General features: G+C 70.2%; 43 protein-coding genes and 5 pseudogenes (1 of these 48 running past the window's edge). 29 read left to right on the top strand and 19 right to left on the bottom strand.

Annotated features, from left to right (window positions below):
- Positions 1 to 180 precede the first annotated feature (180 nt).
- Together ACIREI_RS40435 and ACIREI_RS40440 are read right to left on the bottom strand one after the other, a co-directional pair.
- Positions 181 to 855, bottom strand: a complete 675-nt coding sequence (locus ACIREI_RS40435) for an SDR family NAD(P)-dependent oxidoreductase (protein WP_403344386.1) — start codon at positions 853 to 855, stop codon at positions 181 to 183.
- A 54-nt stretch (positions 856 to 909) separates the two neighbouring features.
- Positions 910 to 1,845 (bottom strand): NADP-dependent oxidoreductase, encoded by a 936-nt coding sequence (locus ACIREI_RS40440; protein WP_403344389.1) that lies wholly within the window; start codon positions 1,843 to 1,845, stop codon positions 910 to 912.
- Between the two features lie 142 nt (positions 1,846 to 1,987).
- Between ACIREI_RS40440 and ACIREI_RS40445 the strand changes: the two genes are divergently transcribed.
- The 6 genes and pseudogenes from ACIREI_RS40445 to ACIREI_RS40470 form a co-directional block, all read left to right on the top strand.
- The gene (locus ACIREI_RS40445) at positions 1,988 to 2,686 is read left to right on the top strand and encodes a TetR/AcrR family transcriptional regulator (protein WP_403344392.1); all 699 of its coding nucleotides are present in this window, start codon (positions 1,988 to 1,990) and stop codon (positions 2,684 to 2,686) included.
- 286 nt (positions 2,687 to 2,972) lie between these two features.
- A pseudogene (locus ACIREI_RS40450) lies at positions 2,973 to 3,158 on the top strand (redoxin domain-containing protein); the annotation flags it as partial.
- A gap of 29 nt (positions 3,159 to 3,187) precedes the next feature.
- Entirely contained in the window at positions 3,188 to 3,337 is a 150-nt protein-coding gene (locus ACIREI_RS40455; RefSeq protein ID WP_403344395.1) for a hypothetical protein, read from the top strand.
- 272 nt (positions 3,338 to 3,609) lie between these two features.
- Positions 3,610 to 6,810 (top strand): glycosyl hydrolase family 95 catalytic domain-containing protein, encoded by a 3,201-nt coding sequence (locus ACIREI_RS40460; RefSeq protein ID WP_403344398.1) that lies wholly within the window; start codon positions 3,610 to 3,612, stop codon positions 6,808 to 6,810.
- Positions 6,811 to 7,416: 606 nt separating this feature from the next.
- Positions 7,417 to 9,471 (top strand): alpha-L-fucosidase, encoded by a 2,055-nt coding sequence (locus tag ACIREI_RS40465; RefSeq protein ID WP_403344401.1) that lies wholly within the window; start codon positions 7,417 to 7,419, stop codon positions 9,469 to 9,471.
- 65 nt (positions 9,472 to 9,536) lie between these two features.
- Positions 9,537 to 9,764 (top strand): annotated as a pseudogene (locus tag ACIREI_RS40470) (IS3 family transposase); the annotation flags it as partial.
- 52 nt (positions 9,765 to 9,816) lie between these two features.
- On the opposite strand, the pseudogene ACIREI_RS40475 reads toward ACIREI_RS40470, so the two are convergent.
- From ACIREI_RS40475 to lgt, 4 genes and pseudogenes are all read right to left on the bottom strand, one after another.
- A pseudogene (locus tag ACIREI_RS40475) lies at positions 9,817 to 10,056 on the bottom strand (ATP-binding cassette domain-containing protein); the annotation flags it as partial.
- A gap of 467 nt (positions 10,057 to 10,523) precedes the next feature.
- A pseudogene (locus ACIREI_RS40480) lies at positions 10,524 to 10,895 on the bottom strand (SIP domain-containing protein); the annotation flags it as partial.
- A 186-nt stretch (positions 10,896 to 11,081) separates the two neighbouring features.
- Positions 11,082 to 11,504 (bottom strand): DUF6069 family protein, encoded by a 423-nt coding sequence (locus tag ACIREI_RS40485; protein ID WP_403344402.1) that lies wholly within the window; start codon positions 11,502 to 11,504, stop codon positions 11,082 to 11,084.
- 57 nt (positions 11,505 to 11,561) lie between these two features.
- Complete coding sequence (gene lgt, locus ACIREI_RS40490; protein ID WP_403344405.1) at positions 11,562 to 12,401, bottom strand: prolipoprotein diacylglyceryl transferase; 840 nt, start codon at positions 12,399 to 12,401, stop codon at positions 11,562 to 11,564.
- A 179-nt stretch (positions 12,402 to 12,580) separates the two neighbouring features.
- Here lgt and ACIREI_RS40495 point away from each other — a divergent pair, with 179 nt between their 5' ends.
- Together ACIREI_RS40495 and ACIREI_RS40500 are read left to right on the top strand one after the other, a co-directional pair.
- Positions 12,581 to 13,804: a sensor histidine kinase gene (locus ACIREI_RS40495; RefSeq protein ID WP_403344408.1), complete on the top strand. Its 1,224-nt coding sequence runs from the start codon at positions 12,581 to 12,583 to the stop codon at positions 13,802 to 13,804.
- On the top strand, positions 13,801 to 14,448 hold the full coding sequence (locus ACIREI_RS40500) for a response regulator (RefSeq protein ID WP_403344411.1): 648 nt from the start codon (positions 13,801 to 13,803) through the stop codon (positions 14,446 to 14,448). Before ACIREI_RS40495 ends, ACIREI_RS40500 begins: the two co-directional genes overlap by 4 nt.
- Positions 14,449 to 14,624: 176 nt before the next feature.
- On the opposite strand, the gene ACIREI_RS40505 is transcribed toward ACIREI_RS40500, so the two are convergent.
- Together ACIREI_RS40505 and ACIREI_RS40510 are read right to left on the bottom strand one after the other, a co-directional pair.
- Positions 14,625 to 15,086, bottom strand: a complete 462-nt coding sequence (locus ACIREI_RS40505; protein ID WP_403344413.1) for a thioredoxin family protein — start codon at positions 15,084 to 15,086, stop codon at positions 14,625 to 14,627.
- 375 nt (positions 15,087 to 15,461) lie between these two features.
- Positions 15,462 to 15,917: a VOC family protein gene (locus ACIREI_RS40510; RefSeq protein WP_403344415.1), complete on the bottom strand. Its 456-nt coding sequence runs from the start codon at positions 15,915 to 15,917 to the stop codon at positions 15,462 to 15,464.
- Between the two features lie 288 nt (positions 15,918 to 16,205).
- Here ACIREI_RS40510 and ACIREI_RS40515 point away from each other — a divergent pair, with 288 nt between their 5' ends.
- The 6 genes and pseudogenes from ACIREI_RS40515 to ACIREI_RS40540 all read left to right on the top strand — a co-directional run bounded on the left by ACIREI_RS40515 (position 16,206) and on the right by ACIREI_RS40540 (position 23,639).
- A complete protein-coding gene (locus ACIREI_RS40515; protein WP_403344417.1) occupies positions 16,206 to 17,477 on the top strand; it encodes an MFS transporter in 1,272 nt (423 codons plus the stop codon).
- 691 nt (positions 17,478 to 18,168) lie between these two features.
- Positions 18,169 to 18,447, top strand: a pseudogene (locus ACIREI_RS40520) (alpha/beta hydrolase fold domain-containing protein); the annotation flags it as partial.
- Between the two features lie 70 nt (positions 18,448 to 18,517).
- Entirely contained in the window at positions 18,518 to 18,754 is a 237-nt protein-coding gene (locus ACIREI_RS40525) for a hypothetical protein (RefSeq protein ID WP_403344750.1), read from the top strand.
- A 126-nt stretch (positions 18,755 to 18,880) separates the two neighbouring features.
- Positions 18,881 to 19,678 (top strand): oxygenase MpaB family protein, encoded by a 798-nt coding sequence (locus tag ACIREI_RS40530; protein ID WP_403344733.1) that lies wholly within the window; start codon positions 18,881 to 18,883, stop codon positions 19,676 to 19,678.
- A gap of 63 nt (positions 19,679 to 19,741) precedes the next feature.
- Positions 19,742 to 21,982 (top strand): tetratricopeptide repeat protein, encoded by a 2,241-nt coding sequence (locus tag ACIREI_RS40535; protein WP_403344419.1) that lies wholly within the window; start codon positions 19,742 to 19,744, stop codon positions 21,980 to 21,982.
- Between the two features lie 79 nt (positions 21,983 to 22,061).
- Positions 22,062 to 23,639, top strand: coding sequence for a phytoene desaturase family protein (locus ACIREI_RS40540; protein WP_403344421.1), 1,578 nt, complete (start codon positions 22,062 to 22,064; stop codon positions 23,637 to 23,639).
- A 31-nt stretch (positions 23,640 to 23,670) separates the two neighbouring features.
- Here ACIREI_RS40540 and ACIREI_RS40545 read toward each other — a convergent pair whose 3' ends face one another.
- Entirely contained in the window at positions 23,671 to 25,437 is a 1,767-nt protein-coding gene (locus ACIREI_RS40545) for a serine hydrolase (RefSeq protein ID WP_403344423.1), read from the bottom strand.
- A gap of 127 nt (positions 25,438 to 25,564) precedes the next feature.
- Here ACIREI_RS40545 and ACIREI_RS40550 point away from each other — a divergent pair, with 127 nt between their 5' ends.
- Complete coding sequence (locus tag ACIREI_RS40550; RefSeq protein ID WP_403344426.1) at positions 25,565 to 26,689, top strand: NAD(P)H-dependent flavin oxidoreductase; 1,125 nt, start codon at positions 25,565 to 25,567, stop codon at positions 26,687 to 26,689.
- On the top strand, positions 26,686 to 28,239 hold the full coding sequence (locus ACIREI_RS40555) for an acyl-CoA synthetase (protein WP_403344429.1): 1,554 nt from the start codon (positions 26,686 to 26,688) through the stop codon (positions 28,237 to 28,239). Before ACIREI_RS40550 ends, ACIREI_RS40555 begins: the two co-directional genes overlap by 4 nt.
- A gap of 44 nt (positions 28,240 to 28,283) precedes the next feature.
- Here the strand turns inward: ACIREI_RS40555 and ACIREI_RS40560 are convergent, their stop codons facing one another.
- The 4 genes from ACIREI_RS40560 to ACIREI_RS40575 all read right to left on the bottom strand — a co-directional run bounded on the left by ACIREI_RS40560 (position 28,284) and on the right by ACIREI_RS40575 (position 36,487).
- The gene (locus ACIREI_RS40560) at positions 28,284 to 31,193 is read right to left on the bottom strand and encodes an ATP-binding protein (protein WP_403344432.1); all 2,910 of its coding nucleotides are present in this window, start codon (positions 31,191 to 31,193) and stop codon (positions 28,284 to 28,286) included.
- Positions 31,194 to 31,367: 174 nt separating this feature from the next.
- On the bottom strand, positions 31,368 to 32,378 hold the full coding sequence (locus ACIREI_RS40565) for a (-)-alpha-amorphene synthase (RefSeq protein WP_403344435.1): 1,011 nt from the start codon (positions 32,376 to 32,378) through the stop codon (positions 31,368 to 31,370).
- Between the two features lie 4 nt (positions 32,379 to 32,382).
- Positions 32,383 to 33,801 carry a cytochrome P450 gene (locus ACIREI_RS40570; RefSeq protein ID WP_403344438.1) on the bottom strand — a complete coding sequence of 473 codons (1,419 nt, stop codon included), beginning with the start codon at positions 33,799 to 33,801 and terminating at the stop codon, positions 32,383 to 32,385.
- Positions 33,802 to 34,051: 250 nt separating this feature from the next.
- The gene (locus ACIREI_RS40575; RefSeq protein WP_403344441.1) at positions 34,052 to 36,487 is read right to left on the bottom strand and encodes a penicillin acylase family protein; all 2,436 of its coding nucleotides are present in this window, start codon (positions 36,485 to 36,487) and stop codon (positions 34,052 to 34,054) included.
- Between the two features lie 121 nt (positions 36,488 to 36,608).
- Between ACIREI_RS40575 and ACIREI_RS40580 the strand changes: the two genes are divergently transcribed.
- Positions 36,609 to 38,108, top strand: a complete 1,500-nt coding sequence (locus ACIREI_RS40580; RefSeq protein WP_403344444.1) for an acyl-CoA synthetase — start codon at positions 36,609 to 36,611, stop codon at positions 38,106 to 38,108.
- Here ACIREI_RS40580 and paaK read toward each other — a convergent pair.
- Positions 38,105 to 39,400, bottom strand: coding sequence for a phenylacetate--CoA ligase PaaK (gene paaK / locus ACIREI_RS40585; RefSeq protein WP_403344447.1), 1,296 nt, complete (start codon positions 39,398 to 39,400; stop codon positions 38,105 to 38,107). The genes ACIREI_RS40580 and paaK overlap by 4 nt on opposite strands.
- Positions 39,401 to 39,563: 163 nt before the next feature.
- Between paaK and ACIREI_RS40590 the strand changes: the two genes are divergently transcribed.
- From ACIREI_RS40590 to ACIREI_RS40605, 4 genes are all read left to right on the top strand, one after another.
- Positions 39,564 to 40,433: an alpha/beta fold hydrolase gene (locus ACIREI_RS40590; RefSeq protein ID WP_403344449.1), complete on the top strand. Its 870-nt coding sequence runs from the start codon at positions 39,564 to 39,566 to the stop codon at positions 40,431 to 40,433.
- A gap of 44 nt (positions 40,434 to 40,477) precedes the next feature.
- Positions 40,478 to 40,963 carry a cation:proton antiporter regulatory subunit gene (locus ACIREI_RS40595; protein WP_403344452.1) on the top strand — a complete coding sequence of 162 codons (486 nt, stop codon included), beginning with the start codon at positions 40,478 to 40,480 and terminating at the stop codon, positions 40,961 to 40,963.
- A 6-nt stretch (positions 40,964 to 40,969) separates the two neighbouring features.
- Positions 40,970 to 42,244: a cation:proton antiporter gene (locus tag ACIREI_RS40600; protein WP_403344454.1), complete on the top strand. Its 1,275-nt coding sequence runs from the start codon at positions 40,970 to 40,972 to the stop codon at positions 42,242 to 42,244.
- Positions 42,245 to 42,352: 108 nt separating this feature from the next.
- A complete protein-coding gene (locus ACIREI_RS40605) occupies positions 42,353 to 43,078 on the top strand; it encodes an alpha/beta fold hydrolase (RefSeq protein ID WP_403344457.1) in 726 nt (241 codons plus the stop codon).
- A 60-nt stretch (positions 43,079 to 43,138) separates the two neighbouring features.
- Here the strand turns inward: ACIREI_RS40605 and ACIREI_RS40610 are convergent, their stop codons facing one another.
- The 3 genes from ACIREI_RS40610 to ACIREI_RS40620 form a co-directional block, all read right to left on the bottom strand.
- Positions 43,139 to 43,546 carry a hypothetical protein gene (locus tag ACIREI_RS40610; protein WP_403344460.1) on the bottom strand — a complete coding sequence of 136 codons (408 nt, stop codon included), beginning with the start codon at positions 43,544 to 43,546 and terminating at the stop codon, positions 43,139 to 43,141.
- Positions 43,547 to 43,684: 138 nt separating this feature from the next.
- Positions 43,685 to 45,547 (bottom strand): sulfatase, encoded by a 1,863-nt coding sequence (locus ACIREI_RS40615; RefSeq protein WP_403344463.1) that lies wholly within the window; start codon positions 45,545 to 45,547, stop codon positions 43,685 to 43,687.
- 116 nt (positions 45,548 to 45,663) lie between these two features.
- A complete protein-coding gene (locus ACIREI_RS40620) occupies positions 45,664 to 47,304 on the bottom strand; it encodes an acyl-CoA synthetase (RefSeq protein ID WP_403344466.1) in 1,641 nt (546 codons plus the stop codon).
- Between the two features lie 165 nt (positions 47,305 to 47,469).
- Between ACIREI_RS40620 and ACIREI_RS40625 the strand changes: the two genes are divergently transcribed.
- The 6 genes from ACIREI_RS40625 to ACIREI_RS40650 all read left to right on the top strand — a co-directional run bounded on the left by ACIREI_RS40625 (position 47,470) and on the right by ACIREI_RS40650 (position 52,886).
- The gene (locus ACIREI_RS40625; protein ID WP_403344469.1) at positions 47,470 to 48,270 is read left to right on the top strand and encodes a crotonase/enoyl-CoA hydratase family protein; all 801 of its coding nucleotides are present in this window, start codon (positions 47,470 to 47,472) and stop codon (positions 48,268 to 48,270) included.
- 13 nt (positions 48,271 to 48,283) lie between these two features.
- The gene (locus ACIREI_RS40630) at positions 48,284 to 49,237 is read left to right on the top strand and encodes a Zn-ribbon domain-containing OB-fold protein (RefSeq protein WP_403344472.1); all 954 of its coding nucleotides are present in this window, start codon (positions 48,284 to 48,286) and stop codon (positions 49,235 to 49,237) included.
- Positions 49,238 to 50,302: a thiolase domain-containing protein gene (locus tag ACIREI_RS40635; protein ID WP_403344475.1), complete on the top strand. Its 1,065-nt coding sequence runs from the start codon at positions 49,238 to 49,240 to the stop codon at positions 50,300 to 50,302.
- Complete coding sequence (locus ACIREI_RS40640; RefSeq protein WP_403344478.1) at positions 50,299 to 51,465, top strand: thiolase domain-containing protein; 1,167 nt, start codon at positions 50,299 to 50,301, stop codon at positions 51,463 to 51,465. The genes ACIREI_RS40635 and ACIREI_RS40640 overlap by 4 nt, the downstream gene beginning before the upstream one ends.
- Positions 51,466 to 51,586: 121 nt before the next feature.
- The gene (locus tag ACIREI_RS40645; RefSeq protein ID WP_403344481.1) at positions 51,587 to 51,829 is read left to right on the top strand and encodes a DUF397 domain-containing protein; all 243 of its coding nucleotides are present in this window, start codon (positions 51,587 to 51,589) and stop codon (positions 51,827 to 51,829) included.
- A gap of 151 nt (positions 51,830 to 51,980) precedes the next feature.
- Positions 51,981 to 52,886 carry a universal stress protein gene (locus ACIREI_RS40650; protein ID WP_403344484.1) on the top strand — a complete coding sequence of 302 codons (906 nt, stop codon included), beginning with the start codon at positions 51,981 to 51,983 and terminating at the stop codon, positions 52,884 to 52,886.
- Positions 52,887 to 52,914: 28 nt separating this feature from the next.
- On the opposite strand, the gene ACIREI_RS40655 is transcribed toward ACIREI_RS40650, so the two are convergent.
- Positions 52,915 to 53,838 (bottom strand): phosphotransferase family protein, encoded by a 924-nt coding sequence (locus ACIREI_RS40655; protein WP_403344487.1) that lies wholly within the window; start codon positions 53,836 to 53,838, stop codon positions 52,915 to 52,917.
- Between the two features lie 161 nt (positions 53,839 to 53,999).
- Here ACIREI_RS40655 and ACIREI_RS40660 point away from each other — a divergent pair, with 161 nt between their 5' ends.
- Together ACIREI_RS40660 and ACIREI_RS40665 are read left to right on the top strand one after the other, a co-directional pair.
- Positions 54,000 to 54,497, top strand: a complete 498-nt coding sequence (locus ACIREI_RS40660) for a hypothetical protein (RefSeq protein ID WP_234767165.1) — start codon at positions 54,000 to 54,002, stop codon at positions 54,495 to 54,497.
- A 229-nt stretch (positions 54,498 to 54,726) separates the two neighbouring features.
- Positions 54,727 to 56,961, top strand: a complete 2,235-nt coding sequence (locus tag ACIREI_RS40665; RefSeq protein ID WP_403344490.1) for a glycosyl hydrolase family 95 catalytic domain-containing protein — start codon at positions 54,727 to 54,729, stop codon at positions 56,959 to 56,961.
- A gap of 6 nt (positions 56,962 to 56,967) precedes the next feature.
- Here the strand turns inward: ACIREI_RS40665 and ACIREI_RS40670 are convergent, their stop codons facing one another.
- On the bottom strand, positions 56,968 to 57,671 hold the 3' portion of the coding sequence (locus ACIREI_RS40670; protein ID WP_403344493.1) for an N-acetylmuramoyl-L-alanine amidase. Its footprint extends 1,192 nt past the window's final position; only the last 704 of its 1,896 coding nucleotides appear in the window; its start codon lies beyond the right edge, outside the window — the gene reads right to left on this strand; the stop codon is at positions 56,968 to 56,970.

Genomic DNA, 57,671 nt, shown 5'->3' on the forward strand with positions numbered 1-57,671 from the left:
GGGGGGTGGGTGGGGGCCCGCGGCCGCCCCCAACCCGCGGGCCGCCCCCCCCCAAAAAAACCAAACCCACCCCTGGGCCGGGGGGGGGTGTTTTTGGGGGGGGGGGGGGGGGGGGGGGCCCCCCCCCCCCGCGACCGAGATTGAGCGGATCAGGATTCAACGGGGGAGAGCTGGGAGGCGTCAGCCGGTGAAGACGCGCTCGGCTTCGTCGCGCTGGGTGTGCAGGTCCCAGTAGAGAGGGGCGATGTCCTCGGCCTCGGCGGTCGGGATTTCGGGAGGGCCGCCCGCGCCGATCCACACGCCGATGGCGACGTGCGCGGCCTGGATACCGGTGCCGGCCAGCTCCTTGTGCAGGTTGAGAGCCCAGTTGCGCAGCGCCGCCTGGGCGGGGTTGACGTTGCCGAGCATCGGGATGGGGTCGACCGAGCCGGCGCCGTTGGTGAAGAGCAGGGTGCCCGCGCCGGCCTCACGCATCGCGGGCAGGACGGCCTGGGTGGCGGTGATGGCGCTGTAGAGCAGGAAGTCGATCCATCCCTGTACATCGGACGGGCTGGTCTGGGACGGGGAGGTGAGGTTCGCGGAGGCGATGCTCGGAGCGGGGGAGTGCTCCAGGACGTCGATGCCGCCGAAGCGGGTGGCGGCGTCCTTGAGGGCCTGGGTCAGCGCGTCGTGGTCGCGCACGTCCGCCGGGAAGGCGGCGGCGGTGATGTCCTCGGCGGCGAGCCGGCCGACGAGGTCGTCGAGCTTGGCGCGGTTGCGGGCTATGAGAGCGACGTCGTAGCCGCGCGAGCCGAAGGTGCGGGCGATGGCGAGGCCCATTCCGGGGCCGGCTCCGACGATGGCGATGCTGGGCACGGTGAAGTCCTTTCGGGGGGGGGGGGGGGGGGAAGCGTCTGGGATACGGACTGGTCAGGCGACGGTGATGGCGATCTTGCCGACGGTGCCGGCGCCGAACGCGGCGAATGCCTCGGGGGCGCGCTCCAGGTCGAACTCGGAGTTCACCGGCACCTTGAGGGCGCCGGAGGCGACGTGCCCGGCGAGGGTGGACAGGGTGTCGGCGGTCGGGTTGGACCGGATCATGGCGGTCTGCAGCTTGCGGTCCTCCGAGGCCTCGGGGACGGTGAGGGCGGAGGCGACGGCGCCGCCGTCGCGGGTCAGCGCGGTGAGCTCGGCCAGGTCGCCGGCGAGGTGCAGCACCGCGTCCACGCCGTCGGGGGCGATCGCCCGGACCTGCGCGGTCACGTCCTGGATGTAGTCGATGACGGTCACCTCGGCGTCGGTCAGCGCCGAGACGAAGCCGCTCTCGGAACCCGACTTGGCCGTGGCGATCACTCTCGCGCCCCGGGCCGCGGCCAGCTGTACGGCGATGGCCCCCACGCCGCCGGTGGCACCGGAGATCAGCACCGTCCTGCCCTCCAGCGGGCCGAGCAGGGCGAGACCGTCGAAGGCGGCGGTGCCCGCCAGCCCGAGCGCGCCGGCGTCACGCATTAAGACCCCGTCGGGCCGGTGGGCGATGCCGATGGCAGTGGAAACGGCGACGTACTGCGCCATCGAACCGGTGCCGAGGTGCGCCTTGGTGACCACGCCGAACACGGCGTCGCCGACCGCGAAACCCTCGACACCCTCGCCGACCGCCTCGACGGTGCCGGCGAAGTCCTTGCCGGGGATCAGCGGGAAGCGGTGCTCCATCATGCCCTGCAGGTATCCGGCCACCGTGCCGAGGTCGAAGCCGTTCACCGAGGACCCGGCCACCTTCACCAGCACCTCACCGGCCTCCGGGCGGGGCACCTCCACCTCGGTCACCTCCGGGCTGCCGGGTACCTGCGCCAATGTCACGGCGCGCATGATCATCAACTCCTTGACATGGGTATCGCTCTACTTGGAAAGGGCTATCCGATTCGTTGATCCGGAAAGGCCTGTCCGGTTCCGCGGTGCCACGATAACACTGAAACTGGATAGGGTCTTCCGATTCGGTAGACTGAGTGCCATGAACCTTGGCGCCCAATCCAGCGATGACCCTGCCGCACAGCCTCTGCGCAGCGATGCCGAGCGCAACCGCGCGCGGATCGTCGCCGCTGCGCGCACGGTGTTCAGGCGTGACGGCCTGCATGCCTCCATGGCTTCCGTGGCCCGCGAGGCGGGGGTGGGCATCGCCACTCTGTTCCGCCGGTTCCCGACCAAGGAGGAACTGGTCGCCGCGGTTTTCGCCGACCGTATGGACGCCTACGTCGACGCGGTCGGCGTCGCTCTCGACGACCCCGATCCCTGGCGCGGTCTCGCGGGGTTCATCGAAACCGTCTGCGCGATGCAGGCCGCCGATTACGGCTTCGCCGACGTGCTGACCATGACCTTCCCCACGGCCAAGGCTCTGGAGGAGCGCCGCAACCAGGCGTACGAGGGCGTTGTCCAGCTCATCGGCCGCGCCAAGGCCGCAGGACGTCTGCGTGAGGACTTCACCCCCGAGGACCTGGTGCTGGTGCACATGGCCAATGCCGGCGTCGTCAACGCCACCGGCGACGCCGCTCCCGACGCCTGGAAACGCGTCGTCGCCCTGATGCTCCAGTCCTTCGAGGCCCCCGCCCGCGGCCCCCTGCCCGACTCGCCCGAGCCCCGCGCCCTCTATAAGGCCATGCTCCGTGCCAGTCAGGCGTGCTCCGCCTCGCCGGAACCAGGGAGGAAGGACTGAAGGGCCACATCCGCCCGACTGCGCATCGTGAGCAGCCTCCCCCACCGGGGGGTACGCCCCGCCCCGCGTTGGGAAACCGTCCGCAGGCCGGGCTTTTGGACTACTCGTTGGCTTCGGTGAGTTCGATGTCGGGGCCGTTGACGACCCGGGACGGGTAACCGGTGGCGATGACGATGTACGCGCCGCTGTCCAGCCGCTCACGCCCATACGCAAGGGCGCACGGCGGCGATCAGCTACGACGCCGGCACACCCGGTCTCTCATCCCGCCCACAGCCGCAGCACTCTCCTGCCTGGGGCGGAAGAGGCAGACGCACATGGCAAGAGGCATACAAGTGGGCGACAAAGCGCCCGGGGTGGTCGTCCTGTACTTCTGTCCCAAGGACGAAACCGCGGCTGTACGGCAGAGGCGTGTGCTTTCCGGGACAGCCACGAGGTCTTCACCGACGCCGGAGCCGAGGTCATCGGCGTGAGTTCCGACTCGGTGCCTATGGGGTGCCCAGCGTGTTGGGCATCATCCCGGGCCGGGTCACGTACGTCATCGACCGTCAGGGGACGGTCCGGCATGTCTTCAACTCGCTGACCAAGACGGACCAGCACATCAACGATGCGCTCGACGTGGTCCGCAACATCCAGACCGAGGACCCGGTTTGACGCCGCCGCGATCAGTCGAGGTAGCTCGACCTCCGATGTATTAGAGAGCTCCTCGCTATCCCCTGCTGCTTTCGGGTGTAGTCGAGCCGCGGGCAATTCGTTTCTCATCACGCCAGATTGACCTGTCGTACTGCCGGTGGAGTCACATGAGTTGGTGCTGCAGCCCTCTAGACATCCGATCTATGTCGCGGCAAAGATGACGTGCCTCTCGGAGGACTCGAAGAGGTTGCACTTCCCCTCGTGCCGAACACTCATGGCTGGGAGATCTTGCCGTGACCCATGCATCCCACCCGCAGCGAAGAAGCGTCCTGAAGCTCGGCGGCGCCCTCGCCCTCGCACCCCTGATCACTCAGCTGGTCGGCGGCACTTCTGCGGGGCCGGCCTTCGCCGCCACTTCCGCCGCGTCGGCGGCCGTCCGGTGGCCGACGCTGTCGCGCAAGGCGCTGAAGTACTCGGTCCCCGCCATGGACTGGCAGTCGCAGGCCCTGCCGATCGGCAACGGCCGTCTCGGCGCCATGCTGTTCGCCGACCCCGACCAGGAGCGCATCCAGTTCAACGAGCAGAGTCTGTGGGGCGGGGTCAACAACTACGACAACGCGCTCGCGGGCAAGCCCGACAGCGCGTTCGACACCAGCATGACCGGCTTCGGCTCGTACCGGAACTTCGGCGACGTCGTCGTCACCTTCGCCGACCGTGCGAAGGTCACGGCCCCCGGGGGGCCGTACCGAACCTCCTCGTCGGAGGGCGTGGAGAAGTCGTACGACGGGAACGCGAGCACCAAGTGGTGCATCGACGGGCCCGGGTCGAGGGTGCAGTGGCAGGTCGAGCTGCCCGAGCCTGTCGCGGTCGCCTCCTACCATCTGACGAGTGCCAACGACGTGCCGCAGCGCGACCCGCAGGAGTGGACGCTGTCCGGTTCCGCCGACGGCGCCGACTGGACCACGCTGGACAGCCGTACTTTGGCGGCGCCCTTCGAGAGCCGTTTCCAGACGAAGGAGTTCACCTGCGCCACCAGCGGGTCGTACCGCTTCTACCGGTTCGACTTCATCCCCAAGGCAGGGGTCAGCCACTTCCAGGTGAGCGAGATCGGCCTGTCCGGCGTCGACCTCGGCGGCGCCGCGCTGTACCTGTCCTCGCCGAGCGGGCACTCCGAGGGATCGGGGGCCGGGGCCGGGGCCCAGGTCATGGACATCTCGTGTTCGGTGGACCGCGATCCCGCCACGGTCTGGCGGGTCGACGACGCCGCACCCGCGGTCGTCTGGCAGGCCGACCTGCCCCGCGCGGTCGCCGTCACCTCGTACACGCTGACGGCGGCCCCGGACCGTCCGCAGGACGATCCCCGGCGATGGACGCTGGAGGCGTCGCAGGACGGGCGAGCGTGGGTGACCCTCGACACGCAGAACCCCGGCGCGCCCTTCGCCGACCGCGGTGAGAGCCGGGCGTTCCGGATCACCAACAGCACCGCCTACCACACCTACCGGCTCACGTTCACCCCCGGCGAGTCGTCCACCGGCTTCCAGATCGCCGAAGTCGCCCTGGAAGGCAGGGGGTTCGACACGCGCACGCTGCGCACGTTCGTCGACTACCAGCGCGCCCTGGACTTCTTCGACGGTATCCATGTCACCCGGTTCGGCGCGCCGGGGCGGCGCGTCCTCAGGGAGGCGTTCGCCGGCCGGTCCGCGGACGTCATGGTCTTCCGGTACACCTCGGACAACGACCGGGGATTGTCCGGAGCGATCTCCTTGTCGTCCGGACAGCAGGGGGCTCCGACGACCGTCGACGCCGACGCCCGGCGGATCGCCTTCCGCGGTGTCATGGGCAACGGCCTCAAGCACGCGTGCACCGTCCAGGTCGTGCACGCCGACGGCGACTTCCGCGCCGACGGGTCGGCCCTCCGGTTCAGCGGCTGCACAAGCCTGACCCTGTTGCTCGACGCCCGCACCGACTACAAGCTCGACGCCGCCGCCGGATGGCGCGGAACCGATCCCGAACCGGTCATCGCCAGGACACTCGACGAGGCGGCCGCCCGCTCCTACGGGGAACTGCGCGAGGGGCACACCGCCGAGACGCGCGCCCTCATGAACCGCGTCTCCGTCGACTGGGGCACCTCCGACGACGCCGTCGTCGCCCTGCCCGCCAACGCCCGGCTGGCGCGTTATGCGTCGGGCGGAGAGGACCCGACCCTCGAACAGGCGATGTTCGACTACGGCCGATACCTGTTGATCAGTTCCTCGCGTCCGAACGGCCTGCCCGCCAACCTCCAGGGCCTGTGGAACGACAGCAACTCACCGGCCTGGGCCTCCGACTACCACACCAACATCAACATCCAGATGAACTACTGGGGAGCCGAGACAACGAACCTGCCGGAGTGCCACGAAGCACTCATCGAGTTCATCAGGCAGGTGGCGGTGCCCAGCCGCGTGGCGACCCGCAACGCCTTCGGACAGGACACACGCGGCTGGACCGCCCGCACCAGCCAGAGCATCTTCGGCGGCAACGCGTGGGAGTGGAACACCGTCGCGAGCGCCTGGTACGCACAACACCTCTACGAGCACTGGGCGTTCACTCAGGACATGAGGTACCTCCGTGCCGTCGCGTACCCGATGATCAAGGAGATCTGCGAGTTCTGGGAGGACCACCTCAAGGAGCGCGAGGACGGACTCCTCGTCGCGCCGAACGGCTGGTCCCCCGAGCACGGGCTGCGTGAGGACGGCGTCATGTACGACCAGCAGATCATCTGGGACCTGTTCCAGAACTACATCGACTGCGAGGCGGCGATCGAGGCGGACCCCGCCTACCGGGCCAAGGTCGCGGACATGCAGGCGCGCCTCGCGCCGAACAAGATCGGCAGGTGGGGGCAGCTGCAGGAGTGGCAGGAGGACATCGACAGCCCCACCGACATCCACCGCCACACCTCACATCTCTTCGCCGTCTACCCGGGTCGCCAGATCACACCGAGCACACCCGACTTCGCGGCCGCCGCCCTCGTCTCGCTCAAGGCCCGGTGCGGCGAGAAGGACGGCGTCCCGTTCACGGCCGCGACGGTGTCGGGCGACAGCCGCCGCTCATGGACATGGCCCTGGCGGGCGGCCCTCTTCGCCCGCCTCGGTGACGGGCAACGCGCCCAGATCATGCTGCGCGGGCTGCTGACCTACAACACGCTGCCCAACCTGTTCTGCAACCACCCGCCCTTCCAGATGGACGGCAACTTCGGCATCACGGGCGCCGTCGCGGAGATGCTCCTGCAGAGCCACGACGACGTCATCCACCTGCTGCCCGCCCTGCCCGACGCCTGGAAAGCCAGGGGTTCCTTCACCGGACTGCGCGCCCGCGGCGGCTACGAGGTCAGCTGCGAATGGCGGGACGGGAAGGTCACGTCCTACAAGATCGTGGCCGACCGGGCACGGAACCAGGGGAACATCACCGTGCGGGTGAACGGCGCCGACAGGAAGGTGAAGCCGACCAAGTCATGAAGGCGGCAAAGCGGAGACGGCGGCAAAGCGGAGACGGCGGCCGCGGGGCCCTGGCATCAGCGCGCGGCCCTTGTGAGGTCCGAGGGAACCGGCCCCGTGCCGACGCCGAGCCGGTGGGTACGCGGCGTGCTGCGACGCCCTGGCCATGTTCGACATGCGCGGGGACCTGAGGCGTATCTCCGCCCCACGCTTGTCGTCGGGGGTGTCCACGGCGTGGCCACCCCCGACACGCACGCCCAGGAGCGCGGTGCTCCGGGCCCATATGGCCGGCGTCCACACCGAGGGCGCTTCAGGGGTTCCACTGCTCGACTGAGCCGTTCCCCCCGGGCGTTGGGCTCGGATCGGTCAGAGCGGATCTCAAGAGATCCGATGTCTAGCGGTTTCTGAGCCTGGAGGGTGACCTCTCAGAGTTGGCATGCCTCTCGGAATCGTCTATCTGCTGTGCTGTTTCGGTTGAATCTCGTCTCAGCTATAGACGCGGCTACCTTCGTGCTCCTATAAATCCATCCGATGTCTTCTTTTGGGGCGACGCGAAGCACGGCCGTCATGTCGGTGTTCCGCTCCTGACGCCCTGTCATCCCTCCCCTTGACACATGGAGCCGCACCATGTCCTCTGCCTCCCTCAGCAGACGCTCTCTGATGAAGGCCGCCGCCCTTGCCGGAGGAGTGGCCGCCTTCGGGCTGCCCCAGGGCCTGTGGCCCTCCACCGCCGAGGCGTACACCGTCCCCTCGAAGATGGACTGGTGGTACCAGGCCAGGTTCGGGATGTTCATCCACTTCGGGTCGTACTCGTACCTCGGCCAGGGCGAGTGGGCGTTCGACAGCCAGCGGTGGAGCAAGGCGGACTACCAGACCCAGGTCACCGAGAACTTCAACCCGAACCAGTTCAACGCCGTCACCATCGCCGAACTGGCCAAGAACGCCGGCATGAAGTACATCGTGATCACCGCCAAGCACCACGAGGGCTACGCGATGTGGAACTCCGACGTGGCGGGCTTCACCGACACCACCGGCACCAAGCAGTACAACCTGCGCGACTACAACGGCATCCAGACCGACCTGCTCATGGACCTCAAGACGGAGTGTGAGAGCCGGGGCGTCAAGTTCTGCCTCTACTACTCGATCCTCGACTGGAACCACCCGTCCCAGACCGACCGTCACGAGGGAGGTCTCACCACGATGTCTTCGCAGGCCGCCCGCACCGCCTACATCGCCGACATGAAGGCACAGCTGCAGGAGCTGCTGGACCGCTACGACCCGGCACTGCTGTGGTTCGACGGCGACTGGTTCGGCGAGCCCTCCAGCCCCACCCTGGAAGACTGGTGGCTGGCGTCGGACGGCGAAGACCTCTACGACTGGCTGATCGCCCGTAAGCCCGACCTCATCGTCAACGAACGGGTCAAGCGGGACCACGGCCTCGGCGACTACGCGGTCGCTGAGTTCGGGATACCCAGCGCACCCATGAGCCGGCCGTGGGAGCGGTGCGCAACCATGAACGGCTCCTGGGGCTACGACGCGTCGAAGGAGAACTCCTACAGATCAGTCACGGATATCGTTCGAGAGCTCGTGACGGTCGTCTCCCGGGACGGCAACCACCTGCTGAACATCGGCCCCAAGGGTGACGGCTCGGTCACCGCGGGAACCCGGACCGTCCTGAACGGCCTGGCCTCATGGATGTCGACGTACAGCGACAGCATTCACGGCACCAGCGGCAGCCCGTTCGCCACCGAACCCGCCTGGGGGAAGGTCACCAGGAAGAACGGCAAGCTCTTCGCGCACGTCTTCACCTGGCCCACGAACGGGCAGCTGCGGATCCCGGCGATCGACAACACGATCAACCGCGTCTATCTGCTGAACAACCCCTCGGTCTCGCTCCCGTACGCGGTCACCGACCAGATCAACGTCACCGTCCCCGCCACCGCGCCGAACGCCATCGACTCCGTGGTGTGCGTCGAGGTGCAGGGCATGCCCGTGAGGGTCTCGGCGACGGTATTCCAGAACGTCAACTACGCAGGTGCCCGGGCCGTCCTGCCGCTGGGCGATTACACCTCCGCCCAGCTGTCCGCCGCAGGCCTGGGACCTGCCATGACCTCCTCCCTCCTGGTGCCCGACGGCTACCAGGTGACGGGCTACTCCGGCGACAACTTCACCGGCACCGCCTGGACGTTCACCTCGAACACCCCCGACCTCCGGGTGACCGGCAACAACGACGTCATCGCCTCGCTGAAGGTGACGTTCAGGCCCGACAAATACTTCAGCCTGACCAATGTCACGAACCACCTGGTGCTGGACAGTGGCGGCAATGTCGCGAGCGGCTCGCCCCTGAAGCAGTGGGAGTCAATAGACAACGCCAATCTCCAGTGGCAGGCGATCGAACTCGGGAACGGCTACTACAGGCTCGTCAACCGCACGAACGGCATGGTCGCCGACGGCTGGGGCGCCACCCGCAACGGTGACCCGGCCCGGCAGAAGGCCTGGGACGGCAGCAACACCCAGCAATGGCAGATCGTCCACCGAGGCCAAGGCCAGTACTCCATCGCCAACCGCAGCACGGGACTGGTCCTCGACGGCGGCGGAATGGTCGCCTCAGGGTCCGTGACCAAGCAGTGGACGTGGCAGCAGAGCACCAACCTGCTGTGGACGATCATGCCAGTCGGCTGACCGGGTCGGTGGCTGCACAAGCGACCCAAGAACGCGGCTGAGCGGTCACATCAGATGCGGCGGCGCTGATCCACTCCGATCACGGAGTGCAGTTCGGGTCCTGGGCATTCACCCAGCGCGCGAGGGCCTCTGGCCTGCTGCCCTCGATGGGCTCCATCAGGGACTGCGTGGACAACGCGATGATGGAATCCTTCTGGGCCCGGGGCCAGGTCGAACTGCTCAACCGCAGACGGTGGCGGACGCGTCCGGAGCTGTCCACCGCCCTGTTCGAGTACCTGGAGATCTTCCACTCGACTCCACCCAACTCGGGACAGTCCGGAGTCTCTATTCGAACCGGGGCGGTTCATCCAACGGCGCGCCGATCTCCTGCAACGGCGCGGAGTGGCGGCTGTAACGCTTGCCATTGACCGTGACGCTGCCGCCGGAGGGCGCGTCCAGTCCGACGATCATGCGCATGGTGGTGGACTTGCCGGCCCCGTTCGGGCCGAGGAACCCGGTGACGGTGCCGGGCTTGACGACGAAGTCCAGGCGGTCGACCGCCGTCTTCTCGCCGTAACGCTTCGTCAGTTGCTGTGCCTCGATCATGGTCAGTGCCTCGCATCCGGCTTCTCGTCCTTTGCCGGGATTCATCACCAGAAACGCTGGGAGTACGAGGACCGCGAATCCTCGTACCCAGGACAGCAATGACGCGGACGCTGTGGTACCGCAGTACCACCTGGAGCGGAACGTCGGTACGGGGCCCCGTCGAGTAGTGCAGCGCGAGCGGTGACCTCGCAGACGGTTGTGTCCGGCCTCGTGACCGCTTCGTGATGGAGGCGATCTTGCCCAGTTGATCGCCTACACCACCTGGCGGCAAACACCGTTGTTCTTGGCGGAACGCCATCTCGCGGGCTGCGGGCCGGATTCGGCGGCCGCCGATCACGCATGACTGATGGAGTGTCAGTGCCCACGGTCCGTCGATGCCTCGCAGCCGATGGCCGCGCTCTGCGCCAGCCGGACGGTGCGGTGCCGCCGCTGGTCGACACCGGCCTCCGCGTATGGTCCTGTCGCCACTCCAGCCCGCGCTTGCCCGGCGCCCAGAACGGCTTGGTGAGGACCGATCGCCGGTCCCACCCTGCCTCCCGCACGAGCACCTGTTTCACCGCTTGCACCGTCCGTGCTTCCCCTGCGACATAGGCGATGCCGCCAGGCGGGGGAGCGAGCCGTAGTACGGCAGCAGGCAGCGGTCTCGTCCCCGGCGAAGAAATGGTTGGTGGCGTCGGGGCGCAGCACGAAGGATCCCTCCGGCCTGCTCAGCCGCACCTTGTCTCCCACCTCGGCGGTCCGTCCCCATCGGGTCCCGCGCCCGGATGATCCAGCACGCACGGCTCGACAAGGCCCGCGGGTGCGTAGCGCTACACCGAGTACGTACGCCGGGTCAGCCCGCAGGTCGAGGACGGGGTCCAGCAGGGCGGGCATGGTGGGCTCCAGGGGGATAGTGGCAACAAGGCTATGAGGGAACTGAGTTGGCGTCAGGTGGACGCCGGGACAAGCGAGGGACGTACAGGTTCCCGAGTTCACGGAGCGCGTGAGCCCGACCAGCGGGGCCCAGGTGTCGGACTGGCGCCTGGTCACCGAACCGAGCTCAGTGGCATGACCCTGTAGTACGTCGGCACTGCGATCACCGCGACCGCGACGTGCATCAGGAGCAGCGCCACCACACCGGTCACCTCGCCCTCGCCGAACAGGAACAAGTCCGGCACGAAGGACAACACGACGACCGACGGGACGAGTCGACGGAGCAGCCGTTCGGGATCGGGGGAGAACCTGCGGACGAGGGTCCACCCGACGGAGCCTCCCAGCACTCCCAGCGCGGTCAGAAAGACGTACGACGAGGGCTCCAACGGGCCGAAGTCGTCCGGTGCACCGAGCGCGCGCGCCAGTACGGCGATCAACGCGTTCACCAGAGAGGACAGCAGGAAGGCGGCGAACACACCTCCCGCCACCATGATCGGAGCCCGACGGGAGGGGAGCTTCTCGGAGACACGGGACATGGCAACTCCAAACGAATACGAGGGACATTGGTCAGTTCTCGGGGCTACTGGTGGCATTCACTTGTTGAAAGAGACGGCGACGTCGACACCGTCACGCCTGCCGGCTGCGCGCCGTGTCGTAGCCACGAGGTAGTGGACGGCAACGGCGAAAACCAGCAGCGCGGTCCAGTCGTTCAGGCGCAGGCCGAGGATGTGGTGGGCCTCGTCCACCCGCAGGTACTCGATCCAGAAGCGACCTGCGCTGTACGCGGCGGCGTACAGCGCGAACGCCCGCCCCCGGTCGAGACGGAAACGGCGATCCGCCCACAGGACCAGGGCGACCACGCCGAGACACCACAACGACTCGTACAGGAACGCCGGGTGATAAGTGGCCAGGTTCGGGGTGTCCTCGGGCCGGTTCGCGGGGTCGATCTCCAGGGCCCAGGGGAGGGTGGTGGCCCGCCCGTAGAGCTCCTGGTTGAACCAGTTGCCCCAGCGGCCGATGGCCTGCCCCAGTGCGATGCCGGGAGCGACGGCGTCGGCGAACGCGGACAGCGGAACGCCGCTACGGCGGCAGCCGATCCAGGCGCCGACGGCACCACCGGCGATGGCGCCCCAGATGCCGATACCGCCGTCCCAGATGAACAGGGCCTTGGCCGGATCACCACCCTTGCCGAAGTACGGCTCGCTGGAGGTGATCACGTGGTAGAGGCGGGCGCCGACCACGCCGAAGGGGACCGCCCACAGAGCGACGTCCGTCACGACGGTCCTCTCTCCGCCGCGTGCGGCCCATCGACGGCCACCCAGCCACACGGCGGCTGCGATGCCGAGGATCAGCATGAGTGAGTAACCGCGCAGCGGCAGCGGCCCCAGCTGGACCTCACCGACGGACGGGCTGGGAATGAAGGCCAAGGTCACGGGTAGTTCCTCACAAGGGGCGATGGAAGAGCAGGCCGTCGGCTGCGGGGCCGATCTTCGCCGCCCGCGCCCCTCCCGCACATCGACCGATCGACGCGCCCTTCGTCCACCGATCGGTGGACCCGACCCCGCTGGTCGGCTGATTCTGCCGCTACGCGGCTGCACCTACTCTGTAGGCCATGGCACTGCAACAGGCGTGGGACCGGCAGCGGTGGAAGACCATGGGGCAGCACGCCTTCTTCGTCACCGTGCTCGCCCTGTCCCTCCCGGGTGCGCTGGCCGGGGCGAACATGACGACCGGCGCCGCGCTGTCGCGGATCGGCGCGGCAGTGGGGCTCGCCCTTTGGTACGCGTACTGGATCGCACTGCGCGGTGGCGCCGACCGCCCGCCGCTGCCCTACCTCGTCGGGGCCTTGTCCGGGTGGGCGGTCATGGCCACGGTGGACCCCGCGTTCCTCCCGGTCGCCATGGCGGTGCTGAGCCCGTACTGGCTGCGGCGGGCCTGGTGGTCGGCCGGCGGGGTGCTGGTGCTGGGCGCCGGCTGGTCGTGGCAGAGCCTGACCACGGACGGCTCCGTCGACGTGCGGGCGCTCACGGGATGCGTCCTGGGTACCGCCGTGGCGGTCACGATCACCTGCTACGTCGCGACTCTCGATCACGAGAGTCACAAGCGGCAGCGGCTCCTCGACGAGCTCACCGCCACCCAGGCCGAACGCGCGGCAGCGGAACGCCAGGCGGGCACCCTGGCCGAACGCCAGCGCCTGGCCCGCGAGGTCCACGACACGCTCACCCAGGGGTTCGCCTCCATCGCCATGCTGCTGGACGCCGCACGCGACGACCTGCCACCCGACTCCCCTGCGGCCCGCCGCGTCGAGCAGGCCATGCGCACGGCCCGGGACAACCTCGCGGAGAGCCGTCGCCTCGTGCACGCTCTTCGCCCGGCGCCACTGGACCGCACGCACCTGGCGGAGGCGGTCCGTGAACTCACCGCCCGGCTCGCTGAGGAGACCGGCACCGAGGCCTACACGGTGGTGACCGGCCGCCCGGCCGCCCTGCCTCCCAGTACCGAGGGCGAGCTGCTGCGGGTCGTGCAGGAGGCACTGACCAACGCCCGGCGGCACGCCCGCGCGATGAGTGTCTCGGTCACGCTGTCGTACCTCGGCGACGTCCTGGCGATCGACATCCAGGACGACGGCACCGGGTTCGCACCCGTTGCCCGGCATACGGGCGTCGGCCTGATCACCATGCGGGAGCGCGTTGCCGCTCTGCACGGCACGTTCGCGGTCGAAAGCTCCCCGGGCGAGGGAACGACCGTCGCCGTCACGGTGCCCCTCCCGGTCGAGCCTTCCGCCTCCGTCCCCTCAGCCATGTCGGGCACCGAGCGGATGGCCCCGGCGTCATGAGGACGTCGGCCGGTCCCACGATCCGAGTCCTCCTCGCCGACGACCACCCCGTGGTCCGTGACGGGCTCGCCGCCATGCTCTCCACCCAGCCCGATCTCACGGTCGTCGGCGAAGCCGCCACCGGCGCCGAGGCACTGCGCCAGACCGCCTCACTCGCACCCGACGTCGTGCTGATGGACCTGCAGATGCCCGAAATGGACGGCACGACCGCGACCGCCGCCATCCGTGCCGCCCACCCCGAGGTGCGGGTACTCGTCCTGACCACCTACGACACGGACGCGGACATCACTGCCGCCGTCGACGCCGGCGCAGTCGGCTACCTGCTCAAGGACACCGGACGACACGAGCTCTGCGAGGCGGTTCGTACCGCAGCTCGGGGAGGCGCGGCACTGTCGCCCACAGTGGCCGCCAAGGTCCTCGCCCATATGCGCGGTGACCGGGGCGCCGGCTTGTCCGGCAGGGAGCTCGACGTCCTGTCCGCCGTGGCCCGGGGGCAGAGCAACAAACAGATCGCCCGCGCCCTGCGCCTGTCGGAGGCCACTGTCAAGACCCATCTGCTGCACATCTACGCCAAGCTCGGCGTCGGCGACCGGACCGCCGCCGTCACCGCCGCACTGGGCAGGGGAATCATCCGCATGGACTGAAGGCCTTGCCGAAGGCGCAGGGGCCTGGGGCAGTCCGGTGGGAGAGAGGCCGAGGAGGTCGCGGCGTCGCGCCGCCCGGGAACACGAAGCACCCCACAATCGTGGGCTCGGCAGCCGGGCTGGCGAGACCGAGCAGAACGCCGGAGGCCAGCGGCCGTATGGTGACGATACTGTCTTCACCGACTGGTCACGGAATTACCCCAGTTGACTTCCTGCGCCTCGGTATCCCACCAACACTCAGGACAAGCACGGCGACGAACCGCTCGTCGTCGCCGGTCTGTTGGACACAGGAGTTGCACCGGTCCAGGGGCGTCCCGTTGAGCCAGGATGGTGGCGTACGGCCAGGGCAGGCCCGGGTTCTTGGCGATGTTGAGCTTGACGATGTTGATCTTGTCGCCGTGCTCGGCGGCGATCGCCTCCAGCGAGGGGGCGAGCTGTCGGCAGGGGCCGCACCAGGCAGCCCAGAAGTCCACCAGCACCGGCTTTTCGACCGTCGTCCGTGACGCCCAAGGCCCCGGCGCCGCGCTGGAACGCCGGTTGCTCGACCATGTCCGACGGCTGATGTCCACGAAGCTGCGCATACTGGCGCGAGCGGTACGGCTTGCCGTCCAGTACAGCTTCTCGCCTCGCAGGAACACGCCGATGTGGCTGCCGTGTTCATATCAAGGCTGTTGCCGCCGAAGATCTCTGGCCCCGCTATGGCGACACACGCCTCATGACCTGCGCTGTACCAAAGTGCCAACTGTTTCGCTGATTCTGCGGCTCCGGCCGCTGAAGATGCTTGGCATCAGTGCAGGTCGTGAACGTGGCCTGGTGCCAACTAGCCAGCCCGGTCACATTCGGGCCCGATGCCTGCTTGCTGATCGTGTGTACGGAGCTGTTGAGGGCGACGTTCTGGTCGCAGGCAGGCCCGGGTTCGGTCGCGCAGAGCCTTGAGGTGCCGACGCTACGAGGCGACTGTGCTGGTCGCAACCGTGAACGAGTGGCTGTGACCAGCACTGCCGCAACGGCCCTCAGGCGACGTCGAATTCGTTGCCCTCGGGGTCCTGCATGGCGGCGGCGTAGAGCCCCATGTCCGGCTCATCCTTAATCCGCAGCACGGTGGCACCAGCTTTGACCAGCCGTTCCACCGTAGCCTTGACCCGCTGTATGCGGACGTCCAGTGGGACGTCACGGCCCCCGCCGACCTTCAGGTCGAAGTGCCACCGGTTCTTGGCGACCTTCGGCTCCGGAACCTGCTGGAACCACACCCTCGGTCCTCGTCCCGCAGGATCGATGATCGACTCCGGAATATCCCCGGCACCGGTCGGCAACTCTGCCTCGGGCACCCCCACCGCCGCCCAGTAAGCACGCCACGTGGCGTGCCCGCCCGGCGGAGGCTCAGGCACGTAGCCCAGGGCCTCGGCCCAGAAAGTCACCATTCTCTGCGGATCGGAGCAGTCGATCGTCAGCTGCAGCGTCATCTCCATGCTCAGAGCATCCCAGGCAGGTCTGACAGAAGATCCACTTTCGCATCAGGCCCTAGGGGCGTTGCGGGGGCTCGGGCGTGTCCGTACCGGACGGCTTTCTCTTCTGGTGACCGCAACCGTTTCCAACACCTGACACCTCCACCGAGGATGGCCGCGGCGCCGGCAACGGTGCCCGGATGGTCGGCCCAATATCCTGCATATCCTGCGCGAGGTATGGACTGGAGCTTCCGGTCGGCGGCGGAGGCCCAATACTTATGATCACCGGAGTCACCAGGGGGAGCCCGCAGCATGACCGGCACCACGGAGGCCCTTGGCGGGTCGGCTGCAGTCGACGATGCGGCGCGAAGCGTCGCGCGCCCCTTCTACGTATACGCCGTGCTCGCCAACTCGCTGTTCCAGCGTGGCGTATTCGTCCTCTTCCTGTATGAGCGAGGCTTCTCCGCCGGGCAAGTGGCCCTCCTCCAGACACTGATCTACCTGGTCAGCGGACTTGCGGAGTTGCCGACGGGAGTCATCGCCGACCGAATCGGCAGGCGTGCCAGCATCGTGACCGGCCAGGTGCTGATAGCTGGATGTCTGCTCGGTCAGGTGTCGTTCTCCAACTACTGGGTGTTCCTGACGCTGTTCATCGTGCAGGGCGTGGGCATGGCATGTGTGTCCGGTTCGGACACCGCCCTGCTGTACGACCTGCTCGTGCGTCGTGGTGCAACGGCCGGCTACGTCAAGATCAAGTCTCGGTTCACCATGCTCGGGACGGTCACCTCGGGAGCCGCCATCGTCCTCGGCGGCCAACTGCAGCGGATTTCCTGGGGAGTCGTCTACGTCGGTTCGGCGGCGTGCCTCGTCCTGGCCGTGGTGGTGCTGATGTCACGGGTGCCCGAGATCCGCGGCGCGGACGCGGTGGACGAGCAGGACGGAGCCGAGGAAAAGCGCGGCGACGCCACAGCATGGCGGGCGATGCTTCGGGTCGCCACGCCGGCGCTCGTGACGCTTGTCGTGGTGTCCGGATTGATGCATGCGACTTTGACGCCGTACATCATTTTCACGCAGAAGACCCTCTCCGATCAGGGAGCGGGCACCGCATTGGTCGGCGTGGTCATATCGGCGGGATTCTTCGCCGGCGGGCTCACTCCCTTGCTGTCGGACCGCGCGGACCGGCGCATCGGGTATCGGGCCATCGTCCCGGTGTCTCTCCTGACGCTCGCCGTGGCGCTCGGCCTCAGCGGCCTCGGCCTTCTCTGGGTCACGATCGCCGCGTTCCTGCTCCTGGTCGGAATTCCCGAAATCACAGCCGTGATCGTGGACAACGTGTTCAACGAGGCAGTGCCGTCGCGCCATCGGGCGAGCCTGCTGTCGATGATCGCATTCGTGGAGTCGGCGCTCATCGGCATCGGCTATCTCGTCCTCGGCGCGCTCATGGACGGGTTGGGCTCCAGTGTGGGCATGGCCACCTACGCCGCGGTCCCCCTGCTGGCGTGTCTCCTGTGGCTCCCGGTGCTCTTCCGAAGAGCACGAGTGACCACCGAGATCGAGAAGCCCGCCGACCAAAAGGCTTCCTGAAACACCGCGTTCACGAGCAATGAGAAGGCGCTTCACGTCACGGCCCGGCTCATCGTCCACCGCGTCAAGCGCCTGGCCCGGCCCCGCGTCCGTGCCCGGGGGCAGAGCGGGCTGTTCAGTGTCGGGCGCCACCACGTCATCTTCACCGACAGCAGCTTCGTCCTGGCCGACGCGAGCCGATACACCGTGATCACGCCTGCTTGGAGCAGGTGTTCGCCAAACTCGAGGACTCCGCCCTGGCTCACCTGCCGTCGGGGAAGTTCACCGCGAACGCGGCCTGGCTGACCCTGGCCGCCACCTCCTATAACCTCACCCGCCCAGCCGGGCATCTCGCCTCCGTCTTCCCACGCGAAAGCGCTGACCGGCACCATTCGCCGCCACCTGATCAACATCCCCGCCCGGATCGCCCCCGGCACCCGCTACCTCACTCTCCTTCTTCCCTAACACCGGCGCTCGGAGCACGACTTCGCCGACCTGTGGACGGCCACCGACTGCCTGATGAAGCTGGCCCGCTGCTCCGGATGCATCACCGTACGGATTATCAGCAGAGAAGCTGCATCGGGACCTCACCGCCGTCGGACGCGCACGGGGTCTCTCCGCCCGCAGTGGAAAGCCGCCCTCGTGCTCCTGGCGAGGAGAAACATCCCTCACGAATCCGGGAGTACGGCTCCTGCGCGCCGCGGTCTACGACATGCCCGAGGGCAGCCACCCCCTGGAGGTCGACCTCTGGCTGCCCGCGGAGGCACCGGCTCCGGTGCCGGTCGTCGTCTTCCTGCACGGGGGTGCCTGGCGCCGGGGGAGGCGGGACGACTTCGGGCCCCACTTCCACGACTGGGCGCCGGGCCCCTTCGCCCGTCTGGTGCGCGCCGGGTTCGCCGTCACCAGCCCCGACTACCGGCTGAGCGGCGAGGTCACCCACCCCGGTCAACTGCAGGACGTGCAGGCCGCCTTGACCTGGTGGCACACCCGGTCCGCCGAGCTCGGCCTGGACACGGCCCGCACCGTCCTGTGGGGCGAGTCGGCAGACGGCGCATCAGACGGTGCACGGCCTCATCGCCATGGGCCTGCTGGAACAGGTCCCCGACCCCGGCTCCGCGCGCCGGATCGTGATCCGCACCACGGCCGAGGGGCAGCGTGTGCACGAGCGGGCCCAGGCCACCATCGCGGTCATCGAGTCGGTCCTCGCCGAGCGGATCGGCCGGTCGGCCGTCGACGCACTCAAGCAGGCCCTGGCAGCCGGCTGGGGAGAGCCACCTCTCGTCGCCGCCCCCGGATGACGCTCCTCCCCGCAGGTCACCGTGGTGCTCTGGAGAGAGCCGACGGCCGCGGGCACACTTGTGCATGTGGACGCCATACGCAGCGGTGACCCCGGCCTGTTCGGTCCGAGCTCGGTGACCTGGCAGATGCACGGTGACCCCATCATGTGGGTCGCCGGAGTCCGCGCGCTCTACCTCCAGGCCCTGCACCCGCGTGCCGTGCGCGGCGTCACGCAGAACTCCGACTTCCGGCACGACGCCTGGGGCAGGCTCCTGCGCACCGCCGACTTCGTCGGGACGACGACCTACGGCACCACCGAGGCCGCCGAGAAGGCCGGGGGCCGGGTGCGGAAGATCCACAGCATGCTGGGCGCGACCGACCCCGACACGGGGGAGCGGTACGGCGTCGACGAACCCGAGCTGCTGCTGTGGGTGCACTGCGCCGAGATCGACTCGTATCTGCAGGTGGCACGCCGCTCCGGGCTTCGCCTCACGGACGCCCAGGCCGACCGCTACCTCGCCGAACACCGGGTCAGCGCCCGCCTGGTGGGCCTGGACCCCGAGGCCGTACCGGCGAACCAGCGGGAGATGGCGGCGTACTTCGAGAAGGTGCGCCCCGAGCTCGCGTGCGGACCCGAGGCACGCGCGGTGGACGACTTCCTGCTCCGCCCGCCGACGCATCCCCTTCTCGTCCCGGCGCGCGAGGTGCTGTGGCGGCGCGTGGCCCAACTGGCGTACGCCGCCCTGCCGCCGTACGCCCACGAGTTGTACGGCAGACCGGCCCCGAAACCCGCCACCGTCACCCGTCAGTTGCGTGCCACGGGCACCCTGCTGCGCTGTATTCCCGCACGTCTGCGCTGGCAACTCCCGCCGAAACACATCCTGCGCGCCATGGCCCGGCTCGGTCCCGGCTCCCGCCCGGCACCGTACAAACTCGGACGATAGCTCGCCATACTGGACGAGCCGGGGGAGGGTGGGGCGGACCGTGACGGGGGGCGATCGCGGGAGATGGGGGACAGCGGGCTGATCCAGAGCCGATACCGGCTGCTCGATCTGATCGGGCGCGGCGGTATGGGCGAGGTGTGGCGTGCGCGCGACGAGTCGCTGGGCCGGCAGGTCGCCGTGAAGTGCCTCAAGCCGCTGGGACCGCACCACGACCAGTCCTTCACCCGTGTCCTGCGGGAGCGGTTTCGGCGGGAGGCCCGGGTGGCCGCGGCGCTTCAGCACCGCGGGGTGACCGTCGTCCATGACTTCGGCGAGTGCGACGGCATCCTCTTCCTGGTCATGGAGTTGCTTCAGGGCCGCAACCTGAGCCAGCTCCTGGAGGACAACAAGCACCACCCGCTGCCCGTCCCGGACGTCGTCGAGATCGCCGACCAGGTCGCCGCCGCCCTCGCCTACACCCACCAACAGGGCATCGTCCACCGCGACCTGAAGCCCGCGAACATCATGCGGCTCGCCGACGGCACCGTGAAGATCTGCGACTTCGGCATAGCGCGTCTCGGCCACGACATCGGCTTCACCTCCCGGCTCACCGGCACCGGCATCGCGATGGGCACCCCGCACTACATGTCGCCGGAGCAGATCAGCGGCAGCGAGGTGGACCAGCGCAGCGACCTGTACTCGCTGGGATGCGTACTGTACGAAATCGCCACCGGAGTACCGCCGTTCGACCTCGACGACCCCTGGGCGATCCTCGTCGGCCACCGCGACACCCCGCCCCGGCCACCGCGCGAGCACCGCGCCGAGCTGCCCGAGTACCTCGAGAAGGTCATCCTGGACCTGCTCGCCAAACGGCCCGAGGAACGCCCGCACGACGGACGCGAGTTGGGGCGCCGGATCGGTCTCGGCCGCACGACTCCGACGTATGTGCCCACCGTGGTGACCCCGCAGCCGGACCTCAGGCCCCCGGCCCCCCTGGCCCGTGAACCACGCCTGCCGTCCTGGACCCGTGGCATGACCACCGGCCACAAGGCCACCGGCGCCGGACTGCGCACCACACCCCCCGACGCCGGGGCGGGCCTCACCGGCGAGTGGGTCCCCCGGCCGACCGCCGGCCGCCCCGAGGAGACCGCCGTACCGGACGAGCCCGCCGCCCCTTCCGCGGCGACGCTCACCGCGCTGGCCGGACGGCACAACGCCGGGCTCAGCCTGGGTCGGCTCGGCCGCTGGACCGAGGCGGGCGAGGTGCACCGGGCCGTCGCCGCCGAGCGCGAGCACCTCCTCGGCCCCGACCACCCGGACACCCTCGCCAGCCGCTACGAGGTCGCCTTCACCCTCAGCCGCACCGGCCGCGCCGCCGACGCCCTGCGCGAGTACAAGCACGTCGCCCGCGCCCGCAGCCTCGCCCTGGGACCGGACCACCCGGAGACGCTCGCCGCCCGGCAGGAAATGGCTTACGTCCTCGGCCAGCTGGGCCGCCACTTCGACGCGCACCAGGTCTACGCGTCGGTGCTGACGGCACGGGAACGCGCCATGGGCGCCGATCACCCCGACACCCTGCGCTGCCGCCACAACCTCGCCTTCAACCTCAGCAGGCTGGGCCGTCTGGAGGACTCGTACCGCATGGCCGAGGAGGTCGCCGCGGCCCGCGCCCGCGTTCTCGGCCCGCATCACCCCGACACCCTGGTGACCCGCTACGAAGTGGCTTACGCGCTCGGCCAGTTGGGGCGCTGGGCGGAGGCCCTGCGGACCTACCGCGAGGTCGCCGAGGCACGCGGACAGGCCCTCGGCCCGGACCACCCCGACACCCTCGCCGCCCGCTACGAGGTCGGCATCAGCCTCGGCCGACTCGGCCGCAGCGCGGAGGCGCTCCAGCTCTACCGCGACCTGATCGACGACCGCACCCGCGTCCACGGCCCCGCCCACCCCGAGACCCTCCGCGCCCGCCACGGCCTCGGCGTCAACCTCGGCCGGCTCGGCCGCTGGGAGGAGGCCCTCGCCGAATCGCGTGACGTGTGCGCGATCCGCGAGCGAGTGCTGGGACCCGACCACCCCGACACCCTGGTCAGCCGGCGCGAGGTCGCCGTGAGCCTCGGCTGGCTGGGCCGCTGGCCGGACGCGCTCACCGAGTACCGCAGGGTGGCCGCCGCCCGCGAACGCGTCCTCGGCGCCGGCCACCCCGACACCCTCGCCAGCCGCAACGACGAGGCCCACTGCCTGGAACAGCTCGGGCGGGGCGCCGAGGCCGTCGAGCTGTACCGGAGGGTGGCGGTCCTGCGGCAGCAGCGCGGAACCGGCGGTCCGTGAGGCGGCGGCCTCACCGGGCCGCGGACTCCCGCGCGGCCGACCTATGGCCGACCTAGATCATCACGTGTTACGAAGAACCATGCCTGCACACGAGGGACACCCGGGACACCTTACGTACGACGCGGTCATCGTCGGCGGAGGCCACAACGGCCTGGTCGCCGCCGCCTACCTCGCCCGGGCCGGACGGTCCGTGCTGGTACTGGAGCGGCTGGAGCGGACCGGGGGCGCCGCCGTGTCCACGCGGCCGTTCGCCGGCGTCGACGCACGGCTGTCTCGCTACTCGTACCTGGTCAGCCTGTTGCCGAAGAAGATCGTGCGGGACCTCGGCCTGGACTTCCGCGTCCGCACGCGCAATGTCTCCTCGTACACGCCCGTGGAACGGGACGGACGGCCGACCGGACTGCTGGTCGGGGGCGGCGAGCGGCGCACCCGGGAGGCGTTCGCCCGGCTGACCGGCGGCGATGCCGAGTACGCGGCCTGGCAGCGGTTCTACGGCATGACCGGCGAGGTCGCCAAGCGGGTGTTCCCCACCCTCACCGAACCCCTGCCGAGCCGAGCGGAACTGCGCCGCCGGGTGGACGACGAGGAGGCCTGGCGCGTCCTCTTCGAGGAGCCGATCGGTGTCGCGATCGAGGACCGGTTCGCGGACGACCTGGTGCGGGGCGTGGTCCTGACGGACGCGCTGATCGGCACCTTCGCCGACGCCCATGACACGTCCCTGAAGCAGAACCGCTGCTTCCTGTACCACGTGATCGGCGGCGGCACCGGCGCCTGGGACGTCCCCGTCGGCGGCATGGGCGCCCTCACCGACGCCCTGGCCGCGGCGGCTCGTCAGGCGGGCGCGGCCGTCGTCACCGGGCACGAGGCGGTACGGATCGACACGGACGGCCGTACGGCGGAGATCACGTATCGGACGGCGGACGGCGAGGGCGTCGCCGCCGCCCGGCACGTCCTGGTGAACGCCTCCCCGCAGGAGCTGGCCGCCCTCACCGGCGACACGCCCCCGGCCCCCGCCGAGGGCGCCCAGCTCAAGGTGAACATGCTGCTCAAGCGCCTGCCGCGGCTGCGCGACAGCGCCGTCGATCCCCGCGAGGCCTTCGCCGGCACCTTCCACATCGCCGAGAACTACGGCCAACTGGCCACCGCCCACGCCCAGGCCGCCGCCGGGGAACTCCCCACGGCGCCCCCGTCCGAGATCTACTGCCACTCCCTGACCGACCCGACGATCCTCGGCCCCGACCTGGTCGAACGGGGGTACCAGACCCTCACCCTGTTCGGACTGCACACGCCGGCCCGGCTCTTCGAACGCGACAACGACGCCGTACGCGAGGAACTGCTCAAGTCGACGCTCGCCCAGCTCGACGCCCACCTCGCCGAACCCCTCGCCGACTGCCTGGCGACCGACGCCGACGGCCGCCCCTGCATCGAGGCCAAGACCCCGCTGGACCTGGAGCGCGACCTGCGCCTGCCCGGCGGCAACATCTTCCACCGCGAGCTGGCCTGGCCCCACACCCAGGAGGGCACGGGCCGCTGGGGCGTGGAGACCCGGCACCCGAACGTGCTGCTGTGCGGGGCGGGCGCGGTGCGCGGGGGAGGGGTGAGCGGGGTGCCGGGGCACAACGCGGCGATGGCGGTGCTGGAGGGCGGCGACGGCTGAGGGCGCTCGGCGCGCCTTCCGGGCTGAGCGGTCAGTCGGTGGAGGTCGCCCAGCCCGTCGCCTCGATCCGTGCCGCGTCCGCCGGACGGGCCTCGTCGAAGAGGACGGTGTCCGCCGCCTCGACCCGCAGGCCGTCGACGTACGCGCCCCGGCCCACGTACAGCCGGTCGGTCGCGTACCGCCAGCGCAGCACCAGCTGCCCGTGCGCGGGGAGCCGAGCCGTCAGCCGGTGCCAGACACGGCCCGACCAGCCCGTGACCGTGCCGGTGGGGCGATCCTGCGGTCGCTCGCCGGGGCGTGTCGTCGTGAAGGGGAGCCGTTGCCAGCTGGTCCCCCCGTCGGTCGTCGACTCCAGGATCAGGGCGTCCGACTGGGGCTCGGTGTCCCACCACAGGGCGCAGCACAGCCGTGCGTCGCCCGAGGACGTGTCGAGCGCGGGGAGCGAGAGGGTCGCGGTCGTGGCGCTCGTCATTCCCGAGAACCATGCGGTACGACCGTGGCGGGGGCGGACCGGTACGGCGCGGGCGAGGTTGCCGGCGGCGGCGACCCGGGGCGCGGAACCGGAGCGCCAACTGCGCACCGGATGGACCGAGTTGCCGAGCACGACGAGGAAGGAGTCGGTCGTCGGGTCGAGGACCAGCGAGGTGCCGGTGAAGCCGGTGTGGCCCGCGGTGCGCGGCGTGGCCATCGCGCCCATGTACCAGTGCTGGTAGAGCTCGAAGCCGAGGCCGTGCTCGTCGCCGGGAAAGGCGGTGTTGAAGTCGGTGAACATCAGCTCCACCGACTCCGGCTCCAGGATGCGGCACTTGCCGTAGGAGCCGCCGTTGAGCAGTGTCCGGCCGAGGACGGCGAGGTCCCAGGCGTTCGAGAACACGCCCGCGTGGCCCGCGACCCCACCCAGGCTGAAGGCGTTCTCGTCGTGCACCTCACCCCACACGAGCCCCCGGTCCAGGCCGGACCAGGGCCTGCGGGCGTCCTCGGTGGCGGCGATCTTCGGTCTCCAGGCCGCGGGCGGGTTGTAGCGGGTGCGGCGCATGCCGAGTGGGGCGGTGATCTCCTCGTGCAGGAGGGTGTCGAGCGCGCGGCCGGTGATCTTCTCCAGGACCAGCTGGAGGGAGATCAGGTTCAGGTCCGAGTAGAGGTACTGGGTGCCGGGCGCGCTCAGCGGCGCCTCGTTCCAGATGAGTTGGAGCTTCTCCTCGTACGTCGGCGCGTTGTACAGCGGGATCCAGGCGCGGAACCCAGAGGTGTGAGTGAGGAGCTGACGGATCGTCATTTCCTGCTTGCCCGCGCGGCCGAAGTCGGGGAGGTAGGAGGCGACCGTCGACTCCAGGCCGAGGGCACCCCGCTCGATCTGCTGCACGGCGAGGATCGAGGTGAACAGCTTGGACACCGAGGCCAGATCGAAGACGGTGTCCTCGGCCATCGGGATCCGCTCGTCGGCCGAGAACTCGACGCCGGTGTCGGTCTTCTCGTCGTACGCCCGGTAGCGCAGCGCCATGCCGATGGGCTGGTGCAGGGCTACGGTGCCGCCGCGCCCGGCGAGGAGCACGGCGCCCGCGTACCAGGGGTGCTTGGGGGAGGGGCCCAGGAACGCCTCGGCGTCGGTGACGAGTCGGCGCAGGTGGGCGGGCAGGAGGCCGGCGCGCTCGGGGGAGCCGTGCTGGAGGGTCGGGTGCCCGGACGCGGGGACGGCTGCGGCCGGGTCGGCGGGTAAGGGGGCGAGGGCCAGAGTCCCACTCAAGGCCAGGACGCCCAGTTGACGGCGGGTAAGTCTGAGAGCCACCTCGTCAGTCATCGTGAAACCTTCCTGTCGGGTGCCGGTTGTGTCAATGAGGCGTGTGCCGTCCCGGCGGCGGACAGGAAACTGACGGAGCATCAGAAAACCCCTTCCGTCGTCCGGAGGACTGCGGCATCCTGCGCCCATGCAGACGGAGCTGAGCAAGAAACTGGGAGTCGAGCACGCCATCTTCGGCTTCACGCCGTTCCCCGCCGTCGCCGCGGCCATCAGCCGGGCCGGCGGCTTCGGAGTGCTCGGCGCGGTCCGCTACACGGCCCCCGACGAACTCAAACGCGACCTCGACTGGATCGAGGCACATGTCGACGGCCGGCCCTACGGCCTGGACGTCGTCATGCCCGCGAAGAAGGTGGAGGCCCCGAACAATCAAACACTGACCGAGGCCGACGTCGAGGCGATGATCCCCGAGGGGCACAGGCAGTTCGTCAAGGACACCCTCGCCAAGTACGGTGTGCCCGAGCTGGCCGAGGGGGAGGCGTCCGGCTGGCGTATCACCGGGTGGATGGAGCAGGTCGCCCGTAGCCAGCTCGATGTCGCCTTCGACTATCCGATCAAGCTGCTCGCCAACGCGCTGGGCTCACCGCCCGCGGACGTCGTGGAGCGTGCCCATGACCGGGGTGTGCTGGTCGCCGCGCTCGCGGGCAGCGCCCGGCACGCCGTCAAGCACAAGGAGGGCGGCATCGACATCGTGGTCGCCCAGGGCTACGAGGCGGGCGGCCACACCGGTGAGATCGCCTCCATGGTGCTCACACCGGAGGTGGTGGAAGCGGTCGCCCCGCTGCCCGTACTGGCGGCCGGGGGCATCGGCAGCGGCCAACAGGTGGCTGCCGCACTCAGCCTCGGCGCCCAGGGTGTGTGGCTCGGCTCCATATGGCTGACCACCACCGAGGCCGAACTCCCCTCACCCAAACTCATCCAGAAGTTGCTGGCCGCAGGCTCCGGCGACACCGTGCGCTCGCGCGCCCTGACCGGGAAACCCGCCCGTCAGCTGCGCACCGAGTGGACCGACGCCTGGGACGACACCAACGGGCCCGGCACCCTCCCCATGCCCCTGCAGGGACTGCTCGTCGCCGAGGCCGTCTCCCGCATCCAGAAGTACGAGGTCGAGCCGCTGCTCGGCACCCCCGTCGGCCAGATCGTGGGCCGGATGAACAGCGAACGCAGCGTCCAGGCCGTCGTCGACGACCTCACCCGCGGCTTCGAGCGAGCCGTCGATCGCCTCGACCGCATCGCCGGAAGGAGCGGCCAGTGACGAGCACACCCCCCGCGGGCTTCTGGGCCCAGGCAGCGGCCGACCCCGACCGCACGGTCCTAGTCGCCCCCGACGGCGAGGAGTGGACCGCCGGCCGACTGCACGCCGCCGCCAACCGCCTCGTCCACGGCCTGCGCGCGGCCGGAATGGAACGCGGCGACGCCTTCGCCGTCGTGCTGCCCAACAGCGCCGACTTCTTCACCGCGTACCTCGCCGCCAGCCAGGCCGGGTTCTACCTGGTCCCCGTCAACCACCACTTCGTCGGCCCCGAGATCGCCTGGATCGTCGCAGACTCCGGCGCCAAGGTGCTCCTCGCCCACGAACGCTTCGCCGCCCCCGCGCGCCACGCCGCCGACGAGGCAGGCCTGCCCGCCACCCACCGGTACGCGATCGGCTCGGTCGAGGGCTTCCGGCCGTACTCCGAACTCCTCGACGGGCAGCCTGAGTCGGCGCCGGCGGACCGCGAGCTTGGCTGGGTGATGAACTACACCTCGGGCACCACCGGCCGACCGCGCGGCATCCGGCGGCCGCTGGCGGGCAAGGCCCCCGAGGAGGCGTACCTGGGCGGCTTCCTCGGCATCTTCGGCATCCGCCCGTTCGGCGACGACGTGCACCTGGTCTGCTCGCCGCTCTACCACACGGCGGTCCTCCAGTTCGCGGGCGCGTCCCTGCACATCGGCCACCGCCTCGTGCTGATGGACAAGTGGACGCCCGAGGAGATGCTCCGCCTGATCGACCGGGAGAAGTGCACCCACACCCACATGGTCCCGACCCAGTTCCACCGCCTGCTCGCCCTGCCCGAGGAGGTGCGGGCCCGCTACGACGTCTCCTCCATGCGGCACGCCATCCACGGCGCCGCCCCCTGCCCCGACCATGTGAAGCGGGCGATGCTCGAATGGTGGGGCCCGTGTGTGGAGGAGTACTACGCGGCCAGCGAGGGCGGCGGCGCCTTCGCCACCGCCGAGGACTGGCTGAAGAAGCCCGGCACGGTCGGCAAGGCCTGGCCCATCAGCGAACTCGCCATCTTCGACGACGACGGCAACCGGCTCCCGCCCGGCGAACTCGGCACCGTCTACCTGAAGATGAACACCGGGGGCTTCGCCTACCACAAGGACGAGGCCAAGACGAGGAAGAACCGCATCGGTGACTTCTTCACCGTCGGCGACCTCGGCTGTCTCGACGAGGACGGCTATCTCTTCCTCCGCGACCGCAAGATCGACATGATCATCTCGGGCGGGGTCAACATCTACCCGGCCGAGATCGAGTCCGTGCTCCTCTCCCACCCGGCTGTCGCCGACGCCGCCGCCTTCGGCATCCCGCACGACGACTGGGGCGAGGAGGTCAAGGCCGTCGTCGAGCCCGCCCCCGGTCACGAACCGGGTCCTGCCCTCGCCGCCGCGATCCTCGACCACTGTGCCGAGCAACTCGCCGGCTACAAGCGGCCCAAGAGCGTCGACTTCATCCCCGAGATGCCGCGCGACCCCAACGGCAAGCTGTACAAGCGGCGGTTGCGGGACCCGTACTGGGAGGGGCGGGAGCGGCCCGTGTGACCACGGCCCGGCCGCTCGTCCGAGACCGGCGGCCGGCCCTGACCTCAGGAGCGAGGGCGAGGAAAAGTCTCCAGAGCCTTCGCCAGGCCGGCGGCGTCGGTGCCGACCTTGCGGTAGACGCTGGACAGCAACTGCCGCACGCCCTGCTCGGTGAGCCGGAGTTCCTTGGCGATCACCCCCGCCGGCTGTCCCTGGACGGCCAGTTCGGCGGTACGGCGTTCCGGGGCGGTCAGCGTGTCCGCCTGCGCGTACCGCAGCGGCAGTGGGCGCAGTCCGGCCGCCGAGAGTTCCTCCCTGGCCCGGACCGCGAGCGCCTCCGCCCCACAGTGGACGGCACCTTCCAGGCCTCGGTAGAGCCGATCGGCGGCCTCCGGGACCCGGCCGTTGCGGGACAGGGCGGCGCCGTGGCCGACCAGGGCACGGGCGAGCTCGTAGGAGGCGGGTGACTGTTCCAGGTGGTCCACGGCCTCCGCGTACAGGTCGACCGCCGCCGGTCCGCCGGTCACCTCGGCGAGGGTGTGGAGGGCTTGGCCGATCACGGAGGCGGCGCCGAAGTCCCGGGCGCGCTTGACGGCTTCCTGTGCGTGGCCGGCCGCGGCCTCCGGGGCGGTGGGGGCGAGGACGGACGCCAGGTGCAGCTGCCACGGGCACCAGGAGGGGTTGCGCACACCCCGTGCGTCCAGCCAGTCCCCGACGGCGGACAACAGGCTCTCGGCCTCCGCGTGCCGACCCTCGGCCAGCAGCAGCTCGGCGTACACCGTGCGGGGATCGGGGTAGATGACGGCGTTCGGGACGATGTTGCCGTAGTGGTAGGAGTCGGCGAGGCGACGCGCGTCGGTGATGCGGCCGCGGGCGAGCAGGATCTGGATGAGGATGCCGATGGCGAACCACTGGGCGGGGACGGCGCCTGCCACCCGGTCGGCGGTGCGCAGCCCGGACCGTACGAGTTCCTCCGCCTCAGGGAGGCAGCCGCGGCGGTAGCGGATGTAGCCGAAAAGCGTCTGCCCCTGCGCCAGGTGGGAGCCGCGCCAGCCCATGCGCTCGCACTCGGCCATGCCCTGGGTGAACAGCTCTTCGGCTCGCCGCGGCTGGTCGCAGTACATGAACACCAGGGCGACCGAGACGGGCACCTCGAAGCCCCGGTTCTCGTCCGTCCAGCTCAGCCCACCCCGCAGGGCCTCCTCCGCACACGCGAGGACGCTCTGCCGGGGCTCGCCACGCACCACGGCGTCCCAGGCCCGCAGCCCCAGGATGTACCGCTCCTCCAGCCCACGGCCGGTCAACCGCTCGGCCAGCCGCGCCAGCCTGCGCGAGCGGGCGAACGAGTCGGGCTCGTCGGTGCGGAAGGCGCTCCAGACGAAGTGATCGGCCTGCATGCGCAGGCGAATGCGCGGATGAGTGGCAAGCCGCGCCGCGTCGGCGGACACGGTCGCCGCCTCGGCCAGCCGGTCGGTGTGAGCCAGCGCCTGGGTCAGCCGGTAGACGATGGAGGCCCGCAGATGGGGATCCACGTCGGGCTCTGCCAGCGCCTCCTGGAGATGGCTGACCGTGGCCGTGGGTTCGATCAGGAAGGTCGAGCAGGCGAGCTCATGCAGGAGTGCGGCCCGGTCCTGAGGACGCGGTGGCTCCTGCAAGGCTCGGGACAGGGCGCGCCGGGCGGCCTCCGGAGCCCCGGCCCGCAGGTGCACACGGGCGGCCTCGCGCAGGCATGCGACCACCTCGGGCCTGCCCTCGCAGGGAACCTCCAGCAGATGCCGCGCGGCGGCGGTCGGACCGAACCCCGCCGCGCGGACGGCCTCCGCGGCCCTGTCGTGCAGGCCGACCCGCAGGCCGGAGGGAATGGACCGGTAGATCGTCGTGGCGATCAGCGGATGGACGAACTCGATGCCGCCCCCAGGCCCTTCGGCGTCGGCAAGGATGCGGGCGGCGCGCAACTTCTCGGTGGCCTCCACGGCCTCCTCGCTGCCGATCACCGCGAGAGTGGCGGCGAGCTCCCGTGAAACCGGTGGACCCAGTACGGCTGCGGCATGGGCAAAACGGACGGTGGTGGTGCCGAGCGCGCGCAGGCTCTCGATCAGTCCTGGGCCCTTGACCGCGGCGGCCAGGTCCCGCATGGCGGGCAGCTCGTTCTGTGCGCCCTTCAGGTTCCGTTCGCCGAGCCTGATGGCGAGTTCCACGGTCTCGAACGGGCTGCCGCCGGTGACCGACCAGCACTCGTCGCAGAAGTCGTCCTCGACCCCTTCTCCCAGCTCGTCCCGGACGATCTGGGCCACGCCGGCGGCGCTGAGCCGGGCCAGTGAGTACGGGCGGTTCCCGTGACGTTCGACGACCGTGCGGAAGGGGGCAGCCTCGGGCGGCAGTTCGTCGGGGCGGTAGGCGACGACGAGCAGGAGTGGAAGTTCGGCGGCCCGCGGAGCGAACGAGGCGAGCCAGCCGAGTGACTCGAGATCGGCCCAGTGCAGGTCGTCCAGGAGCAGGACGAGAGGCGCCTTCATCGCCGCGAGGCGCGTCATGACCCAGTCGAGGCCGTCGCGTACCCCGGTCGGGTCCGGAGTGTGGGCGGTGTCCGTCGCCTCCAGGCCGAGCGCGGCGGCGACGATGTCGTACCAACTGCCGAGGAAGGTACGGCGTTCTGCCTCGTCCATGGTGGCCAGGGCGGGCTGGACGAGCTGGCGCACCAGACGGAACGCCAGCTCCTGTTCCTTCTCGCCGGCCCGGGCGGAGAGCAGATGGAATCCGTGTGCCGTGGCGCGGGCGCGTGCCTTCGTGAGGAGTGCCGTCTTGCCCAGCCCGGCAGGACCGGTGAAGGCGAGCAGCCCAGTGGGGCGGGGCCGCTGCACGCCGGCGGAGGCGTCGCGGAGGTCCGACAACGCGGAGTCGAGTGCCTGGAGTTCCCGTTGGCGCTCCAGCAACCGGCGGGGCTCGGAGTTCGGTTGCCACGACCCATGCGCCATGTGCCCTACCGCTTCCTGTCGTCGATCCGGAGGACAGCGCAGAGCGTACGCTTCGGGTGAGTGCCCGGTGGCCGTGTTCGGGCACGAGGATGACAGAGAAGGATGAATTCCGCGTCGAAGTGGTTCGATTGTCCGCTCTTCGGGTAGTGAACATCGAATCAGTGCTCTCGGTCGTCAATGCGTGTGAGCGGGAGTAAGCGCCGCGTCCGCATAGCGCGGCACGCTGCGGGACCAGTAGTAACACCCGCGGATCCACCCGACCATGCCGTCCACGTAGCCGATCGCGGCTGGGCTCAACTCCGGCTTGATCTCCTCGTAGAGCCGCTCGAACTCCCTGATCGTGCCGTTGATCTGGCGGATGGCCAGCATGACGGCCGTCGGAAGGGAGCACCGGTGGGCCCGCTGGTGCGCGAGGGCCAGATTGATCATTCCGCCCGTCCGCTGCTCCTTCACCGCGGAGAAGAGGTCGGGTATCCACACGGCCGCATCGGCCGACAGCCGGCTCAGGCGTTGCATGGCGGGATGGTGGAGCTCATCGGGGGACAGCTCGTGCGGTTGCGCCGCTTCGGCCAGCGGGAAGAAGGGCTCGACTCCCGCGGTGAGCGAACGTATCGAGGTGCTCAGTGCCATGTGTGGGGGGAGGGGCTGCGCCTGGGCCACCGCCTCGTACAGGAGGCCGTGCACGTATTCGCGGCTCTTGCATGCCCAGCGCGCGGCTTGTGCGGGGGTGCACCGCTCTCGGACCTGCCTGTGGAGATCGGCCAGCGCTGCCCCGAGGGGCGTGCTGGGCCGAGCGTCGCCGCGCAGGACTGAGATGCTCTCGCTCAGCATCGGCAGCAGCAGGGCCGGCGACCGCCGACCGATCTCTTCCGCGCGGTCGTCGAAGATGAATTGATAGGCGATTTGATTGGCCACGATCTGGAGGAGATCCAACTCCACCGTCGGGCTGATGCAGGACGCGAGTTCGGCGGGCCGGGTGAAGGCGATCATCGCCTCCACTCCCAGTTCGTCGGTCAGCCCGCACGTGCGTAACCACGTGTCGACGCCGGTGGCCGCTCGGGATGCGTGGGCATTGCTCAGAAACGGGAAGGGCATATGGAGATGTGTGTCGATCAGTTCCGTGAGATTGGAGGCGGGAATTCCGCCTTGCGTCACGAGACCGACTTCCTCATGCGTCGTCGACACCTTGTCACCTACCGTTCGGGAGTCGTGTACGAGGCGGTGTGCCGTGCGGCCGTTGCGCTCGTGGTTCGCAGATCATCACCAATGACCTCGGCCCCAACGTCGCCGCGGGACGCACCCGTTCGACGTGTCCGGGCAGGTGGCTCAGACGCCAATTCCGTGTGACGTACGCGAGGGCCATGGTGGCTTCCGCCATGGCGAAAGAGTCGCCGATGCATTTGCGGCTGCCCGCGGCAAACGGAATCATCGCTGCGTGCGGGATGCCGACGGCCTGTCCCGGCAGCCAGCGGTCGGGGAGGAAACGGTCGGGCTCGGGGAACGAGGCCGGGTCGTGGTGCAGGAGGTACGGGCTGTACAGGACGGTGGCACCCAGTGGGAGGCGGTGACCGGCCAGATCCGTTTCCCTGGTGGTGACGCGGGTGAAGAGCCAGCCGGGCGGGCGGTGGCGCAGTGTCTCGGTGAGGACCAGCCGGGTGCGGACGAGGTGAGGCAGCTCGTCGGGACCAGGCAGCCGGCCTTCGGCGAGCACGGTGTCGACCTCGGAGTGCAGTCGGCGCTCCTCCTCCGGATGTCGCGCCACCAGGTCGAGCGCCGAGGTGAGGCACAGGGCGGTGGTCTCGGCTCCGGCGAACAGAAGCGTGATGAGCTGGTCGTGGACCTCCTGCCCGCTGATCGCCGCTCCGCCACGGTCCTGCGTGGCCGCCAGCAGGGTGCCCAGCACATCGGTCCTGCCGCTGCATGCCGTGCCCTGGCGGCGCTCGGCGACAGCCGCGTCGACGATCGCGTGCAGGCGGTCGACAGCACGCCGGTAACGACGGTTCGCGGGCGTGGGAACGCGGAACAGGGCGTCGATCGGCACCACCGTCCGGACGAAGAGGCCGCGGACGATGGTGGCGAGGCAGCCGCGCAATTCGGAGCCCGTCGCGGCGTCGAGCGAGTCGGAGAAGAGCACACGGCTCATCACCTGCGTCGTCAGTGCCAGCATGGTCGCACTGACGTCGACCTCCCGGCCGGCCCGCCACTCACGGCACACCGACTCCACTTCCTCGCCCATCAGCGCCGCGTTGTCGGCGACACGGGCCGCGCGGAAGTCGGGTTGGAGCATCCTGCGCTGCCGCCGGTGCTCCTGGTGCCGACAAGTGCCGACGCCGTCACCCAGAAACGACCGCAGCCTCTCGTAGAGCGGGCCCCCTTTGTCGAAGGTGCGCGCGTCCATGAGCACCTGGTGGACCAACTCCGGGTGACACACCATCCACGCGCGCTGGGGACCCAGCCGTATCTCGACCAGGTCCCCGTGCGCGGGCAAAGAATTCAGAAAAGCCAACGGGCGACGGTACAAGGCGATACCGTGGCCGATGAATGGGAATATGCCCGGCGCAGTACCCACCCTCCAGGCGTGTTCCAGTTCAGGCGCAGCACGGCTCATGGAAACCTCCCCCTCGAACGCGGCACGTGAAATCGATGAACGTGCCACGGACTTGACGCTTGAGACAAGTCCTGCCCAGTCCAAGCGGCAATCGGTTTCCGGAAACCTTTCTCCAAAGGGGCGCACAGGAGCACGCAGGAGCAAAAGAAGCATTCGGCCAAGGGCAGTTGATGCATCGTTGTGGCTACGGGTGAATTTCACCTGTCACTTCTATGTGGTCCCGCCCCATGTGGGACGGGACCACAGTCGCTCAGCGCTCGCGCACGCGGATGACCTTCAGGGCGGGTGACGACAGGATGTCCTTCTCGCAGAACCGTGCGGTCACCCACTTCTCACCCGAGAACAACCGGGTCTGGTCGCTGAAGTGGGGCGAGCCCGGGTTCGAGGACTGCGAGTACGTCAGCAGCGTACGGGCCACGGGACAGCGGCCGCCGTTCCAGCCGACCGCCTGGATGTGGCTGGAGCCGGTCGTGACCTCCGCATAACCGCCGCGCACCTGGTCCCACACCGGCTCGATCTTGTTCCACACACCCAGCCCTTCCGTGCCGCCCGGAACGGCGATGCGCTGACCGTTGCGTACGACGAACTGGTGCTCACCGAGGCGGGAGTCGAGCGCGATGCCCGCCGCCCGGAGTTCGGCGACCGTGTCCGCGAGGGCCACGGCGAAGCCGGGGGCGGCGGTGTTGAGGGTGTTCGGTGTACGCACCGGGTCCGCAGCCGAGAAGGGCACCTTCCAGCGCTGGGCGGCCGGTACCTGCGACGTCAGCTTTCGCCAGAACCGGTCGAAGAGCAGGGCTCCCCGGCTGCCGGTGTCCATGGTGCGATCCCAGGCCGCAAGCACCGAACAGGCCTCGGTGACGTCAACGGCCTTGCCGTCACTGCCTGTTGCCGTCCCGCCCGGCAGCGCGGCACACGCCGTGGCCGTGTCGGCCGCGGCCAGGTCGGCCGCGGGCACCCGGTTCGCGAACTGCTGCCGCTCCAGATCCCGGACGGTCAGACCGCCGCGCTCGGCCAACGCCGCGACGTCCTCGAGCGCTCCCCGCGTGCGCGGCGAGCGCTGGGTGCCGATGTTGCCGAAGATCCGCTCGTATCCGGTGAGCGGCCGGTCGGCATTGGCCAGCCACGCGCTGTCGTTGGAGTTCTCCGCGTACGGCGCGTCCTTCAGCGTCGGCATGCGCGCGGGCCCGAAGGTCCCTGGCTGGACGGCGTCGGTGTCGCGCCCGAGGGCGCAGTCCCCCCGGGAGCCGTCGAGGACCGCGAGGCCCGCAGCCGGGTAGGTGACCTTGCCGAGGTCGGTGGAACACCGCGCCGCGACGTCGTCGGTGATCCGGGGCAGCACCTGCGACTGGGTGTACAAGGAATGCCCCGAGGAGTCCGCGGCGATGGTGTTCACCCACGGGAGCCCCTGGTGCCGGGCGAGGGAGGCGAGGACGCCGGTGGTGCTGCGCGCCTTGCTGAAGCCGAGCGAGGTGTCGGCGAACCGCATGTTGGCCGCGTTGGGATCGTTGAGCGTATACGCCGTCGTTGCGGTCCAGGGCAGCGGGAGCTCGCCGTCGGCGGAGGCGACCACCGGGCCGTACCGGGTCCACCACTGGGTGCGGGTCACCGGTGCGCCGTCCTTGACCGCGACGGTCACGGTCCGCTTCTTCATCCGCTCGGGCTTGCCGTCCACCAGATAGACGGTGGGGTCGGCCGGATCCAGCGTCAGCCTGTGCAGATTGAACGGGACTCCGGTCGAAACAGTGTGGCTCCACGCCACATGTGAGGTGTAGCCGATCGAGATCGTCGGCGAACCCAACAGCGAAGCACCGGCGACGTCGAGCTCGCCGGGAATCGTCTGCTGGGCCTGCCAGAAGCGGCGTCCGCCGTGCCACGGGTAGTGCGGGTTGCCCAGCAACAGACCGCGCCCGTTGGCTGTGGTATCGCCATGGAAGGCGACCGCGTTCGACCCCATGTCCGCGTCGGCCGTCCGCTCGCGCACGGCCCGTATCAGCGTCTCGGCGTCCGGGCCGGCCCCGATGTCCTGGCCGCGGGCCGCGGATCCGGTGGGTGGCTGGGCGGACGTGATGTCGTCCACGGCGCCGCCCTGGCCGCCGAGCACGGCGACGGCGTAGAACCGGGCGGCCACGTCCAGCGAGGTGACCGGCCGCACCCAGGCGGCGCCCTTGCACGCGGGATCGGTGATCCGGCTCTGCTCCAGCCAGGTGTTGTACCCGGCCGCGAAGCCCCGCATGAGGTCCTTGACCTGACGGCTCGGGCCGCGCGGTGCCGGTTCGGCGAGGAGCTTTTCCACCGTGCGTGTCTGGCGTACGCCGCGGAAGTACAGGTCGCTGGAGAGGTTCTTGGTGGCCGAGGACAGCGAGAAGTCGGTCGCCGCGTCCGGCCCGAAGAACCGTGAGCGCTCGCCGCGCACGGTCACGAACCCGTCGGCGAGGGTGCACACCTGGTCGGCGGCCTGCGCCCAGCCGGTGCCGAAGCCGAGGGACGCGTAGTCCTTGGCGAGGATGTGCGGAATGCCGTACTCGGTATAGCGGACGACGGCGGACAGACCGCCGTGCGAGAGCTGTTCCTGCCGGTCCTGCCGGTCGTGCTGGTCCTGCCGCTCGGCCGCGGTCGCGGGCAGCCCGGCCGTGGCGGCGAGCAGGGCGACGGCCGCGACGACGAGGCGTCTGGGACGGGTGCGCATCGTGCCTCCCAACGTCATTGAGGGAAGGAACCGTTGAGCGTGTCAACGGGCGTGTGTCCCCGGTGAGGTGACCTGCCGTCATGCTTGACCTGTCTGTGCGGCACACCGAGGATCATGTGTCATGACGCCAGGACACGGCAGCACGGTTGACGGAGTACTGCGCCGCAGCGCCCGACGCACCCCCGCACGCGTCGCGGTCGACCACCGCGGTCGCACCTGGACGTACGAGGAACTCGACGAGGCCGTGTCGCGCGCGGCGAGCGTCCTGCTGGGCCAGGGCCTCACGCCCGGCGACCGGGTCGGCGCCTACGGCCACAACTCGGACGCCTATCTGATCGCCTTCCTCGCCTGCGCCCGCGCGGGCCTCGTCCACGTCCCGGTCAACCACAACCTCACCGGCGACGACCTCGCGTACATCGTCGGCCAGTCCGGCAGCTCCCTGGTCCTCACGGACCCGGACCTGGCGCATCGGCTCCCGGACGGCGTCCCCGCGCTGTCCCTGCGCGATGCCGACGACTCACTGCTGGCGCGGCAGGCCACGGCGGCCGCCTACGACGGTCCCGAGCCGCGCAGCGAGGACCTGGTGCAACTGCTCTACACCTCGGGCACGACCGCCCTGCCGAAGGGCGCGATGATGACCCACCGCGCCCTGGTCCACGAGTACCTGAGCGCGATCGCCGCCCTCGACCTGAGCGCCGGCGACCGCCCCGTCCACTCGCTGCCGCTGTACCACTCGGCGCAGATGCACGTGTTCCTCCTGCCGTACCTGGCGGTCGGCGCCACGAACATCATCCTGGACGGGCCCGACGGCGATCAGCTGTTCGACCTGATCGAAGCGGGCCGCGCGGACAGCCTGTTCGCCCCGCCCACCGTGTGGATCGGCCTGGCCGGTCGCCCCGACTTCGCGAACCGCGACCTGGACGGCCTGCGCAAGGCGTACTACGGCGCCTCGATCATGCCGGTCCCGGTACTGGAGCGGCTGCGTGAGCGATGGCCCGACCTCGCCTTCTACAACTGCTTCGGCCAGAGCGAGATCGGCCCGCTGGCCACGGTGCTGGCCCCCGACGAACACAAAGGCCGCATGGACTCCTGCGGCCGTACGGTCCTCTTCGTCGACGCCCGTGTGGTCGACGAGAACGGCGAGGACGTGCCCGACGGCACGCCCGGTGAGATCGTCTACCGCTCCCCGCAGCTGTGCGAGGGCTACTGGGACAAGCCCAAGGAGACCGCCGAGGCATTCAGGGACGGCTGGTTCCACTCCGGCGACCTGGCGGTGCGGGACGCACACGGCTACTTCACCATCGTCGACCGGGTGAAGGACGTCATCAACTCCGGAGGCGTACTGGTCGCTTCACGCCAGGTCGAGGATGCGCTGTACACGCACGAGGGCGTCGCCGAGGTCGCCGTCATCGGCCTGCCCGACGAGCGGTGGATCGAGGCCGTCACGGCGGTCGTCGTCCCACGCGGAGAGGTGACCGAGGCCGAACTGATCGACCACGCGCGCGAGAGGCTCGCCCACTTCAAGGCGCCCAAGCGGGTGGTGTTCGTGGACGGGCTGCCACGCAACGCGAGCGGGAAGATCCTCAAGCGGGAGCTGAGGGACCGGTTCGCCGAGGGCTAGCGGGGCCGCAGGTCCTCGATTCGCCGGATCTTGCCCACGGACCTCTCCAGCGACTCCGGTTCGACGATCTCCACGGCGACCGACACCCCGATGCCGTCCTTCACGGCCGCCGCGATGGCCTGCGCGGCGGCGTCCCGCGTCTCGGGCGAGGCGTCGCGGCGGGCCTCGGCCCGCACCGTGAGGGCGTCGAGGCGGCCCTCCCGGGTGAGACGCAGCTGGAAGTGGGGTGCCACACCCGGCGTCCGGAGCACGATCTCCTCGACCTGTGTGGGGAAGAGGTTGACCCCGCGCAGGATGACCATGTCGTCACTGCGCCCGGTGATCTTCTCCATCCGCCGGAACGCCCTAGCGGTCCCCGGCAGCAGCCGCGTCAGGTCCCGTGTGCGGTAGCGGATGACGGGCATGGCCTCCTTGGTGAGGGAAGTGAAGACCAGCTCGCCCTCCTCGCCGTCGGGCAGCACCTCGCCGCTGATCGGGTCGACGATCTCGGGCAGGAAGTGGTCTTCCCACACATGCAGCCCGTCCTTGGTCTCCACGCACTCCTGCGCGACCCCGGGCCCGATGACCTCGGACAGCCCGTATATGTCGACGGCGTCGATCGCGAACCGCTCCTCGATCTCCTGACGCATCCGCTCCGTCCAGGGCTCGGCACCGAAGACGCCCACGCGCAGCGAGGTGGCGCGCGGATCGACGCCCTGCCGCTCGAACTCGTCGAGGAGGGTGAGCATGTAGGAGGGCGTCACCATGATGATCTCGGGCCCGAGGTCCTGGATCAGCTGGACCTGCCGGGCCGTCATACCGCCGGACGCCGGGATGACCGTACAGCCGAGCCGCTCGGCACCATAGTGTGCGCCGAGCCCACCGGTGAACAGCCCATAGCCGTACGCCACATGGACCTTGTCCCCGGGCCGCCCGCCCGCCGCCCGGATGGAGCGGGCCACCATGTCGGACCACAGGGAAAGGTCGCCGTCGGTGTAGCCGACGACCGTGGGGCGTCCGGTGGTGCCGCTGGAGGCATGGATGCGGCGAATACGCTCCTGCGGCACGGCGAACATCCCGTACGGGTAGTTCTCGCGCAGGTCGGCCTTGGTCGTGAACGGGAAGCGGGCCAGATCGGCCAGCGAGCGGCAGTCGTCGGGCCGTACGCCTGCCTTGTCGAAGGACTCCCGGTAGAACGGCACGTTGTCGTACGCGTGCCGAAGCGACGTCCGCAACCGCTCCAGCTGCAACGCCCGCAGTGCCTGCGGGTCGAGCCGTTCCCCCGGGTCCAGCAGCTCCGTCGCATCCACCATGGGGAGTTCTCCCTCACCAACCGCGCCAATCCGGACGACCGATCATTCGGTCCGGGTGTTCGGGATCAGTAATCCAGGCGGTGAATGATCAGGCAAGGGGGCGGGCCGCACTTTCCGGCAACTCCGTTGCGCTGAAAGCGCCAGGACGACCAAGATCGGCACCATGCCGTTCTTCACCGCGATCGACGGGACCGAGATCGCCTACCACCTGCGGGGCGAGGGCGAACCGCTCGTCGTCCTGCCCGGCGGGCCGATGCGGGCCTCCGCCTACCTGGGTGACCTGGGCGGACTCGCCGGCCACCGACAGCTCGTGCTGCTCGACCTCAGGGGCACAGGGGACTCGGCAGTACCGGCGGACCCGGCGACGTACCGCTGTGACCACCTGGTGGACGACGTGGAGGTGTTGCGCGCCCACATGGGGCTGGCCCACATGGATGTGCTCGGGCACTCGGCGGGCGGCAGCCTCGCCCTGCTGTACGCCGCCCGGTATCCCGAGCGGGTGTCGCGGCTGGCCCTGGTGACCGCGAACCCGTGGGCGCTGGGGATGCCGGCCACCGCCGAGGACCGGCTGGCCGCCGCTCTGCTGAGGGAGGGCGAGCCGTGGTTCGCGCAGGCCTTCCCGGCGTACCGGGCCTCGCTGGCGGGAGCGGGCGAGTTCGACCCGGTGTTCGCACCCTTCTTCTACGGGCGCTGGGACGACGCGGCCAAGGAGCACGACGCCCGCGGCGACGACGAGTTCAACGACGAGGCCGCCGGCATCTACGGCTCCGACGGCGCCTACGACCCGCCTGCCACCCGCTCCGCGCTCGCCAGGCTCGATGCCCCGGTCCTCGTCCTCGCGGGCGAACTCGACGTGGCCCCCGGCCCCGAGCTCGCCCACCGCACCGCCGACGCCTTCCCGAACGCCGAGACCGCCGTACAACCCGGCGCCGGGCACCACCCGTGGCTGGACGACGCGGAGTGGTTCGTACGGCGTGTCGTGACCTTCCTGGAAGGGGGAGCGGCTGTCGGGCCAAGTTCCGGCAATGGTTAGGGTTCGGTAAAGAAACCGGACGTCTGAACGACACAGGGGACAACGTGACCGCTCCACGTCTGAGCAGTACGCCATTGCCCGGTATCGGGGTCCGCTACGACCTCACCACGCGCGAACAGCGCCGCCTGTCGGTGGTCGCCCACCGGGACGGATCACGGACGCTGAGCGCGTACCGCAAGGACGACCCGGACGCCTGCGCGCTGTCGGTGCGGCTCACCTCCGGTGAGGCGGCCACGCTGATCGACGCGCTGATGCCGGCGCACCACAGCCCCAACCTGCTGTCCACCACCGAGCTGGGCCTCGTCGCCGAGCGGATCGAACTGTCCGCCACGTCGCACTGGAACGGACGGCTGCTCGGCGAGACCCGGATGCGCACCGAGACCGGCGTGTCCATCGTGGCCGTGCTGCGCCGCGCCGAGGCCATCCCCTCGCCGGCACCGGACTTCCGGCTGGCCGGCGGCGACACCCTGATCGTGATCGGCACCCGCGAGGGTGTGGAGACGGCCGCCGCGATACTCGGACGGGAGTGAGCCGCGATGCACTCCTCCGCGGTCTTCCTCATCGAGTTCGGCGCGATCATCCTCGGCCTGGGCCTGCTGGGCCGGTTCGCCGGGCGTTTCCAGTTCTCGCCGATCCCGCTGTACCTGCTGGCCGGGCTCGCGTTCGGCGAGGGCGGGCTGCTTCCCCTGGGCACCAGCGAGGACTTCGTCGCCATCGGCGCCGAGATCGGCGTGATCCTGCTGCTGCTCATGCTCGGCCTCGAGTACACGGCCAGCGATCTGGTCTCCAACCTCAAGACCCAGTACCCGGCCGGGCTCGTCGACGCCGTGCTCAACGCCCTGCCGGGTGCCGTCATGGCGCTGCTGCTCGGCTGGGGACCGGTCGCCGCCGTGGTACTGGCCGGCGTCACCTGGATCTCCTCCTCCGGCGTCATCGCGAAGGTCCTCGGCGACCTCGGGCGGCTCGGCAATCGCGAGACACCGGTCGTCCTGAGCATCCTGGTCCTGGAAGACCTCTCCATGGCCGTCTACCTGCCGATCGTCACCGCCCTGCTCGCCGGTGCCGGTCTCGCCGCGGGCAGCGTCACCCTCGCCATCGCGCTCGGCGTGGCGGGGCTCGTCCTGCTGCTCGCTGTGCGCTACGGCCGCCACATCTCCCGGTTCGTCTCCAGCGACGACCCGGAGAAGCTGCTGCTCGTCGTGCTCGGCCTGACCCTCCTCGTGGCCGGGCTCGCCCAGCAGCTCCAAGTCTCGGCCGCCGTCGGCGCGTTCCTGGTCGGCATCGCGCTGTCCGGTGAGGTGGCCGAGGGGGCGCACAACCTCCTGGCGCCCCTGCGGGACCTGTTCGCCGCCGTGTTCTTCGTCTTCTTCGGCCTGCACACCGACCCCGCGAGCATCCCGCCGGTGCTGCTGCCCGCGCTCACCCTGGCCGTCGTCACCGCGCTGACGAAGATCGCCACCGGCTACTGGGCCGCGAAACGCGCCGGGATCTCCGCGAAGGGCCGCTGGCGGGCGGGCGGAACGCTGGTGGCCCGCGGCGAGTTCTCCATCGTCATCGCCGGGCTCGCCGTCACCGCCGGCATCGAGCCGTCGCTGGGCCCGCTGGCCACCGCCTACGTACTGATCCTGGTGATCCTGGGCCCGCTCACCGCCCGTTACACGGAACCCCTGGCGACCCGTCTGACGGCGCGTCTGGGAAGGCGCGCGACGCCGGAGCGACCGGCAGCCGCTGGGGGCGAGCCCGAGCTCGACCCGACGGCAGAAGCGCCGCACGACGTGGTGGACGGCCAGGACGTGCTGGGCCGGTCATGAGCCGGGGAGCCGGGGAGCCGGGGGGCCGGGTAGCCGGGGGCCTCTGGGCCGAGCCGGGCACTTCCCGGCGCTCCGCGTGGCTCAACTCCGGTCCGCTACCGTGCCGCTGTGGACACCACATGCCGCACGGTCAAGGCGAACGGCATCACCCTGGCCTACCGCGCCTGGGGCCCTGAGGACGCGCCGCCCGTTCTCCTGCTGCACTGCCGCGGCGCCGACGGCGCGGACTGGGCCCGGATCGCGGAAGGGCTGGTCGCGGAGCCGTGCCCACGTCGGGTGTACGCGCCTGATCTGCGGGGGCACGGGCGCAGCGACTGGCCCGGCACGGATCCGGGCGCGGGGCCCGAGGTCTACCGGTACGAGGTGATGCGCGACGACATACGAGCGTTCCTCGTCGCCCTCGGCCTCGACCGGGTCGATGTCGTCGGCCACTCGCTCGGCGGCGCGGTCGCCTACCTCTTCGCGCAGCACTCGCCCGAGGCCGTACGTCGGCTGGTCCTGGAGGACGTACCGGCACCGTTCCCGCTCGATCCGCCACGCCCGCCCGTCGAACGGCCGGACGGGGAGCTGCCGTTCGACTGGGCCATGGTGCGGGCGACCGATGAGCAGCGCAACGCCCCCGATCCTGTGTGGCGGGACCACATGGGCCGGATCACCATGCCGACGCTACTGATCGGGGACGGATCCACCAGCCTCATCCCCCAGGAGCAGATCGCCGTACTCGCCGACCTGATCCCCGACACCCGGCTGGTGACCCTCGACACGGGACATCTGGTCCACGAGACCCGGCCCGAGGAGTTCCTGGCGGCCGTGGAGACGTTCCTGGCGGAGTGAGAGAAGTCGGCACGCCTCAGCAGCCGGGGCTGGGGCCCGTACGCCCGTACGCGCCCCGCTTCAGCGGCTGAGCCGACGCCGGTACACGACGAATCCGGCGCCCAGAGCCACCGCCCCGACGGCCAGACCGGCTCCCAGCGCCACCTCGAAGTCCGCCGGCCCCGTGCTGCCGCCCAGGCCGCCCCTGACGCCTTGGGTGGGCAGCGGCGTGTGTGTGGGCAGAGGCGGCGAGACGGCCGCCTGGCGGCGCGGCAGCACCTCGCAGGCGATGCCGTCGTGCCTGCCCCGGTCCTCGTCCAGGCGATCGTGGTCACGGGGGTCGCGGTTGAACTCCGCCTGCGCGTCTTCCTGGAAGGCGAAGTCGTTGCAGTCCATGTCGCTGTTGGCGTGGGCCATGTGGGCCGCCGGCCCGGCGGTGACGAGCACGGTGATCGCTGCCGTGCATATCGCGTGGATGCGTCTCTTCACGGGCGCTCCCTTTCGGTCCTGCGGTCTCGGTGACCGTCATTGCGACCGTAGGGACGCCACCCGCTCACCGGCGCGTCCTGCTACGCCATACGACTGCTCCGCACCTCGGCGATGCCCGAACGGCCCAGCCCCACGTGCTCAACCCCTCTGCGGCCCGTACGCCGTCATGAAACGGTCGCGGAACTTGTCCATGCCCCAGGTCGGCGCGTTCTGCGCGGGCTTGAGACCGTCGGTCCAGTGCCAGTCGGCGATCCTGTCCAGGACCTTCTGGTCGCGGGCGACGATGGTGACGGGGACGTCCTTGCTCGTGTCGCCGGCGGTGACGGTCGGGACGGGCTGGTGGTCGCCGAGGAAGACGAGGACCGTGTCGTCGGTGCCGTAGCGCTCGACCCATTCGGTGAGGCTGTGGAGCGAGTACTCGATGGCGCGACGGTACTCGGTGCGCACGCGCTCGGGGTCCTTCCAGACCTCCTTGGGGTCCGTGCCCTCCTTCTTGATCTGGTGGAAGACCGAGCCGTCGCCGAGTTCGTCCCAGTCGACCATGCGGGCGTTGGGGGACCAGGGGTTGTGGCTGGAGGCCAGGATGATCTCCGCCATGAGCGGCCCGCGGTCCTTCTTGCCGTGCTCCAGACGCTGGAAGGCCTCCAGGCTGAACTGGTCGGGCACCGGCGTCCAGCTGAAGTACGGGCCCTGGTAGCCGAGGTGGGTGGAGTCGTAGATGTGGTCGAGGCCGAAGTACTTGCCCTCGGGCCAGGACTTCCGGACGCCCGGGACGATGCCGACGGTGCGCCAGGCGCCGCTCTTCTGGAAGTAGCTGGTGAGGGTTGCACGGTCACTGGTGGTGAGAGTCCGGTACCGCTGCTGGTTCTTGACCCACAGACCGGACAGGAACGTCGAGTGGGCGAGCCAGCTGCCGGCGCCCGTCACGGGTGACCTGAGCCAGCCGCTGCGCGACGCGAAGCCGGCCGCCTTGAGCCTGGCGTCGCCCTCCTTGAGCGTCGCGTCGACCTCCGGTGCCATCGCCGGATCGTCGATGGCCACCCGGCCGTAGCTCTCGATGAAGGTGAACATGACATCCTTGCCGCGCAGTCCGGTCAGCAGCTGGTCGGGCGGGGTCTTGGCGAAGGCGTCGACAGGGAGCTGCTTCTTGAAGACCTCGGCGTCCCCGAGCCCGTCGCGGACGTACTGCACGCGGTTGGCGAGGTACTGGGCGTAGCTCTTGGTGGCGATGGTGACCCCGCCGGACTGCGCCCCCAGCGTGAAGCAGATGATCCACACGACGCCGAGGACCAGCGTGGTGCGCACGGCCACGGGGCGGTGCCGGGCCAGTACATCCGCCAGCCGCACCACCGCGAGCGCGCTCACCACGAGCACGGCGACGACCAGGACGATCACCCCGATCACCACGAGCACCTCACCCGTGCGGCCGAGCGAGTCCTTCAGGAAATCCGCCGCGTTGTTCAGCAGAACCCAGTCGAAGACCAGGTCGAACGGCCGCGCCAGGGTCTGGCGGAAGCCCATGTCGAGGCACTTGAGAATCGTGGACAGCCCGAGGAACGCCCCCAGGACGACGGCCGTGATCCGCCGTGCCTTCGTCGGGAGCGCGAGCAGGACGGCCGCAAGGAAGATCGCCTCGAGGGGGAGACGGAGGAACTGCTGGACAGTGATCCAGTCGAGGCGGTTCGGCACGAGGAGCGCGGCGAGCACCAGCGCACCGGCCAGGACGCTCGTCCCCACCCGCACGGCACGTGCGGCGCGGGGGTAACGACGGCGCCAGCCGAACCAGCCGGGCCGATCCGCGGGGCGGGGCGCGCTGGTCTCGTCGGCCGGTTCGGCTGCCTTGGCGGCTCCGGCCGGTTCGACCGCCTCGGCGGTCGGGGTGGCCTCGGCCGTGTCGCCGCTGTCGACCGCCTCGGCACCCTCGGCGGTCTCGACCGTCTCCGTCGTCTCCGCTTCTTCTGTCTCGCGTGCTACTTGCTCTGCTGCTGCCTCCTGCGACACCCGGAGGTCCTCCTGTGCGGTCTTGCGATGGCATGGCAAACAGCGCCCAACGATCGAGCCTGCCACCACGAGTACGTCCGCACGTCACCTTAGGTTCAATCGGACCTGTCCGGAATTCACCCGTCCGCCGCTGCCACCGCCGCCACCGCCGTCTCCCGCGCCCACCGGTAGTCCGCCTTGCCGCTGGGCGAGCGCCGGATCGAGTCCGTGATCACCAGCTGGCGGGGGATCTTGTATCCCGCGAGGTGGGAGCGGCAGTGGGTCTGGAGGTCCGCCAGCGACGGCCGTACCGCACCCGTGCGCAACTGCACCACGGCCGCCACATGATGGCCCCACTTCGGGTCCGGCACCCCGGCCACCAGTACGTCGTACACGTCGGGATGGGACTTGAGCGCCTGCTCGACCTCCTCCGGGTACACCTTCTCGCCCCCGGTGTTGATGCACTGCGAGCCGCGGCCCAGCACGGTGACGACGCCCTCCTCGTCGACCGTGGCCATGTCGCCGAGCAGCACCCACCGCTCGCCGTCCTGCTCGAAGAAGGTCTCGGCGGTCTTCGCCGGGTCGTTGTAGTACCCGAGCGGCACGTGTCCGCACTGCGCGATCCGGCCCACCTCGCCCACGGCGACCGGCTCGTGCGTGGCCGGATCGACCACCCGCGTACGGGAGTTGACGCGGATGCGGAAGCCCCGGCCGGGCCCGGAGTCCTCGGTGGCGGTGCCGTTGAAGCCGGACTCCGAGGAGCCGAAGTTGTTCAGGAGCAGCACGTTCGGGACCAGTGCCTGGAACTGGCGGCGCACCGTGTCGGACATGATGGCGCCGGACGACGACACGCTGAACATCGACGAGCAGTCCGTGCCCTTCATCGGCCCGCCGAGCGCGTCGACCAGCGGCCGCAGCATCGCGTCGCCGACCAGCGAGACGCTGGTGACCTTCTCCTTCTCGATCGTGCGCAGGACCTCCTCGGGCACGAACTTGCGGTGGATCACGACGCGTTGACCGAAGTTGAAGCCGATGAAGGCGGTCAGCGTGGACGTGCCGTGCATCAGAGGGGCAGTGGGGAAGAAGGTGATCCCCTCGCCGCCCGCCGCCACCCGCTCGGCGAGCTCCTGCGGCTTCTTCACCGGCTCACCGGTCGGCGCGCCGCCGCCCAGCCCCGAGAAGAACAGGTCCTCCTGACGCCACATCACACCCTTCGGCATCCCGGTGGTGCCGCCGGTGTAGATGATGAACTGGTCGTCCCCCGACCGCGCCGGGAACCCCCGCTCGGGCGACCCGGTGGCCTCGGCATCCGCGAACGCCACGGCGGGTACGACCGGAGCGGCGGCGGCACCAGGCGCCACCTCGCCGACCCGCACCAGGTGCCGTAGCCCCTCCACCCGCGGCAACGCCGCCGCCACCCGGTCCGTGAACTCCGCCTCGAAGACCAGGGCCACCAGATCGGCGTCCCGGTAGAGGTACACCAACTCCTCTTCCACATAGCGGTAGTTGACGTTGACCGGAACGACCCGCGCCTTGAGGCAGCCCAGTACCGTCTGCACGTACTCGATGCCGTTGTAGAGGTGGAGCCCCAGGTGCTCGCCGGGACGTATCCCGCTGTCGATCAGATGGTGCGCGATCCGGTTGGCGGCCGCGTCCAGTTCCGCGTACGTCAGACGGCGCTGCGCGCCCGTGCCCGGGTGGTCGATGTACACGAGCGCCTCGCGGCCCGGAACCGCGTCGACGACCGACTCGAACAGGTCGGCAAGGTTGTACTCCACCGCTCCTCCTGACCTCGCTCTCCACCGGCTGCCGGTCATCAGAGCAAAGGGCGGCACAACTGTGAAGCCTTCGCGCAAAAGAATCTGACTGTCTGTCAGAAAACCCTTGAAGTGCCTCCGCGCCTACTGCAACCTGTTCTCGTTCTGGCAGAGGGGAGACGGGTCATGGGTGGGACGGAACACCTCACCGTGCGGCGCGAGGGCGCCACGCTGGTGCTCACGCTCAACAGGCCGGAGGCGAAGAACGCGCTCTCGTTGCCGATGCTGGTCGGTCTGTACGACGGCTGGGTCGAGGCCGACGCGGACGACTCGATCCGCTCGATCGTGTTCACGGGGGCGGGGGGTTGCTTCTGCGCGGGCATGGACCTCAAGGCCCTCGCCGGAAACGGCATGGCGGGGGAGCACTACCGCGACCGGCTCAAAGCCGATCCCGACCTGCACTGGAAGGCGATGCTCCGCCACCATCGTCCACGCAAACCGGTGATCGCCGCCGTCGAGGGGTACTGCGTCGCGGGTGGCACCGAGATGCTGCAGGGCACGGACATCCGGGTCGCGGGTGAGTCGGCGACTTTCGGGCTCTTCGAAGCCAAACGAGGCCTGTTTCCGATCGGCGGCTCCACGGTCCGCCTGCAACGGCAGATTCCCCGCACGCACGCCCTGGAGATGCTGCTCACCGGCCGCCCCTACAGCGCGCAGGAGGCCGCCGACATCGGCCTGATCGGCCATGTCGTCCCCGACGGCACGGCCCTGACCAAGGCTCTGGAGATCGCCGAGCAGATCAACGCCTGCGGCCCACTGGCCGTCGAGGCCGTCAAGGCGTCGGTCTACGACACCGCCGAGATGACCGAAACCGACGGCCTCGCCGCCGAACTCAAGCGCGGCTGGCCGATCTTCGACACCGCCGACGCCAAGGAGGGCGCCCGCGCCTTCGCGGAGAAACGACCGCCCGTCTACAAACGTTCCTGACGAGGGAGTCACCGTGCCCGAAGTCCTCAAAGCCCCCTTGGTCGTCGAGTTCCCCTTCACCCGCTCCCTCGGCCCCGTCCAGAGCGCCTTCCTCACCGGCCTGCGCGAACGCGTCGTGCTAGGGGTGCGCACCAGCGACGGCCGCACCCTCGTGCCGCCCGTCGAGTACGACCCCGTCACCGCCGAGGAGATCCGCGACCTGGTCGAGGTCGCCCCCACCGGCACCGTCACCACCTGGGCATGGAACCACGCCCCCCGCCGCGACCAGCCCCTCGACACCCCCTTCGCCTGGGCCCTGATCCGCCTCGACGGCGCCGACACCGCCCTCCTGCACGCACTCGACGCCCCCGGCCCCGACGCCGTGCACACCGGCATGCGCGTCCGCGTCCGCTGGGCCGGGGAACGCACCGGCGCCATCACGGACATCGCCTGCTTCGAGCCGTACGACGACGGCGACGACGGCCGCCCCGCCGAACCGACGAGCCACACCGGCGAGTTCCAGGACCCGGTCACCGGCATCGTCGCCCGCGCACGCCTCGACTACACCTACTCACCAGGCCGTGCCCAGACCGCCTACATCAACGCCCTGGCCGACCGTCGGAACGTCGGCGAACGCTGCCCCTCCTGCCGCAAGGTGTACGTCCCCCCGAGGGGTGCGTGCCCCACATGTGGGGTCGCCACATCAGAACAGGTCGAGGTAGGTCCCCGCGGCACAGTCACCACGTTCTGCATCGTCAACATCAAGGCGAAGAACCTCGACATCGAAGTGCCGTACGTCTACGCCCACATCGCCCTCGACGGCGCCGACCTCGCCCTGCACGGCCGTATCGGCGGCATCCCGTACGACCAGGTGCGCATGGGCCTGCGCGTCGAACCGGTGTGGACGGAGGGGGCCCGTTACCCCGACCACTACCGGCCGACCGGCGAGCCCGACGCGGACTACGACACGTACAAGGAGCTGGTGTAGATGACCAGGGACCTGCCGGTCAGGGACGTCGCCGTCGTCGCCTTCGCCCAGACCGACCACCGGCGCACCAGCGAGGAGCTCTCCGAGGTGGAGATGCTCATGCCGGTCCTGCACGACGTGCTCGCACAGACCGGCCTCAAGACCGCCGACATCGGCTTCACCTGCTCCGGCTCCAGCGACTACCTCGCCGGCCGCGCCTTCTCCTTCACCCTCGCCCTCGACGGCGTCGGCGCCTGGCCGCCGATCTCCGAGTCGCACGTCGAGATGGACGGCGCGTGGGCGCTGTACGAGGCGTGGACCAAGCTACTGACGGGCGACGCCGACACCGCGCTCGTCTACTCCTACGGCAAGTCCTCACCCGGCCCTCTGCGTGACGTCCTGACGAGGCAACTCGATCCCTACTACGTCGCCCCCCTCTGGCCCGACTCCGTCGCCCTGGCCGCCCTCCAGGCCCAGGCCCTCATCGACGCCGGCGACACCGACGAACCCGCGCTCGCCGCCGTCGCCGCCCGCAGCCGCACCGACGCCACCGCCAACTCCCATGCACAGCTGCGCGGTTCGGTGCCCCAGGGGGAGTACGTCGTACGACCGCTGCGTACCGGCGACTGCCCGCCCATCGGCGACGGGGCCGCGGCCGTGATCCTCGCGGCGGGGGAGCGGGCCCGTGAACTGTGCGCACGGCCCGCCTGGATCCGCGGCGTCGACCACCGCATCGAGGCCCATGGCCTGGGCGTGCGCGACCTGACCGACTCGCCCTCGACCCGCCTCGCCGCCGAGAAGGCCGGCGCCTTCGAACGGCCCGTCGACACCGCCGAGCTGCACGCGCCCTTCACCTCCCAGGAGGTCGTCCTGCGCAAGGCGCTGAAGCTCGACGACAGCGTGCGCGTGAACCCGTCCGGCGGGGCGCTCGCCGCGAACCCCGTCATGGCCGCCGGGCTCATCCGCATCGGAGAGGCCGCCGCCCGCATCCACCGGGGCGAGTCCGACCGGGCGCTCGCGCACGCCACGTCCGGCCCCTGTCTGCAACAGAACCTGGTCGCCGTACTCGAAGGGGATCCGCGATGAGCAAGGAGCCCGTGGCCGTCGTAGGCATCGGTCAGACCAAGCACGTCGCGGCGCGCCGGGACGTGTCCATCGCCGGGCTCGTCCGGCAGGCCGCTCAACGGGCCCTTGACGACGCCGAGTTGAGCTGGGCCGACATCGATGCCGTCGTCATCGGCAAGGCGCCCGACTTCTTCGAGGGCGTCATGATGCCGGAGCTGTATCTCGCCGACGCGCTCGGCGCGGTCGGCAAGCCCATGCTCCGGGTGCACACGGCCGGTTCGGTCGGCGGATCCACGGCCCTCGTCGCCGCGAACCTGGTCGCCGCCCGCGTCCACGGCACCGTGCTGACGCTCGCCTTCGAGAAGCAGTCCGAGTCGAACGCCATGTGGGGCCTGTCCCTGCCGATCCCCTTCCAGCAGCCCCTGCTGGCCGGCGCGGGCGGGTTCTTCGCGCCGCACGTGCGCGCGTACATGCGGCGCAGCGGCGCGCCCGACACCGTCGGCTCGCTGGTCGCCTACAAGGACCGGCGCAACGCCCTGAAGAACCCCTACGCGCACCTCCACGAGCATGACATCACCTTGGAGAAGGTCCAGGCCTCGCCCATGCTCTGGGACCCGATCCGCTACTCGGAGACCTGCCCCTCCTCCGACGGCGCCTGCGCGATGATCCTCACCGGCCGCGCCGGAGCCGCCCGCGCGCCTCGCCCGCCCGCCTGGATGCTCGGCGGCGCGATGCGCAGCGAGCCCACCATGTTCGCGGGCAAGGACTTCGTCTCGCCCCAGGCGGGCAAGGACTGCGCGGCCGACGTGTACCGGCAGGCGGGGATCGCCGATCCACGCCGGGACATCGACGCGGTCGAGATGTACGTGCCGTTCTCCTGGTACGAGCCCATGTGGCTGGAGAACCTCGGCTTCGCCGCCGAGGGCGAGGGCTGGAAACTCACCGAGTCCGGGGTGACCGAGCTGGACGGGGACCTGCCCGTCAACATGTCGGGCGGCGTCCTGTCCACCAACCCCATCGGGGCCTCCGGCATGATCCGCTTCGCGGAAGCGGCCCTCCAAGCGCGCGGACAGGCCGGGGAACACCAGGTCGACAGGGCCCGCAAGGTGCTCGGGCACGCCTACGGCGGCGGGTCCCAGTTCTTCTCCATGTGGCTCGTGGGCTCCGAGCCCCCGGACGCCTGAGCGGACTCCCCGGACAGCCGTGGAGACGACTCGGCAAAGGTCCCCCTCACGTGGCCTGTCGACACTCGGAACCGATCGCTAGGCTGACCCGCGGACGACGCGAATCGGGAGGAGCACGGACGTGGCCGAGAGCACCACCATCCAGCAGCCGCTCACGGGCTGGGACAAGCCGGAGCTCGACCTCAGCAACGCCGACTGGCACTCGAGCAGCCGCGGTCTGGGGGATGTCCAGATCGCCTTTGTCGAGGGGTTCATCGCGATGCGCAACAGCGGCCGCCCGGAGAGCCCTTCCCTGATCTTCACACCCGCCGAATGGGGTGCCTTCGTGTCGGGCGCAAGGGAGGGCGAGTTCGACCTGACCTGAGCTGACCGACCGGACCGCGTTCTTCGGGCTCCGATCCGGGTGTGTTCCGCCCGTTTTCCCGGACACGCGACCTTGAGAACCCCCCTGGGGCCGAGGCCTGAGCCAGGCTGACCCCGGGAGGGGCAAGGTCGTATCCGGAGGTGAGGAACCCATGAGCACCCTGCCGGTCATCGCGGCGGTCGACGGCTCGGACGACAGCCTGGTCGCGCTGGACTGGGCCGTCGAGGCAGCCCTGGCGCGCGAGGCGCCGCTGCGGATGGTCCACGTGCAGCAGTACGCCGCCTGGGCCAAGCCCGACATGCTGCCCGCCGGGCGACCGCGACCCGAGGACGATCCGGTGCTCGACCGCGTCCACCGCTATCTGGCGGGGCGGGTCGAGCGGCCGGAGACGGAGTACCTCGCCCTGGAGGGCGCGCCCGCCGTGGCACTGCCCGAACTGGGCTCCGACGCCCAGCTGTTGGTACTCGGTTCCCGTGGGCGCGGAGGCTTCGCCGGCCTGCTGCTCGGCTCCAACGGCATGGCCGCCGCACGCGACGCCGAGTGCCCGGTCGTCGTGGTGCCCAAGCCGGGACGCCAGGTCCACGACGGCATGCCGGCCGAACCGGGGCCGCGGGTCGTCGTCGGTCTGCAGGTCGACAGCCCCGACGAGGCCACGCTGTCCTTCGCCTTCGCCGAGGCGGCCCTGCGCGGCGCCCGACTCCAGGTCGTCGCCGCCTACGCGTGGCCGGCCCACCTCTGGACGGCGGCCCCCAGCCAGATCGTGCCGCCGCCCGTCGACCAGGACGCCGTCGAGAACGAGACCCGCACCCTCGCGGAGGGCTTCCTCGCCCCGCACCGCGACCGTCACCCCGACGTCCACGCCGAGTCCTACGTCGCCCCGGGCGACGCGGCAGGCCACCTCGTCGCCGCCTCCCGGGACGCGAACCTGGTCGTGGTGGGCCGCCACCGACGCCGCCTGCTGGCCCCCGCGCGCATGATGGGCTCGGTGACCCAGGCGGTCCTGCTGCACGCGGCGAGCCCGGTGGCCGTGGTGCCGCCCGCGCCGCCGCGGGAGTGAACAGGAGCGAGCGGGACGTAGGGGCGCGTCACGCCGTGCCGAACCAGGCCTCGGCCAGGGACGGCAGCGTACCGTCGGCCGGGGCGCCCAACTCCCGTATGTACCAAGGGAGATTGCTGTACACGTGCAGCAGCGTGTACGCGAGCAGCTCGGCCGGGGCGAAGACGGTGCCGTACGACTCGGTGAGGCGGGCCAGGAGTCGTGGATCGCCGCGCGTCACGAACACCCCCACGCCGACGAAGTCGTACGCGCGGTCGCCGATCATGGCCGGTTCGAAGTCGAAGAGCCCGGTCAGGCGCCAGCCGTCGGGATCGACCAGGAGGTGCTGCCGCATGACCTCGGTGTGCAGCAGGGAACGGCGCGGGGTCCGCGGCAGCGGGACCGAGGCGAGGAACTCGGGGATCTGCTCCAGCCAGGCGGCCGGCAGACCGCGCTCGCGCTGCCGCTCCACGGCCCCCGCACGCTGCCGGTCCACGAACGCGCCCCAGTCCCCGGGGCCGAGGACGTCGGCGAGCGGCGCGGCATCCAGTGCGTGGAGGACGGCCAGGGCCTCACCGATCTCGGCGACGAGCCGCTCACGGTCGGCGCGTGGCACACGGTCCCAGGCGCCGGCCAGGTTCTCGCCGCGCAGCCGGGACATCAGGACGTACCGCCAGCCGTTCTCGTAGGCACCGGCGTCGTACACGCGCGGCGTCGGGACGGGCAGCAGCCCCTGGACATGGGACAGGACGCGGCCCTCGGCGATGCCGTCCCGGGCGGCGGCTCCGGGAAACAGCTTGAGGACGTGCTCGTCGCCCACGGCGTACACCGGCTGCGACCCCTCCGGGAATCGCGTCAGCGGGAGACCGGACAGGCCCAGGCGGCCGCACAGGTCCTCCGCCCCGGCCCGCATCACCTTCTCGTCGGGGACGACGGCGTCCCATTCCTCGTCTGTTTCCACGGGGGGCAGCATGATCGGGACCGTAGGACGCGCCTATGTCGCCCGGCAACGGAATTACGCGCCCGGCGACGGCGTCGCGGAGCACCCGGGTAGTCCCGCTCGCGCGTCAGGGAGGAGCGTGCGAACCCATGCCCGCACGTCACGCAGCAGGCCCGGCCACGTACCATGGCGACATGTCGTTCCTCCGCCGCCGCAGCGCCACGCCCGCCGGGCCCGACTTCGACGTACTGGCCATGGACCCGGGCGACTGGCCCGGCAATCTGGGCGCCGGGCTGCTGCCCGCCCCGGACGGCAGCTGCCAGGGCGTCTTCCTGCGCTACGACCTCTTCGGCGGCCGCGGCCCCGCGATGATCATCGGCAATCTGCCCGAGGGTTCCCCGGCCCGCGAGGTCGACGAGGGCGAGATCCCGTTCGAGGTCGCGCAGCTGCTGCTGGCCCTGGAGAACGACGAGGAGGTCACCGTCGTAGGCAGCGAGGACGTGCCCGTGATGCAGGGCGACAACCTCCTGATCGTGCGCCGTCTGAAGCTCTCCGAGAGCCGGATCTCCTGCGTGCAGTTCGACCGCAGTGACAACGTCCTGGTGACCATCGCCGCCTGGGACCGCCCCATCACCGACGATCTGTACGCCCTCCTGAAGCCGCTGCCCGCGGAGCTCTTCCAGCAGGGCTGAGTCCTCCCACCTCAAGACCCCGCTCTTCGGGGGCCGCACATATTGTCATGACCCTTGCCGCAGAGTCATCGGACCTCTAGCGTCAGGGGTCATGTCGCATGAGCCGTATGAGATCACTCGACGGAACACGTTGAAAGGTGCGGTCAGCGGGGTCGGCGCGCTGGCTCTGGGAGTCGGCGCCCCCGAAGCAGCCGCCGCTGATTCCTCCGATGTATCGAGGGAGTCGACCGTGCTCTGGTACGCCACCCCCGCCGCCGACTGGGAGCGCGAGGCCCTGCCCATCGGCAATGGCGCACTCGGCGCCACGGTGTTCGGCACCCTCGCCTCCGAACGGCTTCAGTTCAACGAGAAGACGCTGTGGACCGGCGGCCCCGGCTCCGCCCAGGGCTACGACCACGGCAACTGGCGCGCACCCCGCCCCGACGCGATCACCGCCGTCCAGGACGACCTCGACGCCCGGACCACCCTCGACCCCGAGTCGGTGGCCGACCGGCTCGGCCAGCCACGGATCGGGTACGGCGCCCACCAGACGTTCGGTGACCTCCACCTCGACCTGCCCGGCGCCCCGACGACGCCCCCCGAGGACTACCGCCGCCGACTCGACCTCGACAACGCCGTCGCCTCGGTCTCCTACACCCACCAAGGCGTCCACTACCAAAGGGAGTTCTTCGCCTCCCACCCCGACGGCGTGATCGTGGGCCGGCTCAGCGCCGACCGGCCCGGCAACGTCACCTTCACCCTGCGCTACACCTCGCCGCGCCCCGACTTCACGGCCACCACCGCCGACGCAACCCTGACCGTGCGGGGCGAGCTCGCCGACAACGGACTGCGCTTCGAGGCACAGGTCCGCGTGCACAGCCAGGGTGGCACCGTCACGTCCGGCACCGACGGCACGATCACCGTGACCGGGGCCGACAGCGCATGGTTCGTGCTGGCCGCGGGCACGGACTACGCCGACACCTACCCCGACCACCGAGGCCCGGACCCGCATGCCGCCGTCGCCCGCGCCGTGCAGCAGGCGGGCGACCGCTACGAGGCACTGCTCGTGCGGCACACCCGCGACCACCGAGCCCTGTTCCGCCGAGTCGCCCTCGACATCGGCCAGGCACTGTCGGCAGAGGTGCCCACCGACGCGCTCCTGGCCGCCTACACCGGCGGCGCGAGCCCGGCCGACCGCGCCCTGGAAGCCCTGTACTTCCAGTACGGCCGCTACCTGCTCATCGCCTCCTCACGCCCCGGCTCCCTGCCCGCGAACCTCCAGGGCGTCTGGAACAACAGCACCACACCCCCGTGGTCGGCGGACTACCACACCAACATCAACATCCAGATGAACTACTGGCCCGCCGAGGCCGCGAACCTCGCCGAGACGACGGCGCCGTACGACCGCTTCGTCGAGGCCCTGCGCGCGCCAGGACGCCGTACGGCGAAGGAGATGTTCGGCTCGCGCGGCTGGGTCGTGCACAACGAGACCAACCCGTACGGCTTCACCGGCGTGCACGACTGGGCGACCGCGTTCTGGTTCCCCGAGGCGGCGGCCTGGCTCACCCAGCAGCTGTACGAGCACTACAGATTCGGCGGCTCCACCGCCTACCTCCGCACCACCGCGTACCCGGTGATGAAGGAAGCCACGGAGTTCTGGCTCGACAACCTGCGCACCGATCCCCGCGACGGCACGCTCGTCGTCACCCCCAGCTACTCGCCCGAGCACGGCGACTTCACCGCCGGCGCCGCCATGTCGCAGCAGATCGTCCACGACCTGTTCACCAACACCCTCGAAGCGGCCCGGATCCTGGGCGACACGCCCGACTTCCGTCGCCGCGTCGAAGACGCGCTGAACCGGCTCGACCCCGGTCTGCGCATCGGCTCCTGGGGCCAACTCCAGGAGTGGAAGGAGGACTTGGACGACCGCACCGACACCCACCGGCACGTCTCGCACCTGTTCGCCCTCCACCCCGGACGGCAGATCGAACCCGGCAGCGAGTGGGCCGAGGCCGCCAAGGTCTCCCTGACCGCGCGCGGCGACGGCGGCACCGGCTGGTCCAAAGCCTGGAAGATCAACTTCTGGGCGCGGCTGCGCGACGGCGACCACGCCCACAAGATGCTCGGCGAACAGCTCAAGTCCTCCACTCTGCCCAACCTCTGGGACACCCACCCGCCGTTCCAGATCGACGGCAACTTCGGCGCCACCTCCGGCATCGTGGAGATGCTCCTGCAGAGCCAGTACGACGCCATCGAAGTGCTGCCCGCCCTGCCCGCCACCTGGCCGGCCGGCTCGGTGCACGGCCTGCGGGCCCGCGGCGGGGCCACCCTGGACATCGAGTGGGCGGCCGGACGGGCGACCCGCATCGTCCTGACGGCGTCCCGGACCCGTGAACTCACCGTACGCAGCGACCTGTTCAAGGACGGGGAACTGACCTTCAAGGCGGTCGCCGGCCGACGCTACACCTGGAAGAAGGAGGACTGACCCAGGCTAGGAACCCGACGCCACCACCCGCACATCCGCCGCCCGCACGAACCCCACCCGATGGCCGAACTGGATCTCGTAGTAGAGGTCCTTGCCCACCACGGCCCGGCGGGGCCCGTCGAAGGTCACGGCGTAGTAGTACTCGCCCGGCACCCTGTCGCCCACCGCGTACCTCTGGCCCGCGGGCAAGGTGTACGGCAGCGGCGACACCGCCTGGGCGGGTACGCCCGCCGGATAGGCGGAGGCCTCGGGGTAGGCACGCCCGTACACCGGGACGCTGCTCCGACCCTCCTTGGGTGTCACCACGAGGCCGGTGGCGTTCACCGCGGTCGGGTTGTTCTTCGGGTTCTTGAACCACGCCTTCTGGCCCAGGTACCAGATCGCCGTCCAGTCGCCGTTCCGGCCGGCCACCGCGTACTGCTGACCGGTCGAGACCCGCGAGGACAGATCGTTCACCCCGGTGGTCGGAGTCGAGCCCAGGCCGGGATCCTTGATCAGCGGATACGACTCGCCGGGCCCGGAGTACAGCCGCACCGCGCTCGATCCGTGGTCCGCGCAGGGCACGCCCGCGCTGACGCAGCCGGTGTACCGGGGCCGGTTGGCGGCGTAGTCGGGGCGGATCGTCACCAGTCCGCCGTTCGGGCCCGCGGTGGCCTCGAAGGGGCGGCCGAGCAGCTCGAAGTAGTGCCGCCAGTCCCAGTACGGGCCGG

Source organism: Streptomyces sp. NPDC093591, assembly GCF_044764885.1.
GTDB lineage: Bacteria > Actinomycetota > Actinomycetes > Streptomycetales > Streptomycetaceae > Streptomyces.

What these genes read in the sequence shown, in the direction of transcription:
- ACIREI_RS40440 (WP_403344389.1), bottom strand. Translation starts at nt 1,845, where the DNA reads ATGCGCGCCGTGACATTGGCGCAGGTACCCGGCAGCCCGGAGGTGACC.
- ACIREI_RS40445 (WP_403344392.1), top strand. Translation starts at nt 1,988, where the DNA reads ATGAACCTTGGCGCCCAATCCAGCGATGACCCTGCCGCACAGCCTCTG.
- ACIREI_RS40465 (WP_403344401.1), top strand. Translation starts at nt 7,417, where the DNA reads ATGTCCTCTGCCTCCCTCAGCAGACGCTCTCTGATGAAGGCCGCCGCC.
- ACIREI_RS40485 (WP_403344402.1), bottom strand. Translation starts at nt 11,504, where the DNA reads ATGTCCCGTGTCTCCGAGAAGCTCCCCTCCCGTCGGGCTCCGATCATG.
- ACIREI_RS40495 (WP_403344408.1), top strand. Translation starts at nt 12,581, where the DNA reads ATGGCACTGCAACAGGCGTGGGACCGGCAGCGGTGGAAGACCATGGGG.
- ACIREI_RS40500 (WP_403344411.1), top strand. Translation starts at nt 13,801, where the DNA reads ATGAGGACGTCGGCCGGTCCCACGATCCGAGTCCTCCTCGCCGACGAC.
- ACIREI_RS40510 (WP_403344415.1), bottom strand. Translation starts at nt 15,917, where the DNA reads ATGGAGATGACGCTGCAGCTGACGATCGACTGCTCCGATCCGCAGAGA.
- ACIREI_RS40515 (WP_403344417.1), top strand. Translation starts at nt 16,206, where the DNA reads ATGACCGGCACCACGGAGGCCCTTGGCGGGTCGGCTGCAGTCGACGAT.
- ACIREI_RS40530 (WP_403344733.1), top strand. Translation starts at nt 18,881, where the DNA reads ATGCACGGTGACCCCATCATGTGGGTCGCCGGAGTCCGCGCGCTCTAC.
- ACIREI_RS40535 (WP_403344419.1), top strand. Translation starts at nt 19,742, where the DNA reads ATGGGGGACAGCGGGCTGATCCAGAGCCGATACCGGCTGCTCGATCTG.
- ACIREI_RS40540 (WP_403344421.1), top strand. Translation starts at nt 22,062, where the DNA reads ATGCCTGCACACGAGGGACACCCGGGACACCTTACGTACGACGCGGTC.
- ACIREI_RS40545 (WP_403344423.1), bottom strand. Translation starts at nt 25,437, where the DNA reads ATGACTGACGAGGTGGCTCTCAGACTTACCCGCCGTCAACTGGGCGTC.
- ACIREI_RS40550 (WP_403344426.1), top strand. Translation starts at nt 25,565, where the DNA reads ATGCAGACGGAGCTGAGCAAGAAACTGGGAGTCGAGCACGCCATCTTC.
- ACIREI_RS40560 (WP_403344432.1), bottom strand. Translation starts at nt 31,193, where the DNA reads ATGGCGCATGGGTCGTGGCAACCGAACTCCGAGCCCCGCCGGTTGCTG.
- ACIREI_RS40570 (WP_403344438.1), bottom strand. Translation starts at nt 33,801, where the DNA reads ATGAGCCGTGCTGCGCCTGAACTGGAACACGCCTGGAGGGTGGGTACT.
- ACIREI_RS40575 (WP_403344441.1), bottom strand. Translation starts at nt 36,487, where the DNA reads ATGCGCACCCGTCCCAGACGCCTCGTCGTCGCGGCCGTCGCCCTGCTC.
- ACIREI_RS40580 (WP_403344444.1), top strand. Translation starts at nt 36,609, where the DNA reads ATGACGCCAGGACACGGCAGCACGGTTGACGGAGTACTGCGCCGCAGC.
- paaK (WP_403344447.1), bottom strand. Translation starts at nt 39,400, where the DNA reads ATGGTGGATGCGACGGAGCTGCTGGACCCGGGGGAACGGCTCGACCCG.
- ACIREI_RS40590 (WP_403344449.1), top strand. Translation starts at nt 39,564, where the DNA reads ATGCCGTTCTTCACCGCGATCGACGGGACCGAGATCGCCTACCACCTG.
- ACIREI_RS40600 (WP_403344454.1), top strand. Translation starts at nt 40,970, where the DNA reads ATGCACTCCTCCGCGGTCTTCCTCATCGAGTTCGGCGCGATCATCCTC.
- ACIREI_RS40625 (WP_403344469.1), top strand. Translation starts at nt 47,470, where the DNA reads ATGGGTGGGACGGAACACCTCACCGTGCGGCGCGAGGGCGCCACGCTG.
- ACIREI_RS40635 (WP_403344475.1), top strand. Translation starts at nt 49,238, where the DNA reads ATGACCAGGGACCTGCCGGTCAGGGACGTCGCCGTCGTCGCCTTCGCC.
- ACIREI_RS40640 (WP_403344478.1), top strand. Translation starts at nt 50,299, where the DNA reads ATGAGCAAGGAGCCCGTGGCCGTCGTAGGCATCGGTCAGACCAAGCAC.
- ACIREI_RS40650 (WP_403344484.1), top strand. Translation starts at nt 51,981, where the DNA reads ATGAGCACCCTGCCGGTCATCGCGGCGGTCGACGGCTCGGACGACAGC.
- ACIREI_RS40655 (WP_403344487.1), bottom strand. Translation starts at nt 53,838, where the DNA reads ATGCTGCCCCCCGTGGAAACAGACGAGGAATGGGACGCCGTCGTCCCC.
- ACIREI_RS40660 (WP_234767165.1), top strand. Translation starts at nt 54,000, where the DNA reads ATGTCGTTCCTCCGCCGCCGCAGCGCCACGCCCGCCGGGCCCGACTTC.